The 57671-nt window shown below is 36.3% G+C and carries 54 protein-coding genes (1 of these 54 running past the window's edge); 23 read left to right on the top strand and 31 right to left on the bottom strand.

Annotated elements, in window-relative coordinates:
• Window positions 1-253: the final stretch of a class I SAM-dependent methyltransferase gene (locus WC906_00270; protein MFA5776873.1), read on the top strand. Its footprint begins 344 nt before the window's first position; only the last 253 of its 597 coding nucleotides appear in the window; its start codon lies off the left edge, out of view; the stop codon is at window positions 251-253.
• A gap of 17 nt (window positions 254-270) precedes the next feature.
• Window positions 271-1038, top strand: a complete 768-nt coding sequence (locus WC906_00265; GenBank protein ID MFA5776872.1) for a DUF2334 domain-containing protein — start codon at window positions 271-273, stop codon at window positions 1036-1038.
• A 41-nt stretch (window positions 1039-1079) separates the two neighbouring features.
• Here WC906_00265 and WC906_00260 read toward each other — a convergent pair whose 3' ends face one another.
• From WC906_00260 to WC906_00220, 9 genes are all read right to left on the bottom strand, one after another.
• Window positions 1080-2603: a flippase gene (locus tag WC906_00260; protein MFA5776871.1), complete on the bottom strand. Its 1524-nt coding sequence runs from the start codon at window positions 2601-2603 to the stop codon at window positions 1080-1082.
• A complete protein-coding gene (locus WC906_00255) occupies window positions 2572-3558 on the bottom strand; it encodes a methyltransferase domain-containing protein (protein MFA5776870.1) in 987 nt (328 codons plus the stop codon). Before WC906_00255 ends, WC906_00260 begins: the two co-directional genes overlap by 32 nt.
• Window positions 3555-4703, bottom strand: coding sequence for a glycosyltransferase family 4 protein (locus tag WC906_00250; GenBank protein MFA5776869.1), 1149 nt, complete (start codon window positions 4701-4703; stop codon window positions 3555-3557). Before WC906_00250 ends, WC906_00255 begins: the two co-directional genes overlap by 4 nt.
• A complete protein-coding gene (locus WC906_00245; GenBank protein MFA5776868.1) occupies window positions 4700-5044 on the bottom strand; it encodes a DUF2304 domain-containing protein in 345 nt (114 codons plus the stop codon). Before WC906_00245 ends, WC906_00250 begins: the two co-directional genes overlap by 4 nt.
• Before the next feature lie 18 nt (window positions 5045-5062).
• On the bottom strand, window positions 5063-5740 hold the full coding sequence (locus WC906_00240; protein ID MFA5776867.1) for a glycosyltransferase family 2 protein: 678 nt from the start codon (window positions 5738-5740) through the stop codon (window positions 5063-5065).
• 60 nt (window positions 5741-5800) lie between these two features.
• A complete protein-coding gene (locus WC906_00235) occupies window positions 5801-6196 on the bottom strand; it encodes a GxxExxY protein (GenBank protein ID MFA5776866.1) in 396 nt (131 codons plus the stop codon).
• Between the two features lie 46 nt (window positions 6197-6242).
• Window positions 6243-6773, bottom strand: coding sequence for a hypothetical protein (locus tag WC906_00230; protein ID MFA5776865.1), 531 nt, complete (start codon window positions 6771-6773; stop codon window positions 6243-6245).
• A gap of 194 nt (window positions 6774-6967) precedes the next feature.
• On the bottom strand, window positions 6968-8425 hold the full coding sequence (locus WC906_00225) for a SpoIID/LytB domain-containing protein (protein ID MFA5776864.1): 1458 nt from the start codon (window positions 8423-8425) through the stop codon (window positions 6968-6970).
• 324 nt (window positions 8426-8749) lie between these two features.
• Window positions 8750-9991 (bottom strand): ATP-binding protein, encoded by a 1242-nt coding sequence (locus WC906_00220; GenBank protein ID MFA5776863.1) that lies wholly within the window; start codon window positions 9989-9991, stop codon window positions 8750-8752.
• A 139-nt stretch (window positions 9992-10130) separates the two neighbouring features.
• Here WC906_00220 and WC906_00215 point away from each other — a divergent pair, with 139 nt between their 5' ends.
• The 8 genes from WC906_00215 to WC906_00180 all read left to right on the top strand — a co-directional run bounded on the left by WC906_00215 (window position 10131) and on the right by WC906_00180 (window position 19325).
• On the top strand, window positions 10131-11069 hold the full coding sequence (locus tag WC906_00215) for a glycosyltransferase family 2 protein (GenBank protein MFA5776862.1): 939 nt from the start codon (window positions 10131-10133) through the stop codon (window positions 11067-11069).
• A 96-nt stretch (window positions 11070-11165) separates the two neighbouring features.
• Complete coding sequence (locus WC906_00210) at window positions 11166-12542, top strand: radical SAM protein (GenBank protein MFA5776861.1); 1377 nt, start codon at window positions 11166-11168, stop codon at window positions 12540-12542.
• A gap of 10 nt (window positions 12543-12552) precedes the next feature.
• Window positions 12553-14022 carry a hypothetical protein gene (locus tag WC906_00205; protein ID MFA5776860.1) on the top strand — a complete coding sequence of 490 codons (1470 nt, stop codon included), beginning with the start codon at window positions 12553-12555 and terminating at the stop codon, window positions 14020-14022.
• Between the two features lie 61 nt (window positions 14023-14083).
• Window positions 14084-14803 carry a UMP kinase gene (pyrH, locus tag WC906_00200; GenBank protein ID MFA5776859.1) on the top strand — a complete coding sequence of 240 codons (720 nt, stop codon included), beginning with the start codon at window positions 14084-14086 and terminating at the stop codon, window positions 14801-14803.
• 125 nt (window positions 14804-14928) lie between these two features.
• Entirely contained in the window at window positions 14929-16236 is a 1308-nt protein-coding gene (locus tag WC906_00195; GenBank protein MFA5776858.1) for a UDP-glucose/GDP-mannose dehydrogenase family protein, read from the top strand.
• Window positions 16237-16333: 97 nt separating this feature from the next.
• Window positions 16334-17494 carry a glycosyltransferase family 4 protein gene (locus WC906_00190; protein ID MFA5776857.1) on the top strand — a complete coding sequence of 387 codons (1161 nt, stop codon included), beginning with the start codon at window positions 16334-16336 and terminating at the stop codon, window positions 17492-17494.
• A 22-nt stretch (window positions 17495-17516) separates the two neighbouring features.
• Window positions 17517-18464 carry a lysylphosphatidylglycerol synthase transmembrane domain-containing protein gene (locus WC906_00185; protein ID MFA5776856.1) on the top strand — a complete coding sequence of 316 codons (948 nt, stop codon included), beginning with the start codon at window positions 17517-17519 and terminating at the stop codon, window positions 18462-18464.
• A 36-nt stretch (window positions 18465-18500) separates the two neighbouring features.
• Entirely contained in the window at window positions 18501-19325 is an 825-nt protein-coding gene (locus WC906_00180; GenBank protein MFA5776855.1) for a metallophosphoesterase, read from the top strand.
• 17 nt (window positions 19326-19342) lie between these two features.
• Here the strand turns inward: WC906_00180 and WC906_00175 are convergent, their stop codons facing one another.
• The 4 genes from WC906_00175 to WC906_00160 are packed head-to-tail and all read right to left on the bottom strand — an operon-like array spanning window position 19343 to window position 25812.
• Window positions 19343-21010 (bottom strand): glycosyltransferase family 39 protein, encoded by a 1668-nt coding sequence (locus WC906_00175; protein ID MFA5776854.1) that lies wholly within the window; start codon window positions 21008-21010, stop codon window positions 19343-19345.
• Window positions 21011-21015: 5 nt separating this feature from the next.
• Entirely contained in the window at window positions 21016-21795 is a 780-nt protein-coding gene (locus tag WC906_00170; protein ID MFA5776853.1) for a metallophosphoesterase, read from the bottom strand.
• A gap of 9 nt (window positions 21796-21804) precedes the next feature.
• Entirely contained in the window at window positions 21805-23439 is a 1635-nt protein-coding gene (locus WC906_00165) for a glycosyltransferase family 39 protein (protein MFA5776852.1), read from the bottom strand.
• Window positions 23440-23460: 21 nt separating this feature from the next.
• The gene (locus tag WC906_00160; GenBank protein ID MFA5776851.1) at window positions 23461-25812 is read right to left on the bottom strand and encodes a glycosyltransferase family 39 protein; all 2352 of its coding nucleotides are present in this window, start codon (window positions 25810-25812) and stop codon (window positions 23461-23463) included.
• An 86-nt stretch (window positions 25813-25898) separates the two neighbouring features.
• Here WC906_00160 and WC906_00155 point away from each other — a divergent pair, with 86 nt between their 5' ends.
• Together WC906_00155 and WC906_00150 are read left to right on the top strand one after the other, a co-directional pair.
• Complete coding sequence (locus WC906_00155) at window positions 25899-27677, top strand: glycosyltransferase family 39 protein (protein ID MFA5776850.1); 1779 nt, start codon at window positions 25899-25901, stop codon at window positions 27675-27677.
• Between the two features lie 151 nt (window positions 27678-27828).
• The gene (locus WC906_00150; GenBank protein MFA5776849.1) at window positions 27829-29367 is read left to right on the top strand and encodes a glycosyltransferase family 39 protein; all 1539 of its coding nucleotides are present in this window, start codon (window positions 27829-27831) and stop codon (window positions 29365-29367) included.
• A gap of 14 nt (window positions 29368-29381) precedes the next feature.
• Here WC906_00150 and WC906_00145 read toward each other — a convergent pair whose 3' ends face one another.
• The 3 genes from WC906_00145 to WC906_00135 form a co-directional block, all read right to left on the bottom strand.
• Window positions 29382-31148, bottom strand: coding sequence for a glycosyltransferase family 39 protein (locus WC906_00145; GenBank protein ID MFA5776848.1), 1767 nt, complete (start codon window positions 31146-31148; stop codon window positions 29382-29384).
• Window positions 31149-31886, bottom strand: coding sequence for a glycosyltransferase (locus WC906_00140; GenBank protein MFA5776847.1), 738 nt, complete (start codon window positions 31884-31886; stop codon window positions 31149-31151).
• A 72-nt stretch (window positions 31887-31958) separates the two neighbouring features.
• Window positions 31959-33527, bottom strand: coding sequence for a flippase (locus WC906_00135; GenBank protein MFA5776846.1), 1569 nt, complete (start codon window positions 33525-33527; stop codon window positions 31959-31961).
• A gap of 80 nt (window positions 33528-33607) precedes the next feature.
• Here WC906_00135 and WC906_00130 point away from each other — a divergent pair, with 80 nt between their 5' ends.
• On the top strand, window positions 33608-33853 hold the full coding sequence (locus WC906_00130) for a hypothetical protein (protein MFA5776845.1): 246 nt from the start codon (window positions 33608-33610) through the stop codon (window positions 33851-33853).
• Window positions 33854-33858: 5 nt separating this feature from the next.
• Here the strand turns inward: WC906_00130 and WC906_00125 are convergent, their stop codons facing one another.
• The 14 genes from WC906_00125 to WC906_00060 form a co-directional block, all read right to left on the bottom strand.
• Window positions 33859-34470 (bottom strand): hypothetical protein, encoded by a 612-nt coding sequence (locus WC906_00125; protein MFA5776844.1) that lies wholly within the window; start codon window positions 34468-34470, stop codon window positions 33859-33861.
• A gap of 8 nt (window positions 34471-34478) precedes the next feature.
• Window positions 34479-35972, bottom strand: a complete 1494-nt coding sequence (locus WC906_00120; GenBank protein ID MFA5776843.1) for an RtcB family protein — start codon at window positions 35970-35972, stop codon at window positions 34479-34481.
• A 16-nt stretch (window positions 35973-35988) separates the two neighbouring features.
• Window positions 35989-37098: a glycosyltransferase family 4 protein gene (locus tag WC906_00115; protein MFA5776842.1), complete on the bottom strand. Its 1110-nt coding sequence runs from the start codon at window positions 37096-37098 to the stop codon at window positions 35989-35991.
• Window positions 37099-37112: 14 nt separating this feature from the next.
• Window positions 37113-37469 (bottom strand): hypothetical protein, encoded by a 357-nt coding sequence (locus WC906_00110; GenBank protein ID MFA5776841.1) that lies wholly within the window; start codon window positions 37467-37469, stop codon window positions 37113-37115.
• Complete coding sequence (locus WC906_00105) at window positions 37466-39397, bottom strand: DUF1616 domain-containing protein (GenBank protein MFA5776840.1); 1932 nt, start codon at window positions 39395-39397, stop codon at window positions 37466-37468. Before WC906_00105 ends, WC906_00110 begins: the two co-directional genes overlap by 4 nt.
• A gap of 132 nt (window positions 39398-39529) precedes the next feature.
• Window positions 39530-40609: a glycosyltransferase family 4 protein gene (locus WC906_00100; protein MFA5776839.1), complete on the bottom strand. Its 1080-nt coding sequence runs from the start codon at window positions 40607-40609 to the stop codon at window positions 39530-39532.
• A 46-nt stretch (window positions 40610-40655) separates the two neighbouring features.
• On the bottom strand, window positions 40656-40907 hold the full coding sequence (locus WC906_00095; protein MFA5776838.1) for a hypothetical protein: 252 nt from the start codon (window positions 40905-40907) through the stop codon (window positions 40656-40658).
• Window positions 40908-40918: 11 nt separating this feature from the next.
• On the bottom strand, window positions 40919-41050 hold the full coding sequence (locus WC906_00090) for a hypothetical protein (GenBank protein MFA5776837.1): 132 nt from the start codon (window positions 41048-41050) through the stop codon (window positions 40919-40921).
• Window positions 41051-41202: 152 nt separating this feature from the next.
• On the bottom strand, window positions 41203-42153 hold the full coding sequence (locus WC906_00085) for a glycosyltransferase family 2 protein (protein MFA5776836.1): 951 nt from the start codon (window positions 42151-42153) through the stop codon (window positions 41203-41205).
• 47 nt (window positions 42154-42200) lie between these two features.
• Window positions 42201-42440: a hypothetical protein gene (locus WC906_00080; GenBank protein MFA5776835.1), complete on the bottom strand. Its 240-nt coding sequence runs from the start codon at window positions 42438-42440 to the stop codon at window positions 42201-42203.
• Window positions 42441-42513: 73 nt separating this feature from the next.
• Window positions 42514-43797 (bottom strand): nucleotide sugar dehydrogenase, encoded by a 1284-nt coding sequence (locus WC906_00075; GenBank protein MFA5776834.1) that lies wholly within the window; start codon window positions 43795-43797, stop codon window positions 42514-42516.
• Between the two features lie 16 nt (window positions 43798-43813).
• A complete protein-coding gene (locus WC906_00070; GenBank protein MFA5776833.1) occupies window positions 43814-44191 on the bottom strand; it encodes a hypothetical protein in 378 nt (125 codons plus the stop codon).
• A 6-nt stretch (window positions 44192-44197) separates the two neighbouring features.
• Window positions 44198-44371: a hypothetical protein gene (locus tag WC906_00065; protein MFA5776832.1), complete on the bottom strand. Its 174-nt coding sequence runs from the start codon at window positions 44369-44371 to the stop codon at window positions 44198-44200.
• Between the two features lie 17 nt (window positions 44372-44388).
• Window positions 44389-44814, bottom strand: a complete 426-nt coding sequence (locus tag WC906_00060) for a transposase (protein MFA5776831.1) — start codon at window positions 44812-44814, stop codon at window positions 44389-44391.
• 92 nt (window positions 44815-44906) lie between these two features.
• Here WC906_00060 and WC906_00055 point away from each other — a divergent pair, with 92 nt between their 5' ends.
• The gene (locus WC906_00055) at window positions 44907-46079 is read left to right on the top strand and encodes a glycosyltransferase family 1 protein (GenBank protein MFA5776830.1); all 1173 of its coding nucleotides are present in this window, start codon (window positions 44907-44909) and stop codon (window positions 46077-46079) included.
• 318 nt (window positions 46080-46397) lie between these two features.
• Here WC906_00055 and WC906_00050 read toward each other — a convergent pair whose 3' ends face one another.
• A complete protein-coding gene (locus WC906_00050; GenBank protein MFA5776829.1) occupies window positions 46398-46709 on the bottom strand; it encodes a hypothetical protein in 312 nt (103 codons plus the stop codon).
• Between WC906_00050 and WC906_00045 the strand changes: the two genes are divergently transcribed.
• The 9 genes from WC906_00045 to WC906_00005 all read left to right on the top strand — a co-directional run bounded on the left by WC906_00045 (window position 46700) and on the right by WC906_00005 (window position 57637).
• Entirely contained in the window at window positions 46700-48370 is a 1671-nt protein-coding gene (locus WC906_00045; protein ID MFA5776828.1) for an O-antigen ligase family protein, read from the top strand. The genes WC906_00050 and WC906_00045 overlap by 10 nt on opposite strands.
• A gap of 3 nt (window positions 48371-48373) precedes the next feature.
• Window positions 48374-49594, top strand: coding sequence for a glycosyltransferase family 1 protein (locus tag WC906_00040; GenBank protein MFA5776827.1), 1221 nt, complete (start codon window positions 48374-48376; stop codon window positions 49592-49594).
• A gap of 116 nt (window positions 49595-49710) precedes the next feature.
• On the top strand, window positions 49711-50913 hold the full coding sequence (locus tag WC906_00035; GenBank protein ID MFA5776826.1) for an LCP family protein: 1203 nt from the start codon (window positions 49711-49713) through the stop codon (window positions 50911-50913).
• A 44-nt stretch (window positions 50914-50957) separates the two neighbouring features.
• Window positions 50958-51872 carry an FAD-dependent oxidoreductase gene (locus tag WC906_00030; GenBank protein MFA5776825.1) on the top strand — a complete coding sequence of 305 codons (915 nt, stop codon included), beginning with the start codon at window positions 50958-50960 and terminating at the stop codon, window positions 51870-51872.
• Between the two features lie 181 nt (window positions 51873-52053).
• Window positions 52054-52518 carry a secondary thiamine-phosphate synthase enzyme YjbQ gene (locus WC906_00025; GenBank protein ID MFA5776824.1) on the top strand — a complete coding sequence of 155 codons (465 nt, stop codon included), beginning with the start codon at window positions 52054-52056 and terminating at the stop codon, window positions 52516-52518.
• A 92-nt stretch (window positions 52519-52610) separates the two neighbouring features.
• Window positions 52611-53231, top strand: coding sequence for a protein-L-isoaspartate O-methyltransferase (pcm, locus tag WC906_00020; GenBank protein ID MFA5776823.1), 621 nt, complete (start codon window positions 52611-52613; stop codon window positions 53229-53231).
• A 32-nt stretch (window positions 53232-53263) separates the two neighbouring features.
• On the top strand, window positions 53264-54283 hold the full coding sequence (gene mltG, locus WC906_00015) for an endolytic transglycosylase MltG (protein ID MFA5776822.1): 1020 nt from the start codon (window positions 53264-53266) through the stop codon (window positions 54281-54283).
• A gap of 74 nt (window positions 54284-54357) precedes the next feature.
• A complete protein-coding gene (locus tag WC906_00010; protein MFA5776821.1) occupies window positions 54358-56904 on the top strand; it encodes a hypothetical protein in 2547 nt (848 codons plus the stop codon).
• A 49-nt stretch (window positions 56905-56953) separates the two neighbouring features.
• The gene (locus WC906_00005) at window positions 56954-57637 is read left to right on the top strand and encodes a hypothetical protein (GenBank protein ID MFA5776820.1); all 684 of its coding nucleotides are present in this window, start codon (window positions 56954-56956) and stop codon (window positions 57635-57637) included.
• Window positions 57638-57671 lie beyond the last annotated feature (34 nt).

Raw genomic sequence — 57671 nt, 5'->3', positions numbered from 1 at the left:
AACGACGCCCAATGTTTTTGCATTTGGAAATATAGCAAGAATCATGAAACTTTTATTTAATATTGAAAATATTGATAATCCTGAACATGTGAATTGGTATAGCAAACAAAATTTGTTCAATCTGGCAGAAAGACACGGCTTTAAAGTTTTGGAGTATAAAACATTTTACCCCGATCGTTATAATCCTATTTTTGAAAAACTCCCACTTAGGGAAACAAAATCCAAAATTTTTGCTAGCCTTTCTTTGAAATAATTTTTTATATTATTATTATGAAATTAATGCTTAGAGATGACGATTTGTCATATTTTACGAAGGTAAGTCAAATTGAATTTGCATATGGAGATATTTGGGATAGAATACCGATTAACTTTGCGGTAATTCCTAATGTTGGATTAGTTAGTGGAGCTATCCCTATGCAATTATGTATGGAAAATAAAAATGAAAATTATCCCATCGCAATGAACAAGGAGTTGGTTTATTTTTTGAAAACGAAAATAAAAGAAGGAAAAGTCAAAATTTACCAGCACGGGCTTACTCATAAGAATTATGATGGAAAATTTGAAATGGAGAGAAGGGATCTAGGCATACTAGCCCGAGAGCTTGCGGAAGGGAAGAAACTATTAGAAAAAGCGTTTAATATTGAAATTGATACCATAGTAGCTCCTCATGATAGATTTTCAAGAGAGGCAATATCAGCAGCAGAAAAAGTCGGATACAAATACATAAGCAGGGGAATGGGGCCACTTCCAAGAGAAATTCAATTCAATCGAATATATCTTAAATCTTTTCTTAAAATTTATAAGAATTATTTTAGAAACAGAAACTTGTGTTATCCTAAAATTTTGGATTTTGGAAAGCACAAGGAAATATTCAATTACAGGATCCAGTGTATAACAAAAAAAAATATAGAAGATATCATTAAAAATTCTAACTTGGACGATGGAGTTTTGGCGATTACGGTTCATTATCGCTCAATAAATTTGCATCAGAAGGAAATGATAAATTTTATAGTAGGGAGAATAAATAATTCATTTTAGAACAGGTAATAATATTAAAAATACCCCCGTTATCATTTAGTTCATAATTGTTTTTTCTTTACTAATGATAAAATTGTCCAAATATCTTCTTTGGTTATTGCTTTAGTCAGGTAAGATGCTAAAAAATAAATGATGGTTGTTCCAAATCCAAATAATAAAAGCATTGCAAGGCCGTTTTTGAAAATAAAACTTTTAGTTAGCAAAACTAATGCATAAGTGATAAATGCCGAGACTATAAATTTAAAATAAGCACTATTATTTACGGAGATTGCGCTTATTTTTTTTGCTTCGACAAAAGTGATCAAACTTCTTAGTGCCATAGAAAAGGCAGATGCCAGAGCGGCTCCAGCAATGCCTAAATATTTAATTAAAACTATATTCAAGAATATATTGAGTATGGCAACGAAAGTGTTCACTTTAAAAATGAATCCGGTTTTTTTATGCAATATCAATATAGACTCATTTGGTCCCGTGGCTAGAAAAAACATTAATCCCGAGCTTATTATTATCAATGGGAGATATCCGGAGGAATAACTATTTCCGTAGAATAAAGTCAGGAAATCTTTTCCGAAAATTAGAATGAAAATAAACAAGGGGAATGCGAGTCCGAAAGCCCAAGTAGATACTTTTTTAAAAAGAAAATTAAGCTCGTCGTTTTTATCCAAAGCATATTTTTCGGAAAAAATAGGGTTAAGTATGGACATGAAAATATTTTGGAAAAATCCCAAAACATCGCCAATGGAATAGGCTATTGCATAAATACCCAAGAAAGATACTGCCAGCATTTTACCGATAACTATGTTGTCACTCCATTTTATAAAATAATTGAAAAAACCGCTTAAAAACAATGGCAGAGAAAATAATATCCACTCTTTGTGCAGAGTTGTTTCATTTTGCGCTAAAGGTAATTTTATTTTTTTGTAAATAAAAAGTTCGAATATCAACGATATTAATGTTGAAAATAATAATGTAATAAATATATATAATAGTGAAAGATTGAAGAATGAAATTAATCCCAATCCGCAAAATAATATAAATTTTTCTATGATAGCTTCACTAAAGCTTTTGTAGAATATTTTTTTTCTTGATGTTATAATCTGTCTGGCTGTGTTGCTTAGAACTTTTAATGGAATTGCTAAACTTATTATTTTTATGAACAATGCAAAGTCGGATGAGCGATTAAAAAAACTGGCAATGAAATCTGAACTCAAGAATGCTATGCTTCCGACAATTATGGAAGCTATAAGAGGAAATTTAAACACGAAACTGACATATCCATGCAAAAGCGAGAATTCTTTTTTCTTCAGATAATAGGGTATAAATCGCGCTATTCCAGTTAGAATTCCTAAGGAAGAAATTAAAACAAACACAAGAAAAAGGGTATTTCCTAATTCAAAAACCCCATATTTTTCCGGTCCGAGGTATCTTGCTGCTAATAATTTGAAAATGAAAATTAATAAATAACCAGCCAGTCCGAATACAAAAGACACACTGGCTCCTTGAGCAATTTCATTTATAGATTCTTTTAAATCTTCATCTTCCATTTCGGTTATTTTTTCCGCCATATTTCTCCGCTATAAAAAATACTCCGCTGATTTTTAGATCTTCTTCGGAGACACTCTTAAACTTATCTGCTAAAGATTTTCTGGCGATCTTTGAAGGAGTTTTTATTTTTTTTATGCAAATGGAATTAAAATTATTTTTCTCCAATAATTTTATATGTTCGGAACAGGGGAGCCTGTTAAGTAGCCATTGTCTCTTGCCCCTGATAACTTTCCAAGCTGGATCGGAATAAGTCCAGTGGCCGTTCCATTCTTCGGAAGTGCCGTGGCATTTAAGGTCTATCTGATGAGAAATAAAGCCACCCAGTTTTAGCCATTCATACATAATCTGGTAAGTATTTTCAATGTCATCCACGTGTTCCAGCGTTGCTTGAGAAAAAATCATATCAACGGAATTTTTCTTGATGATTGACGAATCATTCCATGGAACCTGATAGACAATCATACCTTTTTCCTTTTCGGGATTTTTTATCGATTCACGAATGAGATCCAACCTTTCTTCCTTTAAGCTGTTTTTTAATAACTCCTCATTCAATATCTCATCTGGAAAGGAATAATTTTCAAGGTACGGTTTTACTAGCGGAAATTCTTTATCATTGGGGATGGATTTTTTTAATCTGAAAAGTTCGATTAATTCATCCAATATCTCCAGATTTTTTTCAATGTCGGCATATTTTACTACGTCAAAGGCGTAATATTTTTCCCCTCCCGAGAGTAGAGCTGCCAGCCCCATGCCCAGAGAATCTCCCGGTCCCAGCTCGGCGATAACTTTCGGCATCTCGGAAAAAACGCCACTTTCTTTTGCCATAACAAGATGCCTTAGCCAGACCGAATAACAATATCTGGCAGAATTTGTTCCGCCGGTTCTGGTGAATACAGGAGCATCGAAACCGGGCAAATAGGAAACCAATCCTCTTAAAAGTTCTACGAGTGGTGAAATTTTGTTTTTAATATTCATTTTAACTTATTAAAAATTTTATTGTAGGTTTCAATTGACGGCATCCAGTTGAATTTATTTTTTACTGAAACTTTACCATTGTCAGGGATAAACATTTTTAAATTTATATTATTGATCAATTTTAACAAATTTTTTGTAATGTCGACAGAATTTGCGGTTTCTATTAAAATTCCATTTTTATCATTTTCGATCACTTCATCCGCTCCTTCATTCGGAGTAGCAATGACTGCGCATCCGCAATACATTGCTTCAAGCAGGGAAGTAGACAAGCCTCCGCCCGGATACGCTGAATGGAGATAAATGTCAGTAATTTTTAGAATAGCAATAGCTTTTTCTCTGGGCAGGTTGCCTAACATTTCTATTGTTTTTTCATTTTCGGAAATTTTTTTCAAATAGGAGAAATCTTCTCCATCTCCGATTATCAAAAAAACAATTTTTTTCTTTATTTCTTCGGGGAGTGATTTTATCGCTTCGATGCTGTTTTTTACGCCTTTCCATTTGTATAATCTTCCAACAAAAGAAATTATTATTTTTCCCTCATATTTATTTTTTGTTTCAATGTCGGGAATTATATTGTCTATTTCTCCCAGATCAAGCCCGCGATAAATAACAGGCGATTCGCGCTTGTCAAATTTATAAACAAACTTTTTAACTGCTCTGGAAATTGAAATATTAATATCAGAATTTTTGAATATGAGTCTTCCGAATGTATAATCATAGAATCTTGCAAGCAGTGTTTTCAGATTACTCGACAGTTCTACAAAATCGGATCCGTGTTCGATGTGGATCCATTTTGTTTTTTTTGTTTTTGAATATATCAGCGCCAACAGGGAAGTGTTGAAAAATCTGGTTCTGGAAATAACAATGTCATATTTTTCTTTTTTTATCTCTTTTTTTAAATCCCGATATTTTTTTGTCCAGAATTTCGGCAGGGGATAGTTTGAAATTATTTCAAAAGCTGGAAACCTCATGATCTTTACATTGCCATATCTTATTTCATTCTCAGGTGCGTTTTTCGGTAATCTGGGCGTAAAAACAGTTATATCTATCCCTCTCTGAGATAGATATTTGTTGAACTCATCGGCGTGAGTTTCAAGGCCTCCAATGTGCGGAGAATAATATGGGCAAAAAATAATAATTTTCATTTGTCTTTCATTCCTCTTAGCGCGTCTTTTCTGGTAACCTCCGAAAGCTGTTGCTCTAGGCGCTCAATAGCCGAGAGCAGTTTGAATATCATCAGAAAAACCAGCAGAAATCCGGTCAAAACTACCGCATTCATATTATCTATGATCCCGAGAGTTTTGGCCAAGAGATGAATAAGCTTGGGGAAAATGGTAACAATTGCCATTCCGCCCCAAACAATTATTCGAATCGATAGTTTGTAGATTGTCTGTCCGCTTTTACCGCTGATAAAGTTTTTGACTCCCTGAAAAATCATAAAAGCGGAGATTGCAAAAATGATGATTTGATAAAGTTGTAATTTCATAGTGGCGTTTATAATGATCTAATTCATTAGCCTCCAAATCATTTTGTATAACGTTTTGAATCCGTTTATAATTCCTTGGCCGTGTTCCTTTCCCATAGAATATTCAGTATATCTGACAGTGATTGGGATCTCCGTGAAGCTGAGTTTTCGCAAATAAATTTCTCGGATTACCTCGCTGTCATATTCATACCGATCATATCTTGTGTTGATTGAATCTGCGGATTTTCGCGAATAAACGCGAAAACCCGACTGACTGTCGGTTACCCAGATGCCAAACAAGTACCAAGTTACCAGATTTGCGATCCAATTATGCAATCTCTTGTACAAGGGCATACCCTCGGGATTTTTAAGTCTTGTGCCCAAAACAACGTCGAATTCATTTTTGATTATCGGTTCTACGAGTTTTTTGATGTCTTTGGGGTCATGCTGTCCATCTCCATCCATTGTAACAATAATATCAGCTCCAAGCAATTTTGCCGCTTCAATGCCGGTTTTGGTAGCCGCTCCTTTTCCTCGATTGATTTTGTGTCTCAGGGCAGTAATCCCTTTTATTTCTTTGGCTTTTGAATAGGTATTATCCTTGCTTCCATCGTCAACGATGATAATATTTTCATATCCTTCTTCTTTTATTTCTCTTATAACATCCTGAATCACAGTTCCTTCATTAAAAGCGGGAATAACGATAAAAATTTTCATAATATGATGCTAATATGCTAATTGATGCGAATGCCGCGAATTATTTCATGCTAATATATCTTAATACTCTTTGCATTCTGAATTTAATATTCTTTTTGGTTTTAGATATTTATCCCTGAAATTTACTAAAATTCCAAGTTTCAAATTATATGCAGAAAGGTATCTTCTTAATTGGTAGTAATTTTCTTTAGTAGTGAAATTGGAGCATTTCAATTCTAATATTATTTTGTTTTCTATGATAAAATCAACCTTATTTCTGTTTATCTTTTCTCCCTCAAACGACACTGGCAATGTTTTTTCTCTCGCATAGCTAATTTTGTTTTCTTTTAATTTTTCTTCTATAGAATCTCCATATTGCTTTTCATTGCAATATCTGCCTAATTCATTTTGGACTTTGAATAATATGCCGAATATTTCATAAGACAAATCAGAGTAAATTAATTCATCTCTCCTCATAATTTATTCGCAATTAGCAGATTAGCATAAGATTTGCATATTAGCATCACTGATTTTCCAGCAAATCTTCTGTCACTCGGTTTTTACAGGCGGATTTTATTTTTGCATCAGCTATTGAATTGCAAATTTTCAGATCGGTTTTTGCAACTGCTTGATTTTTGAAGCAGTAATCCTTATCTGTTCCGGTTTTGCTTTCGCAATTATCACTGTCCTTGGTCGAAGAAATGTCGCAGATGTCTTGACAATATCTTAAACTGCTTTCATTCTCTTGGAAATTTAAACATTCATTGTCGCAATCTTTGGCTGTAATGTTAACAGCATCTCCTGATTCGTCAATTTCATCCTTAACTTCGTTGCTTGAAGCTGAGTTTTCTTCGTTTTCAACATCACTGGTGTTGTTTTTTTCATCTTCTGATTCATTTCCATTATTCATGATTGTATTTTCATTTGATCCCTGTTCTTCATTCTTAATTGAACTTTCGTTTTTAAAATAGCGATTTTTAACAATCGGATAGGCGAAATAGGCCAGCAATCCCAGGGCGATTATGAATAATATCAGAATAATCTTTTTAAACATCTTGAAAATTTTATAATTTTTATAAATTACGCGTTTGGTTGTCATTCCTGGCTTGACCAGGAATCTACATTATCGAATTACGCCAGTATGATATTTACACGTTAAACTCTCAATTATCGTTTGCGTAGATTCCTGCTTTCGCAGGATGACATAATTATTATTTAAAATGCGTAAGTCCCAATCTTATAACTCCGTTAATACATTTTCGCAAGCGATACTTTGGTGTAATAATATTTGAGTATCCAGTCATATTTCTTTTTGTATTTGCTTCCGGCCAGTTTTAGTGATCCGTTGGCAATCAGTCCGACCATATGATTTCCGGCCGCTTCCAGCTTTTTGGTACTAAGCGATGGATGTTTTCCGTACGGATCCTTTACTGATTTACACCATGGGTAATCATCCGATCCCCAGCGTTCTTCAAAACTTCGAGTTCTTCCATCGCTCCAAGAACTGTATGGAGTCAGCGCAATCTCGTTTTTATATTTAACAATGATTCCCTTGGTACTTTCCGCCGCTTTTTTGATATTGGGATATTTTTTCTCCCAATCGTAACCTCGATAAATTTGGGATCCTGAATCGCTTCGGATGGTGAATCCATATTTCAAATATTTGGTGGCGTATTCTTTGTACCAATAGCCGTAAGTTCGGAACATTGTGGTCATAACTTTGGTGTGCTCGAATGGTCCGGTTCCCGTCGTTTCTCCCATTCCCCAGACATATTGTTCCATCGGAAGAGTGTTGACAACCCAAATGTTATCGTTGTCATAATATTTTATTTTTATCTTTCCCCGATATTGATCGTAGCTGGATCCGGGGCGGTAGATGTCAAAAACCAGATTGGAATTATTTCCATCTTTGGCGTCAAAGCTCACTTCTTTGCTGAATGTCCTGTCTTTTATTGAGCTATAAACCAAAAGATCCTTATCTCCATTGTATTTCACTTTTGTTATGGTGCCTGCCGAAATTGTAGTTATTCTGTCTCCATCCTTATCTTTTATCGTATAATCCTTGTTGGCTTTTATTTTGAAATATCCACTTTGCAAATCCTTTTTGGTATAGCTCCAGAGACCAACGCTAATTTCCGGTCCATAAGATGCTCGGCAGGTGGTTTCATAATCTGAGACGTTGGCATTTTCTTTTGGAACCCAAAAAGCCGTTTCTCCGCCAGTCCATGTGCTGTCCGTTAGCATACAATTTTTTTCTCCCGGGCTTGAAGTATAGAAATATTTTTTGGTTTTTGAATTTTTTAGCGCATATACAGGCGTTGTGGCATCTTGCTTGCTGGCATAGGCATAGAAAGCAATTCCTTTGTCGACCCAGCCCTTTGTTTTTATCAAACTGCTCCTTTTTGATTTTGAAGCCGTGTAATAATAATATGAGTATGTGCTACTTTTTATTCTATAAATAGGAACAGTATCATTTTGCTTTGATGAATAGGCATACCACAAGATTCCTTCACTTTCCCAGTTGCTGTTTGAAGAGAGGCTTTTGATTTCCGATGCCGATGAAGTCAAAAAACGATAAGAAGATGTTTTGCTCCAAAAGCTATATACCGAAACAAGACTATCATCCGCCTTGGCGGGTCTAGTGCTGGGGAAGAAAGCGGACAAGAATGACAAAAACACAAAAAAAGCGATTATTTTCTTCATCATTTTGTTTTTCAATTTTTAACGCTTCAATTATAGCAAATTTTGGACTTATTGCCAAACAAAAATCCGGCGCACGGCTGGTTTTTTGAGTCTTGCATCTGAATTTTTTTCTAGCTAGTTCGCTTACTTTCTATTAGCTTCTTATCCTTTAGCAGTTTCATTACAGGTTTTCCGCAATTTTCACATATTTCAATATGATTAGAAAAAATACTACCCAATCCTATATATAGGCTTTTTGAGTCTTTCTTTATTGTTTTTTTGCAAATATCGCATTTCGTAATGTTCATAAATAAATTATACTGCCAGTCTGTTCGAGCGTCAATTACTTTATAATTTGTAAAAAGGTATGAATTTAACTGTTGTATTCTCTATTTTTATTTCTGTTTCTAAAGTCAAATTTACAATCCAAGCTTCAGTGGGAGAATATGCTTTTATGAAATTTCCAAGAGATCTGGTTATTTGAGGCTTTTTAAGCCGTGAATATTTTACTTCAACAGGAAGAGCTGATTTCCCCTCACTAATTATGAAATCAACCTCGGCTTTATCCAGTGTCCTCCAGAAACCCAAGTTTTTAGCAGTATTTGCTATTTTTTCATGCAGTCTGTTTGCGACAAGATTTTGAAAAACAAATCCAAGCTGGTCTGGTTGAGCAAGATTGCCAAATAACCCTAGCGAGAAATTTCTAAAACCCAAATCGTAGAAATATGCTAGCGGAGAACGGGTTATTTCTTTGCGTTTGTTTTTGAAATACGGTGATATTGTCCGAATAGAAAAGGTTTTTTCAGCATACCAAAGATAATTTTTCAACGTCTGAAAACTTATTCCTGTTTCTTTGGCCAATTCCGAATAGTTAATAATTTTTCCGGATTGGTCGGCTAAAAGTTTTATTAACAATCCGAATTTTTCGATCTTGTTTGCTCCTAAAAAATAGGCGATATCTTTTTCGGTGTAGCTTCTGAATATTTCACTGATAGTCCTATTTTTTTCCGCGAGCATGCTTTCTAGGATGACTCTCGGATATCCTCCAAAATTAAGATATTCATTCAAAAGAGACAATGATGTTTCATTTTCAATGGAAAAAAAATCGTTCAGTTTTTGGCTGTATTTGTAGTTAGTTTTAAAATTAACAAATTCTTCGAAGCTGACCGTGGAAAGTTCAAATATTCTTTTTCTTCCAGCCAGAGATTCATGTATTTTTTCTTTAAGCTCCAAACTTCCCGAACCGGAGATAATGAATTTGTATGGCAATTCCATATCGTAGATTCCTTTCAAAAAAAGTCCGGCATTTTCTTTCCTTTGAATTTCGTCTATAAAAACAAACCCTTTTTCTTTTCCTAATTCCAATTCTAATTTTCTAACAAGAGCATCTTGGGAAACGAACGAAGCCGCATCTTTTTCAAAGTCCAAATTCAAAAAGACGCTTTTTTCTCCCTTTTCCTCAAGGAAAATCCGGAGTTTGTTCATTAAGGTTGTTTTTCCGGCTTGGCGAGGTCCAACAATTAGTAAAATTTCCTTTGTTTTAAGGTTATTCTTCAATTCATCGAATAATTTTCTGCGAATATCTATCATATAATTAACACCATAATTATTAATGTATATGTGTATTTTAACACCATAATTATTAAAGTCAAGCTTCTGTTTTATGGCTATTGATTTTCTAGATTCGGTGCATTTGCCAATTCTTTAGAAATCGGATAAAATCATTATTATGGACAATAAACTAGACATTTCCGTTGTCGTTCCTATCTATAATGAGGAAGACAACGCCAAAGAACTTCACAAGAGGATTGTCGAGGCTTGCGAGCCTCTCGGCAAAACCTACGAGATTATTTTTATCGATGACGGATCGACTGATGAAACGGCCAAAAATTGCGAAGGACTGACACCGTTAAAACTTATCCGGTTCCGAAAAAATTACGGCCAGACGGCCGGATTTGATGCCGGAATAAAAGCGGCCAAAGGCGATGTTATCATCACGATGGACGGCGATCTGCAAAATGATCCCAAAGACATCAAATTATTATTAGAAAAAATGAATGAAGGATTCGATGTGGTTTCCGGATGGAGATGGCAAAGGAAAGATGATTTTATGAAAAAGCTTTCTTCTCGAATGGCCAATCTGCTTCGGAAGGTTCTGGTAGAAGACAATATTCATGATAGCGGGTGCAGTCTCAAAGCTTACAAGCGCGAATGTTTCAAAGATGTCGACCTTTTTGGAGAAATGCATCGTTTTATGCCAGCTATTTTGCAGTTTGATGGATATAAAGTCGGAGAAATAAAAGTCAATCATTTCCCCCGAGTTCACGGAACAACGAAATACAATTGGAAAAGGGGAGTCAAAGGCATTGTGGATATGGTTTCCATTTGGTTTTGGCGAAAATATTCCAATCGTCCGGTCCATCTTTTCGGTGGCGGAGGAATGTTCTGTCTGTTTGCCGGCTTTGCAGTTTTAATCTGGATGGCAGTGGAAAAAATATTTTTCAGAACAGCTCTTTCAGAAAGAATCTGGCCTCTTATCGGCGCACTTCTAATTATGGTGGGAATCCAGCTTTTTATCTTTGGACTTCTGGCTGACATTCTGCTCAAAAATTATTACAAGACCAGAGGAACGATGAATTATTCGGTAAAAGAAATAATTGAGAATTGAACGGATTTAATATTATTAAAAAAGTTGCGAATTAAGGATTTAATTTGTTGGTTTTTTAACGTTTTATGATTAAATTTTTCATTTAAGATTAAAATAATGATCAGAAAAAATAAAAAGAAATTTAGATCCAGAAGATTCACCATAAGAAATGAATATTTTGGAGGTTTGATATATGATTCTCTATCTGGAGAAATAAGTATTATAGATTCAGGAAAATTTAACTTTTTGGAGTATCTTTGTCATGAAGGATCTATAGATATTAAATCTATAAACGAAAGCAATGAAAAAAATGTTGAGGATTTTGTGAAAATGGGATTAATTAAAAAAAATGCATATAAAATATGTATTAGTAATTGCAGGCTGGTAAAATCTAAAAGTATAAAATCAAAAAATTGTCTCAGTGCGCCTCTGAGGGTATATGATACATTTACAAGAAAGTGTAACTTAAACTGTCATCATTGCTACGCTAGAAGTGGAAATATCAATTTTTCAGAAAAAAAACGCACAATCAATCAAACAAGAAAAATCATTAAAAAGTTTTTTGATGCTGGTGCGACGGAGTGGCGGATTACCGGCGGTGAACCGACAGTTGATAAATATTTATTTGAAACTATAAAATACGCAAATGGTTTAGGGATGGTGGTGAGTCTCAATAGCAATGGGTGCTGGAATAATGAAATGTTTAAAAAAATTATTAATTCTGGCATTAGGGATTTGGTAATAAGTCTTGAGGGCAGTGAAAAAATCAATGATAAAAGAAGAACAAAAGGAGCATATAATTTGGTAGCGGAAAATCTTAAAAAACTTCATGAATATAATGAAAATTCGAAAAATAAAATACCAGTTGTAATCAATGTGGCTATTGGATCTGATAATATAAGAGAAACAGATTTTTTAGTGGAAGTGGCTATGGAATATAAATGCGACATAAATTTTATTCCATTAAAACCATCAGGAAGAGCGATTGACAACGATACCAATAAATTGATTCTAACTGCGAACCAATATAAAAAATTTGCTAAAAAAATTCAAGATTTAAGAAGTAAAAAAGAAGTTATCAATTCTGGAATTAAAGTCCTCTTAAAACACAAGGATTTGTTTAATTATAATTTAAAGGATAAATCTCAAAATCCGTTCCCCTTTGATAATTCAGAATGCGGAGCATTAATTAGGGATATTTCCATTCTTCCTGACGGTAGGGTTGTGGCATGCCCATTTCTTATTGATTACCCCGAATTTATTGGTCCGAATGCTATAGGCATGTCAGTTGATGAAATATGGCATCATTCAATGGCGGAACATTATAGAAATGCTAAAAAGATAGATTGTTTGAAATGTAGTTTCTATAAAAAAGAATGCAGAGGAAAATGCAGATCAACTGTCATTTTGACCGGAGGGAAGATTAAGGGCGGGAAGCTATTGGGAGGGGATCCATTTTGTTTTGCTCATTTAATGAGGGAAAAGATCCACTAGATTTATTAGTATGAATAAAAAAATAACAAATGTGCTGCTTATTGGTCTAGGATCTCATGCAAAAAGAATATATTTTCCTGTGTTTTTAAAGGATGGAGAAAAATATAATTTTCGGATTGTTTGTGTTTTAGATCTCATAGAAAAAAAGGATGATATTGAGAATTATCTTTCTGAAAAAGGTAATCCCAGTCTGGAGATGCATTATTTTTTATCTAAAGATTTCAAATCCAATGGGTTGAGATCTTCGATAAAAATGAAGCTAGATGAGATTGTTGATAAATTTTCCATTCAAGGGGTCATTATTTCTACTGGTCCAGAAAGTCATATTGTTTATGCTCAGTGGGCGCTAGAAAAAGGACTGAATGTTTTGATGGATAAGCCATTGTCGGTGCATAATAATTTGAGTACCTCAAAATTTTCAGCGAAAAAATTAATTAATGATTATGAAAAAATTATTAAAGTTTACGAAAAGGCCAAGAAAAAATACGTAAGAATATTATTCAGTTTAGCAGTTCAAAGAAGATATCATCCTGCTTTTGAAAAAATTAGAAATCTAGTCAGGGAGGTGTTTGACAAAACGAATTGTCCAATAACATCAATTCAATCTTTCCATTCCGATGGGCAGTGGAGATTGCCAAATGAGATTATGGATGTGGATTACCATTCATTTAACCATGGTTATGGAAAATGTTCACATAGCGGTTATCATTTTTTTGATATAATTATGTGGCTCATGAAAGCGGCTGATGAGGGAAAAAAGGCAAACAATGTCGATGTATTTTCAAATTTTATGAGGCCTTCGGATTTTTTGAATCAGATTGGAAAGGAAGATTATGAGAAGATTTTTCCTAGTTTTAATTCATATAACAAGTATAATTTCGAAAAATTAAAGAAATTATATAAACGTTTTGGAGAAATAGATTCTTTCTGCTCCTTTGCTTTCAAGAGAGATAAGTCTATTATTACTTTAGCTAGTGTCAATCTCGTTCATAATGGTTTTTCTAAAAGAGGTTGGTTGAGTTTAGCCGGAAAGGATTTGTATAAAGGAAATGGACGGATAAGACATGAGTCGCATATCATAGAGCAAGGTCCGTTTCAGGCAATTCATTTCAATTCATTTCAATCGAGAGAAGTAAAACCTAATATTACAAATAATTTGTATGAAGTAGGAAATGAATATCATTTGGATATTCATGTTTTCAGAAATGACAATTATTTTTCTGAATGGAAAAATTACGAAAAATTTAGCATTAAGGAATTGGGTAAAAACTATCTTCATGGAAGGTCAAGAGGACACCAAGAAGATGCTAGGAGAGAAGCAATCTTAGAATTTATTTCATTTATTCAAGGAAATAAAATAAATCCTGTTTCAGAGATAACTAGTCATAAAAACGGGATAAGCCTATGTAGTGCTGTTTATCAATCGGCATCAAAAAGATACAAGGGCAGAAATCCTCTAGTAAATGTTAAATTATTTTGATTTATAGATTTATAAACTTTTGCAGTTTTTGCTAAAAAGTGTAAATTCTATATAAATAAAAATGAGTAAAAAAATGAATTACAAGAGAATATTGCTTAAACTATCCGGTGAGGCTATGAAAGGAGAAAGAGAATATGGGATTGATCCAATTTTTATGAATTATATTGCTTCAGAAATTTTTGAAGCGCATAAGCTAGGAATAGAAATAGCTATTGTTGTGGGCGGGGGTAATATATTTAGGGGAGTTGCAGGCAGTAAAAATGGTTTGGATAGAGCTACGGCTGATTACATGGGAATGCTAGCCACCATTTTTAACGGAATGGCTCTTCAAGATATTTTAGAGCAAAGAGGACTTCAGGTAAGATTACAGTCTGCCATAGAGATGAAACAAATTGCAGAAAGTTATGTTAGGAGAAAATCTATTAGACATCTTGAGAAGGGAAGGATTGTCATATTTGGAGGGGGAACCGGCCTCCCCTTTATTACAACTGATACAGCTGCAACAATGAGAGCGTTAGAAGTAGGATGCCAAGCAATATTTAAGGCTACAAAAGTAGATGGAGTTTATAATGATGATCCAATAAATAATCCTAAAGCTAAAAAAATTGATAGATTGACGCTTGAAGAAGCTTTCAAAAATGATAAAATAAAAGTAATGGACAAATCGGCTATTGAATTGTGCAGAAGCAATGGTTTGCACGTAGTTGTTTTCAATATTTACAAAAAAGGAACTTTGAAAAAAATAATACTGGGAGAAAAGGCAGGCTCGATTATTTGCTGATTGAATAATTTTAATAAAAAATAAATTAATCATTAATAATGAAATCGGGAAAATGTCATAGGATACATTTAGGTATAAAGTAAGTATTTTTATTTCATTATCCGAATATTTCATAAATTGATAAAATGAAGATTGTAGTAATTGGTTCCGGTTATGTCGGTCTTGTTTCCGGAACTTGCTTCTCGGAGTTCGGACATTTTGTTACGTGCGTGGACAAGGACGAGAAAAAAATTGAAAATCTCAAAAAAGGAATAATCCCAATTTATGAACCGGGATTAGATCAAATGGTGGCGGAAAATGTGAGATCGGGAAGATTAACTTTCACCACCGAAGCCAAGAAAGCTATCGGAGAAGCGGATGCGATTTTTATTGCGGTGGGAACTCCAACTTCCAGACGTGGCGATGGATATGCTGATTTGACTTATGTTTATGAAGCAGCCAAAGAATTTGCTCCGTGGCTCAAGGATTACACGGTGATTGTGGATAAAAGCACTGTACCAGTCGGAACAGCCAAAGAAGTGAAAAGGGTAATCAAAGAAGCTAATCCGGAAGCTGATTTTGACGTGGCTTCCAATCCGGAATTTTTGCGCGAAGGATCAGCTATTGGAGATTTTATGCATCCGGATAGGGTAGTGGTTGGGGTTAGCAGCAAAAAAGCTGAAGATGCGATGAGAGAAATTTACAAACCATTATATCTCATTGAAACTCCGATCGTTTTCACTAATCTTCAGACAGCTGAACTTATCAAATATGCATCTAATGCTTTTCTGGCGACTAAAATCAGTTTTGTTAATGAAATTGCCAATCTCTGCGAAGCAATCGGAGCCAATGTGGTTGACTTGTCGAAGGGTATGGGATTGGATGGAAGAATCGGAAAGAAATTTCTTCATGCCGGACCGGGATATGGCGGTTCCTGTTTTCCTAAAGATACGTTGGCGCTTTGCCGGATTGCGCAGGAACACGGATCTCCGATTCGAATTGTTGAAACGGTAATTGAAGTAAATTCCGCGCAAAAAGCCAGAATGGTAGGGAAAATCAGAAAAGCTTTGGGCGGGAGCGAAGCGGGAAAGAAAATTGTCAGTCTGGGACTTACTTTCAAGCCGGAAACCGATGATATGCGCGATTCAGCCGCACTGACTATTTTGCCAGCCCTAAAAGAAAAAGGAGCGGAAATTGTGGCGACTGATCCTCACGGAATGGAAGAAGCCAAAAAATATATGCCAGAACTTATTTATGTCGATGATCCATACGAGGCGCTCAAAGATGCTGATTGCTTAATTTTGATGACCGAATGGAATGAATATCGTTCACTTGACTTTGACAAACTCAAAAAAATAATGAAAGGCAAGGTTTTCGTTGATCTTCGAAATGTCTATGATCCCGAAACGATTAGGAAAGAAGGGTTTGAATATGTGGGAGTGGGAAGGAACTAAAATTCATGTAACATGAAACATGTAGCATGTAACAAGACAATAAATTAAAAAAGCAAAAGACATAGCATATTGTTATATGTTTTATGCTATATGTTATATGAAGATACTTTTCTTCAATTACGAATATCCGCCGCTGGGCGGCGGGGCGGCCAATGCCACCGCCTATATTTTGGAAGAATATTCCAAGATTTCCGGCTTGGAAGTGGATTTGATCACATCTTCCATAGATTCCAATTATCATCTTGATAAAATCGGAGAAAATATTTTCATTCACCGGCTTCCGATTGGAAAAAACCAAAACAATCTGCATTATCAGTCGCAAAAAGATCTGTTGGTTTATCTCTGGAAGGCTTATTTTTTTTCCAAAAAACTTGTCGGAAAGAATAAATATGATTTAAGTCATTCGTTTTTCACAATTCCTTGCGGATTCATTTCGCTTCTTCTGAGATGGCAGTATGAAATTCCGTATATTATTTCTCTTCGCGGCAGCGACGTTCCGGGATACAGCGATCGTTTTATATTTTTATATAAATTCATCAAACCCCTGACAAGGCTTATCTGGAAAAAATCTTCAGGAGTGATTGCTAACAGCAATGATTTAAAAGAGCTAGCATTAAAAACTAATTTGAAACAAGAAATCGGAGTCATTCCCAATGGAATTAATATTTCAGATTTTACTCCGGATCCGAAAAAAAGGCCCGATGGCAAGCTGATCATAACCGTTGGAGCTTCAAGAGTGACAGCTAGAAAAGGAATTAATTATTTGCTGGAAGCGATTAGGACTTTAATTTCCAAATATCCTGAAATATATTTGAAAGTAATGGGGGATGGAAATGAAAAAGAAAATTTGGAAAAACTGGCCAAAGAATTGGGAATAAAAAAGAATGTGGAGTTTACCGGCCGCATTCCGCGGGAAGAAACCTTTCCGTATTATCAGGAAGCTAGCATCTTCGTTTTGCCGTCTCTTAATGAAGGAATGAGCAATGCGATGCTTGAAGCTTTGTCGTCCGGTCTTCCTCTTGTGGCAACTGATACTGGGGGAGCCAGAAAACTTCTGGAGGAGGGAGTGAATGGGTTTATCATTAAAATGAAAGACAGCCAGGATATTGCGGAAAAATTAGAAACTTTAGCAAAAGACAGAGAACTAAGAGCTGAGATGGGGGATGAGAGTCGGAAAAAAGCCGAAACGATGAGCTGGGAAAAAGTGGCAGTTCAATATGTGAAGATTTATTATGAAATTAACGAATTAACGAATTAAAGAATTAACGGATTATATTCTTGTGAAAAATAAAACCATAAAACTTATTTTAAAAATTCTGCTAAGTGCTGTTTTTATTGGATTTCTTATTGTTAAGGTCGATTGGGGCGAATCATGGCAATACCTCAGAAAAATTGAAATTTGGCAGGTCATAGCCTATCTGGCAGTTATTTTCCTGGGACTTTTTATTTCTACCAGAAAGTGGCAAAAACTTTGTCTTCACAAGGGCCTGAAAGATTCTTTCTTAAATTTTTTCAAGTTATACCTGACTGGAGCGTTTATTAATAATTTTGTTCCTTCAACAATTGGAGGGGATATCTTTCGGGCATATCAAATCGGGAAAAAAGAAAAAAAATATTCCGAGGCTTCTTCGACAGTGGTAGCGGATCGTTTTACCGGACTCTTGGCTCTTATGCTGATGTCGCCGATTTTCTTTATTCTTAATTTTCAAAAAGCTTCAGGAATTTATTTTATCACTGTGGCTAATTTGATTATTTTGGGATTGCTGATCGGGCTGACTATTTTTTTTAAAACCAGAAAAACCGCTTTTGCCAAGAAAATTCTCGGATATCTTCCTGATAAAGCGGTAAATTTTTTGCGCGAGCTGTCTAGTTTTGGAAAAAACAAGAAAATTTTCTTTGAATCTTTGGCCTATTCTTTTCTTTTTAATTTAATCGGAGTAGGACTAGCTAATCTGGTTTTGTTCTGGAGTCTGGGGATCAACATAAATATTTGGGATTATTTTTCGGTCATTTTTCTCATAAGCATCGTTTCCTCCATACCGGCGGGAGTAGGGCTCAAGGAATGGGCTTATGCGGCTTTTTTTGTTCCGCTAGGGATTAATATTTCAGCGGTAGTTATGGTAGCGATTCTTAATCGTTTTCTTCAAGGATTGGCCAATATCACAGCCTTTCCGATTTATCTAAAAGGGAAACGCGACTTCGGCAAATGGATCAGGATTAAAAAATAGGTTTGTTTTTTTGATTGCTTTAAAATGGAAAAATCAATGAAAATAAAAATATTTGTTTTTGTCTTGCTTTTTTTCTGTTTTCTTACTTTTTTTATTTTGGGATTTATTTTTTCTAGAAAGCTTTTGGACGGAGACTGTCCTGAAATTCTCGAAAAAAAAGTTTTTAGAGTTTCTTTTGTGTCTGATATACATGCCGGCAGCCAAGACAGAAGATCAATGGAGCAAAATACGCCCGGAAATGTGATATATCCAGCTGATTTTGTGGAATTTCTTCCCGAAGCGCTAAATGAAATGAAGTTGGAAGGCGTTAGTCTTCTTGTTTCGCTTGGCGATCAGTTTAATACCCCATCGCTTAAATATGCCCAAGTGATGAAAGATATCATCGATCAATCCGGAATGGAGGTTTTATGGGCCAGGGGAAATCACGACAAAGAAGATGTTATAAATTATTTAGGAATAAATGGAACCTATTTCTACGAAGATTACGACAATTGGAGAATCATCGTTCTGGATACGAATGATAAATCAGAAAATGATCCTTACAAAGAAGGAATAACCAAGAAGCAATTGGATTGGTTCAGAGAGGTTTCCGATACCGAAAAAAATATAATTGTGGCAATGCATCATCCGGTTTGGGATTGGGATAATGCGGAAAGAATCCATCCTGTTTACAGGCCTCTGATTGAGGAATTTGAAAAGAAAAATGTTAAATATGTTTTTTCCGGGCATCTGCATCTTCCGTGGCAAAAAGAAAAAAACGGCATCGAATATGTCGGAATGCCGGCTTTTCTTCTTGAAGGAATGGAAGGAAACTATAGGACATTCGATCTTCTTTCTTATCGCTGGTTTTGGCAGGAATAGCCTTTAGGCAAACTTGATTACAAATAGTCAAAGCATTTCTCATCTTTTCCCGGCTTCCCTCCTGGATTTTTCGCCTCGGCATCTATTATCAGCAGATTGCCGATTTTTTCTTGGCTGCGAATAGAAAATTGCCCTTCCAGATCTTGTGGCATTTCCTGATTAACGCCCAAGCGGTAAACCAAAAAATAATCCAGACTTCCTGATGGATGAAAAGCGCTGGTTTTGGTATAGCAGGCGGGTATATTTTCTTGATGCTTCAGAAGATAAAATACGGCTCGGGCGTAAGAATTATCAGCTGCAATTCTCACGGTTGTATTTGGATTTCTGTGTTCTTTGATGTATTTAACTGTTTCTTCTAATTGTTCCAATGTGATTTTCTTATCATTATAAAGCTCTCGTCCAATGGTATTTTCCACTTCTCCTTTGGCGCTGGCTGCGTGTTCTCTCAAATAGATCAAAGTGTTTCTTAAATTAAAAAGAATGATGGCGGCAGACAGGAAAAGTATAATTATTTTTCCATATTTCCCCCAGTTGCTTGTTTTTTGAAGCGATATTCCTAAAAACACAAAGCAAGGAGCCGCAGCCGCCAAATAATAATGCGGACTCATATTGTATATTATTGGAATGGAAATTATAAACATTGATCCAAGCCATAGCCAGGTCGAAAATATATATTTTTTCCGGTCCCGATTCTGTTCGCGGCGGTAAGAAGAAATTCCGGCCCAAAGACCGAAAACAAAAAGAAAAGTTTGAAGAATGAAAAAGGGAAAATCATTCCGGCATTCCTTCTTGCAGACAGGGATAAATTTTTTGGAAAGCTGCATAGAACTTCCGTGTTCGTCGGACGTGATTATTTGCCAGTTGGTCATCTGCAATTTTTGGTAAGCATAGAAGGCTTTGTCGATCACGTTGTGTTTGTTGTCTCCGCCCTCGAGGCCTCTTTCGAAAGTATTTTTTATTAATAACTGGGTATTCGCGCCGCCGGTTTTTATTTCGCTGATAACCATAGGGAAATAGACTGCTAAGATGATAAGAATCCCTGCTAAATAATGCTTTATTTTCAAACGCGGCTTCCAGACGGCGATATAAGCAATGAAGATAATAGGCGCCATGAAAAAATAGACATAATGGAGCTGAGTGGCGACAGCAGCTCCGAATATGCCCAGATAAAACCATTCAGGGCGGACAGTATTTTTCCAGTCGGCTTTGAGGAGTCCGAAAAGCGCCAGTAGCGTGAGAAAAGGAAGCGAATTGGGATTCCAAGCAAAGCGTCCGTAAATCACCAAGAAAAGCGAAACGGCGGCCATAGCCGAAAGTAACAGGGAAATATTTTTGGAAAAATACAGGCGAAGGAAAAAATACAAGAGCCAAACAAAGAGAATAGAAAAAAACCAGTCAGCTAGAGCAAAATTTTCCGGGCTTTTTCCCAAAAAAAAGACGGGAATGGCTTGAAGATAATAATAAGCCGGTCCCAATTGCAGATTACTGCCGCTGGTGTGGGGTCCGAGAAGAGGAATCTTTGAAAAATCATCTATAAAATCGCCGACGATTATGGCGTCTCTTGACTGATCCAGATGAAAACCAAGAAAATTTTTGTGCTGATACGATCTTAAAAATATGGCGACAAGTATTACAATGGCTAAGATTGCGTATTCGTTTTTAATAATTTTTTTCAAATATTCCATTGTTTTTAATTTAAGGTTAGTTTCATAAAATACTTTGGATATTCGTCTCCGGAGACGGAAGGAATGATGTAATAATGCACACCGTTATATTCTTTGTCCCAAAGGCGGCTGTGCAAATGTCCCATAAAAACATATTTCACATTTCCGCTTTCGGAAATGACTTTTTCCGCATCAGTATATTGCGGAAGCAGGGCGTTTTCATCTCGGCTGGGAGAGAAAAAGGGAACATGAGTGACAATTAAAACTTTCTTGTCGGTTTTCAATGTTTCGCGGAGCCAATTGAGTTCATCAGGGTCAATATCAATGTCGTGATCCAGCATAACAATTCTCCATCCAGCATTGCTATAATCATGATAATAATAGGCTTGTTCGCTAAAAACAGGAAAACAATCTTTGTCATGATTTCCCTTGCCCCAAAGTACATTGAATTTAGAAAGATATTTTTTTAAATCATCGGCGTACGGGTGGCATTTTTTATTGTCATTTACATTGTCTCCCAAGGTAATAATCAAATCTGGTTTTGAATCAATAAGCGGTTTCAAATTATTTTTGTATTCTTTGGGGTGGACAATGGCATTTTCACTATGCCCCTTTTTTTCTGGACCAACGTGAATATCGGCGACAAGGGCGGCTTCTATTGATTTTTTGTTTTCAATATTCGGCTTGGCGAGATAAATAAATTCATAATATAATCCTCCGGCAACTATTAGCAAAATGACAAGGATAATTGTTTTTTTATTTTTCCCGAAAAAAGTAATAATTTTTTCAAATATATTTTTAATCATAAGGATTTTTTAGTGTTTTAGAATTAAAATAGTCTGGCTGGAGAATTTTTGGCTGGAAATTATAACGTGTCCTTCTCTTATTTGTCCCAGTTTGTTGTTTCCAACGCTATTTTCTTCAATGTAAAATATCGGAGCGTTCTTGTCGATTTTTCTATCATCGCGGGACGAATCCAGAGAGGTTCCTTCTATTTTTATGCCGGCTTCTTTGGAAAAATATTCAATGGGAGCGAAAAATCGACTGGTAAGAGCGTTGCCGTGTCCGGAAAAATAAAAATGATTATAACCGTTCAAACTAGAGAATATATAATCGCGCATCAGTTCTACTTCTCCTAGGGTACTGTTTTTGGAATTATTTTCCAGTCCCTTTGCGTATCTATCAGCTGCAAATCCATCTCTCACCAGAGAAGAAGCAATAAGAAGAGTAACTGCCAATATTGCAATATTAACTCCAATTTTTCCGAATTTATTTTGCGATTCTTCAATAAAAATACCCAGAAGAACAAGAGGAATAAAAAATAGATTGATGAAATATCCGACGAATATGATGTTGGCAATCGGAATCAATATTATAAATGAAAGAAAATTAAACAGGATAACTAATCCGAGAAAGTTTTTCTTTTTTGCATCCTTTTCTCTTCTGAAACGCTTCCAAAGAAGGAAATATCCAATCAGAGAAAAGAGAATAGTTATAGCCATTCCGAAATAGTATAAAACTTGGTTTTCCGTTTTTGGGTCGGGTGATCTGAAAACATTTTCGCAATTTATGTCATCCTGAAAGGAAGAAATTATATGAGTATTAGCTTGGATCTGGCAGGATGCGATAAGAAAAACACTTTTTGCGAGGTTGCTGTCCTTTTCGGAACTCTTAGCAAATCCTTTGAAGAAAAGTTTCGTGTTGCTTCCGTGCGAATCGATTTCAGAATATATCTGGCTAGTGTTGAGGATTAAGGAAAATAAAATAACAGCCAGCAAACTTTTCCAAATGGCCGAAGATTTTATGGATTTTTCTTTAAAAAACAGGTAAGCAAAAATACAGATTGTCATTATTGGCATTGTTATTAAAAGAGTAGTATGAAGTTGAATGCTAACCCCTATTCCTATTCCGGCAAGCGCGCTCCAAAAAAGAGCGTATTTTCCTTTTGGATCATTTAGTATTTTAAGTAATCCATAAAAATAGAGGAGGGCGAAAAAAGTGATGAGGTTTGGATTGGAAGAAAAGCGGGAATTTATTATCATAAAATAGGAAACACTCATTAGCGCCGTCATTGCTAGGGATATTTTCCTGTTGAAAAATTCCTTGAGGAAAAAATACAGAAGAGGAATAGAAAGAATTGAAAAGAAAACACTGGGGTAGGCCATTTTGTCAGGGTAGACTCCGAATATTTTTTCTGAAGCGTAGGAAAAATAATAGTAGATTGGTCCCAATCGGAATTTTGTCGTTCCGGCGTTCGGTCCCAGATATGGGAGGTGATCTCCTCGCAAAGCAGCATTACTGATTATCCGCGCGTCTCTGGATTGATCCTTGCTAAATCTCAGCCAATCGTGAAATTTATAGGTTCGCAAAAATATCCCTGCGAAAAGTATAATAGCCAATATGATTATAGTTTTTTTGTTTTTTTTGATCGAGTCTTTGAGATTTGGCATAAAAATGTTATGAATTATTATTTATTCCTTTATATTCTTTGTTGATACAATTTTAACAAAATTGTCGGGCCTTCCTCCGATTTCCAATTTGTAGTCGTAGTTTTTTTGATTATATAACTGTCCTAATTGTATGATTGCCTTTTCTCCGTTTTGCGCTCTTCCGGCTGTCATTTTCCCAGTTCTTGATTCTCGTCCAGATGAAACCACGAAATAGTCGATATTTTCATTCAAAGTTTTCGAATCAAATCCGCTTTTGCAAGTTCCCGTAAAAAAAGAACAGACGCCTCTTTTGTCAGTCCAAACGGTTAATTCTTGGGCATTAGGCAATTTATTGAGATAATCAGCTGCTTCATAGCTTCCATCCCCCATATCTTTGAGATTTAAAACATATTGATTGGGCAAGAGGTCGGACGCATAGCTGAAATAAAAAGGTCGAATTGAATTAAGGTTGTACAGGCTAATGATTGAAATTCCCAGATAAACAAAACCGAGAACTAGATGTTTTTTAATCTTTTCGATATTTACAAATTGATAAATTCCGATAGCGGAAAGAATCATCGCTAGGGGATAGAGGAGTATTTGATATCTGACAGTAGCGCTTACTCCTTCGGCGGTAGAAGCTAAATAATAAAAAATAATGAAAAGAATGATGTACGTGAACCAAGTTGCAGTTTCCTTAGCATTTTTTTTCTTGGGAAAGATGTTGGTTATAGTAGAAAAAAGCAGAGCCAGAAAAGCTAGAGGAGTGAGGCCGAAAATCAGCGAATAAAAATTAGCCAGCATAAGTCCCAAAAATCCTCCGAAACTTTTGGAAGATTTGGGTGAGGCCAAAATGGATTCCAAATCGTATAACCTCATTCCAGAATAAGTGTTAGCAATGGTTGCTATTGTCAGGATGGCAAATATCAAATTGATGGCGATAACAAAAAATGATTTATATTTAGAAAGAAAATCAAGAACGGGAGCGATTATTTTATTTTTGAATATAAATATGTCAGCCAGAACAAGCCCGATAATGCAAAGAAATAATGGCCAGATTGAAGTGAAAGCTTTGGAAAGAATAGTTCCTTCCAAAACCCTGTTAACATCAACCCAAGCAGCTGGAAGAAGTAGGGAAAAAGTCAGAAGAGAGAAAAAAACTATCGCAAAATAATCGGCAAAAGTTTTTTTAAAATATTCGGCAATGCTCGTTTTCTCATATTTTACTTTATTTACGATATATTCCAGAAAAATCATTCCAAAGAAAAAAACATAGAGAATGTTAGCCACATATTTTGTCAGAACGGCCAGACCCAAAAATATTCCTGTCCAGTACAAATATTTATTCCTGTGCTCTTTGAGATAATCAAGATAAGCGATTAAAGAAAGGGGAGCGAAAATCCAAAGAAGACTGTCCGGATTGACGATGGTGGAAATTCCCAGAAGCAAAGGAGAAAGCCCGATCAAAATAAAAGAAATAAGCGCAACAGTTTTTCCTAATAATTTTTTGATGAAAAAATAAAAGACCAAAAGCATCAGGCAATTGAAGAAAAGGATGGGAAACCTGAGATTAAAATTAAGATTCTCTAGCCCTAAATATTCCTCCAGAGCATTTCCGTCCCAGCTCGAACTTTTGTAATAAGTCGGGTTTGTCCAATTCATAGCAGCGCCTGAAATTATGGCCACGGTTATTCCCGGCTTGTCACTGACCATTGTTTTATTGAATTCTCCATCCAGCACATTGGTCCAAAATTTGGGAATCCGATCATGCGTCCAAAGCGGTTCATCAACAGCGGCAAATTTGGCTAGGTGATAGCTTCCAAATCCCAAATTCAAGGCTATTACAGAAAGGATTATTAATGTCGCCAGAATCCCTCTTTTTTTAAACCAGAAAATAATTTTTCCCCGGAAAGAAATGTCTTTTGGCGAAACGGCAATTTCTTCATTTTTTTCTTCCCTGAAATCTTTGAAAAAATCCTTTATTTTTTTGTATTTTTTATATTTAAAAAGAAAATAAAAACCGGCAAATGCAAGATAAATTCCTATGAAGGGTCTCAATGTATAATTGAAAATCGTTTTGTCATAGCCGATTTTATTAAACAGATATCCATAAATCAAAATCGATTCCATAGGCAGGAAAGTCAGAAGAAACTTTTTGACTGTATAGGCAGTTCCAGCCGGATTCCTAAAGACATAAGCCAAAACGGCCAGAGAAGAAATAATAATGAAAAAATAAATGAAACCAATTTTTCCATCGCCGATTGAGTCGAAAAGGTTGGCTTTATGAAGCTTAAAATAAACATATAAGAAAGTATTTATGGCTGAAACAATCGAAATGAAAAGAAGCAAGGAATTTTCCAGATTGAGAATTTTTTTAATTTTTGAATAGTTCATTTTTTTGATATATTTGGTTATTGCTAAAATGTTAAAAATAGCCTAATATTTAAAATAGCCTACAAAACAATTATACAGGCAAATTTATGAAAAATAAAGCTTTCAATTCTTTCAAGAAAAGGTACTTTTATATCGTTTTTTTGGTCGTACTTTTGCTAGGCGCGTTTCTGCGTTTCTATCATTTTTCCGATTGGCTTCATTTTGAGTTGGATCAGTCGCGCGATGCCAAAGTAATCGACTTGGCAATCAAAGAAGGGCCGGGAGCGTTGCCTCTTTTGGGACCGAAAGCGGCTGGATCGTTTTTAAGGCTTGGACCGGTTTTTTATTACTTCAAATATTTAAGCTCACTAGTTTTTGGAAATACTCCTTCTGGGATAGCAACCATAATAATGATATTCGGAATTTTGGCTATTCCCGCTTTCTATATTTTAGTCAGAAGGTATTTTAATAAATGGACTTCCATCGGCCTGCTTCTTTTGTTTTCAACCTCGCTATTTCTAGTAATGTATTCCCGTTTCAGCTGGAATCCAAATCCGCTTCCATTATTCACTATTCTTGCAATCTATTCATTGCTTAGAGCAGTCGATAGGGAAGAAAAGAACAAAGGAAAGTGGCTTTTGGCGGCGGCTTTTTTCATATCAGTCGCCACCCAGCTTCATTTTTTGGCTTATGTTTCTTTTCCGGTCATCACGGCGGCGTTTCTGATCATCAAAAGGCCGAAAATAAAGTGGGCTTATTGGACCGGAGCGATTGGTATTATACTGCTTATGAATTTCCCGGTGATTTTGAATGAAATAAAAACCGGAGGAGATAATTTCAAAGAATTTAAGGAAGTTGTTTCAGGAAAAACGGAGGGAAAAAGCGAAAAAAGCCTTCTTGCGAAAATAGTCAAGAATTACAGCGAAAATTCTGTCGGACATTTTCTCATTCTCAGCTCTCAGAATTCCGAACTCCCTCGCGTTCTTCGGAATCCCAATCTGAATATTCTATGCGACCAAGGATGTAAAAAAGAACTTCCATATGGAATAGTGGCAGCTATATTATTTTCCTCGGGTCTTTTGCTGATGCTTAAGAACTTAGTTTTTGAAAAGGACTTAAGAAAAAAAGACTTTATTGTTCTGATTTCTCTCTGGTTTATTGCCGTATTTGGACTTTTCACGCCTTTAGCATTTGATATTTCTCCCCGCTTCTGGCTTCTGGTTTCTGCTTTGCCTTTCATATTTTTGGGATTCACATTAGATTTTATCGGGAAAATTTTTCCCCAAAGAATCGCTGTCGCAGTTGCATTAATTGTTATATTGGGATTTTCTGCGTCAAGCTTATACAGGACATATTTAAGATTTACTGAACTCAAAAATGCTCCCTATAAAACGGTAAAAGTTTCCGCTGACAGAATTTTGAAGGAAAGACAGCGAGTGACAATGGAACAGCAGTATATGATAACGAATTATATTGAAAGTTTTTATCAAAAAAATAAATATCCAGTATATCTCAACAGCAGTTCTTTTTATCGAAGGTCTTTGCTTTTTGATCTGAGCCAGAGAGATATTCCGGAAAGCGATTTCAGGGACGCGGTTAACGGCCATACTGTCTATAGAAATGGAAATTATTTTCTGGTTTATCCAACCGATTCCAATTTGGAAGGCCATTTGGAAGATTATTCTATCTCCTACGATTATGTAAACAAAAAACAGTTCGGAACTTTGATGGTAATTCAGCTTGCTCCCAAGCCGGAAGCGATAAATGCGGAAGAAGAAATATTCGAAGACTCTGGCGGATCCAAAAGCGCTGCAGGCGTTCCAAAACGCTATACTTGGCAGGAAATATTCGACAGCACAGGAAGTGAAGATGAGGAAGAAGAATAATCTTTATAATTTTCAATGAACAATGATCAATTTACAATGAATTCGCCGGCTGGCGAAACAATGACTAAATTTCCAAATGTTTGAAAATTAATTAATTGGGAAATTGAAAATTGTTTGAAAATTGTAAATTGAAAATTGTAAATTTGCTCATATGTTTTCTAGAAAAAATATTTACACAGCGCTGATAATTATAATTCTGCTCGGAGCGTTTCTCCGATTCTATAAGTTGGGAAATAATTCTTTCGTGGCAGATGAATTTTTGGACATAAATTCTTCCTATGCTTATTTCAAAACCGGTATTTGGCAAAATTGGGATTTTAATTTTGAAAAAGTGAATGCCGATAACGTTTTTCAAGCTAGAGATGAGCGCGCTGGAGTATATAAATGGCAGGTGGCCGAGCTTTTTAATTTTCTCCCTCCAACGGAAAGTACGGCGCGAACAATAAGCGTTTTATGGGGAATCTTAACAATAGCTCTAATTTATTTTGTGGCAACCGATTTTACCAAAAAGAAGATGATAGGCCTAATTGGCGCTTTTCTTTTCGCTATCAGTACTTCCGGAATTGAGTTTGATAGGAAACTTCGGATGTACGCAATGTTTTTGCCGGTTTATCTCGCTCTCTCTTGGCTTTTATTTCGTTTCCTGGAGAGCAATTATAAGGGCAAAATCGGTTTTCTGAAGAAGATTAGTGAAAAATGGGATATTAACCCACTATACCTAATTCCCGCTCTTGCTGTGGGAATTTTGAGCCTAGCGACCCACCAGCTCACGGCCAATATCGTTTTTGCAGTCGGATTTTACCTGCTTTTTTGGACTGTTTTGAATTGGAACAAAAACAAGTCGCACCTGAACAAATATTCGGTAATTTTCGGGCTAAGCATTTTAGGGATTATTGGAGCTATTATTGCAATTCCCAAAACAGTAGTTTCGTTTACAGCCGGATTGACTTTCTTTACCAGCCACTTCGAATACGCAAGAATTTCACTTTCTGATTACACCAACGGAATCCTAGCTTTCATATTTATTATTTTGGGAATATATTTTATTTCCAAAAAGCAAAAAATGTCAAAAGAAGGAAGTTTTCTGGCAATGTCTTTCTTTGTTGTTCTTTTTTCCGCGATTTTTTTGTGGGGAAGAAATGTCGGAAATCAATATATCTTTTTCATAAAATCTTTCGGAATAATCCTTATTGCCTCGGGAATATATTTTGCCGCTGAATTTTTCAAAGAAAACTTGAAAAATTACGGAAAGAAAGCCTATCTCACGACCATTATTATTTCACTTTTGATTCTTCCTAATTATGCTTACTTTTTTGAAACCAGCGACAATACTTATAACCAAACATCCCAGTCCAGCAACCCCAATTATCGAAAAATTTTCACTTATTTCAAAAAATACAAAAAAGATGGAGATGCGCTGATAACCAGAAATTTTCGAAACTATTATTGGAGCGGAGCGAAAGTAAAAGTTTTTGATTTTGGAGGAGAACTTTCCAAGGAAAAATTATCAGTTGCCGAGATCCAGGACATTGCCAGTCAAAATCCAAGCGGATGGTTTATTATTTCCACCAATGACGAAACTTATATTTCCAGTGAAGCTGTCGATTATGTCGAAAAAAACTTTTCAAAAGTCAGCAATCCTCAGGTGAGGGGAGATGTACTGGTTTATCGGTGGGGAAATCAGAAATAGCGATTCAAGACAGTTTATTGCTTTGAAAATAATTTTTTCCAGGTTAGAAGCTTGGAAATTTGTTGCGCTTGAACGGGTGTTTCTCTTTTCGAATCGCTTTGTCTTTCGCCGGTGATAGATGCCGGTTTCGGATTTAACTGAAAAACAGTAAGGACGCCGAATTCTTTTTCTTCGGCAATATTGAAAGTGTCCCCATATTCTTTTATTTCCTTGTTGCTGTCGGAGGAATAGAGAACCAAGAAATAATTTCCCTGTTTATAAACTGTCTCGGGTTTCATTTTTCCGTAATAATAAATTCCCTTCTGTCCCAAATAATACCAAAATGCCGGTTCATATTCATGAATGGTTTTTATGTAAACAGGATAACTATTTTGTTTGAATTCGGATGCGATATAATCCGTGATAAGAATCTGCTGCTCCTGCGTGACGCGATAATTATTAGGGAAAACATCTTCTTTTTCCACTTTCTTGTCTTGGATGGGAGCATTTTTTAGCTGGCTGAAATCATCTTTTAATTTTTGCGTGTTTGCAAAGGACAAAAATAATATCGCAGCCGCAAAAGCCAGAAGGCTTATTCTGTTTTTATCAGCGCCAAGGCTTTCAAATATGAGTCCGAGAAGAATAAAAGGCAGAGGCGCAACGACCAGGAAAAATCGTGGATAAATATAAAGTCCGTCGTAAGTTATGGCGAAAAAATAAAGAAATGAAGCCGCAAGCCAAAGAGCTGATATCAGCAAGAAATTTTTTCTTTCACTATCTTTTTCTTTTGTTAGTTTGCAAGCAAGCAATATTGTTCCAAAGAGGAACAATATCAATCCGGATGTTCTCCAGGGCAGTTTGTCGCTGCAAGTTTTGCAAGTGAGTCCCAAATCATATCCCTTGGGCCGGTTGCCGTTAATTGTGTCATTTCCGCTAATAATCAAAAAATATTCATAAGCGTGATATCGGAAATTTTGAAAAAGTTTTTCTCCGGATTTTTTGTCATCCTTTCCTGGATCTTGGGTTGTTTCATCGCTTGATTCCCCAGATATTTTTTCTTGAAAAAAAGCGATATCTTGTCCGCCAGTTTTTATTTCGTTAACAATCACTGGAGAATACAAGAACAGAAATATTGCGATAGCCAAGCCCCAAGTTTTCAATTTGAATTTAGGGCGTTTAATCAGTAAAAATATAATTGCTACTGCCGGGATAATGAAAAATGAATTGAAATGAATCTGAGTCGAAACTCCGATTAAAAAAGCGAAAAATAGAAACCATCGGTCTTTGTTTTTTTCTTTCTCGCTGACGCTTTGAAGCAAGGCGTAAAAAGTCAGAAGCGTTAAAAACGGAAGCACGTTCGGACTCCAAGAAAAGCGGGAATAGAGAACCATATAAACCGAAGTGGAAAAAATTGCCAGAAGTCCGATAGAAATGTTTTTGGAAAAGTATCTTCTGGAAAATAAATAAAATATTGGAAGAGAAAAAATAGAAAGGATCAGAACGAGCATGGCATGCCCGGTCGGGTTATTTCCGAAAACTTTGGCGCTCAAATATTCCATATAATAGAAAGCCGGACCGAGCCGGAGCGCTCTTCCGCCGCCGGCAGTCGGTCCTAGAAGCGGAAGATTTCCAATCCCTTTTTCTACTGCGGGAGAAACCATCAAATAATCATAAGACTGGTCGATTTCGAAGTGGAGCCATTTGGAAAAATGGAAAGTACGCAAAAAAATCCCCAAAAATATCAGGGACAAAACGAAGATTAATTCCCATTTTTTTTCTTTAATTTTTTCTAAAGAAAACATTTATTTTTTTAATTTATATTTTCTTTTTGCATCATTAATCCTTATCTTGAAAAGATCGCAAAGCATATTAAAAGGATCGCGAAATATTCTGACATGGCTTCTGATCGGATTCTGAAGGGTTATTGGAAGCTCCTTTATTTTAAATTTATATTTTCCGGCTAGAAATATGATTTCCGAATCAAAAGCAAAGCGCTTGATAGTCATAAGCGGAAAAATTTTCATAGCCGCATCTCTTCTGAATACTTTAAAGCCGCACTGAGTATCTCGGACCTTATAATTATTGATTATTATCGTTCGAATGATTCTGAAAGCTTTTTCCATTATTATGCGGTACCAGAGAACTTTTTGGATCACTTTTCCTCCAGGAACAAAGCGTGAAGCAATCGCTATGTCATATCCCTTGTTAATTTCGACAATAAATTTTTCCAGCTCTTCAATGGGAATGGCCAAATCGGCATCTAAAAACATCACAATATTATTGTTGCTTTTGAGTATCCCGTCGCATACTACTTTTCCCTTGCCTTCGTTTTCGTAATTGTCCATTATGGCAAGCGGAATTTCGTTTTGCAAATTTTTCAGTTCCTCTATGGTTTTATCGGTGCTTCCGTCATTTACCGCTATTATTTCGAAATTTTCGAAATTTCCCTCGAGGTATTTGAATATTTTTTTGATATTGCTTTGGATGTTTTTTTCCTCGTTGAAACACGGGATGACGACAGATATTTTTTCACTATTCATTTCTCTTTTTTCCCCTGATTTTAATTCAATTTAATTCTATTGTACCAGACCAAATTGTTAAGTCAATTGAGCTCAAGCGCTAGGCTCATTCCCGGATAATTCTTGTTCTACTTCTTCTTTTTTCTTTCTGAATATCAATGTTTTGACAATTTCCAGATCTTCTTTCTTGATTTCTTTTAAGATATATAGGACAAAAAGATAGAAAACGAAAAGAATAATCGACCAAGCAATAAAGGCTATTTCTCCTTTTGAAAATAACAGCGAGACTAAATACATTAGCGCTGCGGCGAAAATTGTTTTCAAAAATGTTTTTATTTTTATCAAAGCTCCGAAATCACGCCACAAATAATATAGTATCCAAATAGCGACAATAAAAGAGGCAATGGAAGTGGCGATAGCCGATCCGGTTATGGAATATTTTTTGATTAAAATATAATTTAAAATTGCGTTTATCAAAAAACCGACAATTGATATTTTCATTACCATTTTTGTTTTTCCGGCGCCGTTCAGGGCGAAACTCATTACATAGAAAATAGTCAAAAATCCGATGCCGTATTCCAAGATCGACATCGGAAACGCCCCAAGGGCATATTTTGCGCCGTAGAAGTCAATTAAAATCGGTTTGGCATAAATTGACATAAGGACGATCATTGGAACGAGGAGGAGCAGCATAATTCTGAGCGATTGAGCGAGGATTTTTTTGGTTTCTTCCGGGTTATTTTGGGAGGTGGATTTAGAAACCATGGGAAGGAGAAAAATTGTCATAGCGTAGAAAATATAATAGGGAATTCGTCCAACAGTGAGCGCAGCGTTATAAATTCCGGTCAAATTGTCGTCTCGGAGAATTGCTTTTACTAAATATAGGTCAATGCTGATCAAAAGTTCATAGGCCAAAAAGAATACAACAATTTGCCAAGCGTAGTTGGTAAGTTTTCGCCAGTCAAAATTTACGTCATCCTGAGCCGCCGCGGCGAAGGATCCCGAACGATTATCGCTAGCTATATTTTTTTGCAATTCTTCTTGTTTTTTGAGTTTTGGCCCAATGTAAAATTTATCAATCAAAAAAGCTACCAAAAAAACGCCTCCGGGAGCTATAATATATCCAACAATCGAACCCTCAACTTTCCAAAAATAAGCCAGTCCGATGACAAATACTATTCGGAAAATCGATCTGAGTGTTTTGAGAGTGGCTTGCAGATTGAACCTGTGAAGGCCGGTATAGTATGAAAAATAGAAAGAAGCACCGGCGAAAGCGGGGATTATTAGCGTGGATATTCTAAATAGCGGAATAAGAGTCGGATCGCCAAGCGCTTTGCAGATGAGGGGAATGGAAAAGAAAAATAAAATTGTTATTCCTCCGATGATAATAGTTTGCAAAACAATCGCCTGTTTCTTGATCGTTTTTACCATTCTGGGATTGATTTCAAAATATTCGCTGATATATTTGGCCATGGCGGTCGGAATTCCGTTTCCAATCAGAATGATAACCATCGTTGTAAGCGTGATGATGATTCCGTATCTTCCATAATCTGCCGGCCCCAAAAATCTTCCCAAAACAGAGTGAATCACAAAACCGGAGAGATTGAACAATATCTCCGAAAACGTAACCCACAAAGCTGATTTGGCGAGGTTGCTTTTCATAAGTTTTGCATTTGACTTTGCGCCATAGATTTATAATAATGGATTCAATATGGTTTTCAAAAAAATAAGGAGGGAACAACATGGAAATTGTATGCGAATGTAGATCCGAGGTCTGTGTCGGCATTTCTGATAAAGTGAGAATTCAGGTTGGAAAGTTAAATAGTCAGAGCTGGATTCATGCCTGTGTTTGTCCGGTATGCAGAAGAATCTATTCGTATCATACGGGAGATCCTGTTCTCACTGCGAGAGGGGAAATTACATTTTTTGTTGACGGGAAACTATCAACAAGAAGAAACGGAAACGGGAAAGGATCCGTCTTTGTTTAAGGTCTTTAGGCAACGCCTGAAGACCTTTTCACATCCTCGAAAACTTCTTCCTGCGTTCGGTTTCCGTCAATAATTTTCAAATTCCAAATTTCGGCGTATTTATCATAAATTTCTTTTTTCTTTTCCAAATATTCAATTCCTTGATCCGGTTTTCTTTCGCGTTGCATTATTATTTTTGGATTTGTTTGGAGGTAGATTGATAAATTTTCAATTTTCAATTTCCAATTTTCAATAAATTTCCAATTTTCAATGCCACAATTTTCCAAATAGCTAATATTAATCAAGGAATCGTAAAAAAATCTGTCGCTTAAAATAAAATCAAAATGTTCTTTTTCTAATTTTTTAAACAATTTTTTGAAACGCCAGAAGTCTATTCTTAAAAAAATCTTTCGAAGGATTATTCCCAGTTTATTTGACCTGGTTACGCTTTTCTCTTTGTTCTCATTTTCTTTTCCATAATCACAGCAATGATGGGAAGAAATTTTGTTGGCGATTCCAAACTCAATCGCGTGAAAATAAAAAACCCGCTTGCCTTGCGATTCTAGATATTTTTTTAATAGCTGGATTTGAGTAGATTTTCCTGAGCCGTCGAGGCCGGAGATCGAGATTATTTTCATTGAATTTTCTAATACATTAGCACCGCCACCGGTTCCATTTTGGCGACTACATTTATTATCCTGTTTTCCACCATCCCGCTGATTACTTCTTCCACGTCTTTGTAATACGCGCTGTCTTGCAGGATGACCTCTTTGGATTGGGCATTATATAATTTAACTTTTTTCTCTCTAACTTTGTCAAAAAGTTTTTTCTTATTTTCGGGAGTATCCGGATTCGGATTTCTTCTTCTTCCGGTTCCGTGTCCGGCGGAAAAGAAAGTAGAAACGTTTTCATCCGTTCCGACGCCAAGATAAGCCGGAGTAGCCATTGAAGAAGGAATAAAAACCGGTTCTCCGGTTTCTTTGAAAATCGGATGGTGCTGCATTCTTGCCGAGCCATTGGCACGAACCGATCCGTTTCGATGAACCCAGACATCTTTTTCGAAATGATTTTCCTTTTCGATTGAAATGTGCGGAGAATCGTAAAGCATATCCAAACTAACTTGCCGGCCAAAAACTCTTTCCATAGCTTTGTCTATTTGATCGGTGAGCACGGTTCGGTTGGCAAAGCCAAAATTAGCCGAAGCTCTATGGGCATTAATAAACATTCTTCCTTCAAGGCTGGAATCTTCATATCCAAAGAAATTTTTCAATTTCTCATGTTTCTTTATTTTTTGGTAAAGATTTTTGTAAACTTTTTTGAGCTGGCTGTCAAAAAGGGAGATTCCCAGTTCCAGCATCATTTTCTGGCTTTTGTGCTCTTTTGCTTTTGGAGTGTACATATAGGAAACATATTGTCCGACTAGTCCCGATCCGGTGTGCATAAGAAAAATATATTGCCCGGGACGCAAGCCGAATTTCTGCGCTACTTCCGAATTTTTTATTTCAGTAATTTTCATTAAATCCAAAAAATGATTTCCCGCCGCGCCCAAAATTCCCAGCCGATGTTGGGCGATTTTCAGAAATAATTTCGGCACAACATCTAAAATTTCCCGCACAGTCGGAATATCATTGCGAAAAAAATTTCCTCCTTCATAGGAATTTTCAATTTCATTTTTGGTTCTGGTCTGGAAATATTCAGTAAGCGGATGAATTCCGTCTCTAGCGATATCTACGGCCATTTGATAGGGAATCGGAACGCCTTGCAGTTTTTTGGTCGGAATAACTTTCACTAATTCCTTGAAAAGTTCATCAATTTTTTCCGGCGGGGTATTGTTTTCATCCAAATCGGTTTTAAGGAACCGCATTCCGCAATTGGGAGCGGTGTCATTAATTTGAGGAAAGAGGAAGTGCTCGCTAGCTGCTACAGTTCCAGTCGGAGCTTTTCGTCCTTTTTTGGGATGAACGTCGCTCATAGCGGCAATATGATGAAAAAATCTTTCATCTTCGGCAATATATTCCAATTGCTCAAAAGTTTCTTCATTAGGAAGCAGATTTTCCGAGGCATGCAAAATAACCGGTATTTTCATATTCGGGGTTTGAAATTCTTTTTTGCTGTTAGACAGACTAGTTATATTAGGCATACTTGACTTATAGGACTTATAAATTTTTGTAAATCTCTTGATATTTTTCTGCGACTTTTTTGATGTCGAAATTTTCTACGACGTATTTTCTGGCATTCTTGCCAATTTCAACATAACGATCTTTATATTCATAAACATCCAAAATCTTTTCGGATAACTGTTTCGCTTTTCCTGCTTCTATTGTAACAGAATTTTGGTCATTTGCGAATTCTCTGAGAATCGGCAAATCGGAAATGATCACTGGTTTTTCGCAGGACATTGCTTCAATAATGGCCAGAGGCACATCGAATTTTCCTTTCATATTTTGGACGGGAAAAATGCTGACGTCGCAAAGATTAAAAATGTCCTGCATCTCATAGCTTCCGTCATACTGAAAAGAAACCCTGTTGAAAATATTATTATTTTTTAATGTTGCTGCTACTTCATTTTTCTTTTGCGCGTCATTGCCGTTTTTTATCCGAACGGCCAGCGATAATTTGGCGTTGGGTATCTTTTTGGATATTTCAATAAAACTATTAATTACATCATCAATCGCTCCAAGCCGGGTATATTCGCCGGTAAAATTAATTACAAAATCATCCGACGCAAAACCGAATTTTTTCAAAAGTTCCAAACTTTTTGGAGCGGGGTAAAATAAATCAATATCAATTCCGGGATAAATTCTCTTTGTGCTGCCAAATCCCAATCTTTCTAATTCATTTTTGGAATAATCAGAGTAGGTGGTTATCAAATCAGCGAACAGTATCTTTTTTAAATCTTCATCGGAGTACAAATCTTCTCGGAGAGTAGCGATAGTTTGAATCGTTTTTCCCTTGGTTAATTTGGCAAAAGTTTTTATTAAAAACGAATTAAGTTTTGTCGGCGTGAAAAGATAGTGAACGATATCGAAAGTCCCTCTATTTTTTCGGAGAAACTTAATGAGTTTCATTTTTTGAGATAATCCGAAACTGCTTGAATCGTAGATATTTTCCTGGATAATGCTTTGCGGAAGATCTGGCAAAATTCCATTGGTCAGAATATGAACCTCGATGTTTTTGATATTTTTGGCCAGATAATAGGCAAAATTCTTGGAAGCTTCATCCCAAGGCGGACAAATTGGACGAGTGACTAGAAGTATTTTTTTCATCAATTCGAGATACATTAAAAGTTTTTATATATTTCCTTTTTTTCGTTATCAGCGACTACAGTTATGCTGATTTTCTTGTTGCTCAAATTTCCGAAGTCGGACTTCGTAAGGTTTATTTCCTTTTTCGCACCTTTGGCTATTTCAACATCCGCTTCTTTTAATATATCTTTATCGCTCAATACCGCCCAGTGGAATTTGGTCTGGTCGCTGTTATTTTCAATCACAAAATTAAGGTTGTCGTTTTTGGGGTTTGCAAAATAAATGACCCACCAGTTTTGGGACTGCGGAGACGCTTGGCGAGTTTCGGCGTAGGCCAGGAAACCGAAGCTTAGAATAAGAAATATTATTAATGCGATGATTATTTTTTTCATTTATTTCTGTAATAAATATTTATTTCTTTCCCATCATATACTTGCCAGAATTCTTTTGATTTTTGAAATTGGGCGCTGTCGAATTGGGGATTGACCATTGCAAAATTCACCCCTAAATCATTGAAGCATTTTTGTCCTTCCGGAGTGTTGGGCGTCGAAATCATCCAAAGCGTGCACATTTCCCTTGGCTTGGTCTCATCTTCATATCTTTTGAAATACCCTCTGGAGAAAGGATAATTGTATCCGTTCATAAAAGATAACTTTATCCAAGAATCCGCAGTAATATAGTTGTGGTCTTTTACTGCCAAATCTGATTTGGTGGCATTTTTTCCAAGATAATCAGAAGCATCAACAGTTTGAAGCGCTTTTTGATAATTGCTTTGGGCTTTAATGGATTGAGAATTATCGTAAAATCCGTTTGCTAAAGCAAAGACAAATAGCATAAAGCATACAGCATAAAACAATTTTTGATTTATATAATATTTTCCGTCAGCAGATTTTATTTTATCTATAATATAAGCCAGAGCAAAGGCTCCGGAAATTGCGAGCGGAAAGGAAGCGTAATTGGCGATTCTGGCGGAAGGAAGGTCGAGAAGCAAGATCTGAGGCCAGAGAGACATTACTAAAATTGAAATAGCCCATCCAGAAACGAAAGCAATTTCATAATTTTTTCTTTTTTTGATAGCGATTAAGATTACAACGCCAACGAGTCCCAAGATCATCCTCGATTCTCCTGCTGTTAACTTGAGCTGATTGAATGTTAATCCGGCGCGAGTATCTTTTGATGGTCCGCCAACTGCCGTTCCAACTGCCTTGGCGTTGAGATAAGCTGGCATATAAACTGCGAAAACAAAGAGAAGGGAAACAAAAATTAGTATTAATATTTGAGGTTTTAGAATTATTTTCATCCATTCCTTGAAATGAGAACCTATTTCGTTGTAATTCAAAATTGAGAAAATAATGGCGCTGAAAATAAAGATAAAGATAAAAATAAATGTTGTCAAATGATGGGTATAAGCCATTCCGAGAGTTGAGAGAAGAGATAGGGAAAGAAAAATCGAGTTTTTTTCCTTGAGAGCGCGGAAAATAAAATATATCGAAAAGGGGATCAGCAAGTTTCCTATCGTGTTGCCAATTACTCCCCCGCTGACAAATTTGGCCTGTGAAGATGAAATTGCATAAAGCGGACCGATCAGGAAAAGTGAAATTATTCCAGCGTTTTTTCCAAATGAGTAATTTTCAAATAACCGGATAGTTGTAACGAAAATTGCCAAAACGCTGACAATATTGACCAGAAACAAAATTAGAATTGGAAAATACGAGACAAATTCAACGCCGGAAATTATTTGCACAGCTGCAAAAATTAGATGTTCCCCGATAATAAAATCGGCAATTTTTTCCGGCTGGCTCACTTGGTAATTTCCATCAATTTGGATAATATCGCTTTCCGCATAAATTGGAAGTTTCCCGGTTTCGGCAATGGTTTTTGTCCAATACATATGATGGCCGAGATCGGTGGAGGTGGGGAAAATAGAATTTTTAAGATAAGCGGTTTTGATGAAAATTGTTAAGAATAAGAGCAATATTATCAGGATGATTTGGTTTTTAGAAAAATTAAAAGCACTATCCTTTATTTCTCCTTGTTTTTTATTCTTAATTTTATAAATCGCGAAACAGACAGCAGAAAAAACAAAAATTCCTAGAATTATTGATATTTTAGTGAATAGGATATTCAATCTTCCCATTAGCATCATCAGAAGGTCGACAATAATAATACTGAAACCGAAAGAAAAAACAAATTTTTCAATAGACGAAAAGAGTTTCTTTTTGGATTCAATAGCGAGCAGCAAAAAATAGCCGGGAATGAAAAGAACCAAGATTATTGAGATATAGAAGATGAATTGTGAGGATATAAATCGAAATGCCATTTAATCTTTTGTCATTCCTGCGAAAGCAGGAATCTACACAAACGATAATCACAAGCTTAATGTATAAATATCAAGACTAGTGTAATCCGACGGCGTAGATTCCTGGTCAAGCCAGGAATGACATGACGGGTATTAATATTTTTTTATGATATTTTCTATTTCTTCTAAATACTTTTCTGCAATAATTTCCCATCTATAGTTTTCAATCACAAACTGCCGTGCTTTTTCGCCAAATTCTTTTCGGAAATTATCGTCAGCTAATAATTCATTGATTTTTCGTATCCAAGCATCAGTATTTTCCGATTCAACCAAGAATCCGTTTTCTTCATTTATTATAGCATCTTTCAAGCCTTCAAGATTAGAGGCGATAACCGGAATTTTGCAAGAAGCGGCTTCAATCACTGAAATGCCAAATCCTTCCATGTCGCTGGGAACTTTAATATTGGGCTGAATGAATAGGTCGCAAGCATTGAATAAAATATTTCTGACATTATCCTCGACATATCCCAATAATTTAACTCTTGATTCCAATTTTGTTTCCCTGGTGGCATCATGGATGTTTTCCTTGTCTGGTCCGTCGCCGGCAATAATATAAATGACATTTTCCGGAAGCTTGGGTAAAACATTTCGAATGAACCAAGCGGCTCCTTTTCGTTTAGCCAGCCGGCCGGAAGTGAGCAGAAATTTTTTATTTTCGATCGTTTCTCCAATTATTTTTTCAATCTCTTGGCGCGAATGATTCCCGATATTTTTTTCAGTGTCGACTCCATTAGGAATAAAAACCACTTTATTTTCCGTAATTCCTTTTTCCTTGGCGACTTTGACCGTTTCATTTCCTACCGCAATAAATTTATCAACGCTGTGCTTCAAAAATATATTTACCCAGAGCTTTTGATAGATGGCTGATTTGAAAGTCAAATCCAGTCCGTGGACGACGCAGATTATTGGTTTCTTGGGGAAGAAGAACTTTAATTTGTAGGTCGCTATTCCCAAAACTCCGTCGCCAAGCAGAATGGCATCGTATTTTCTGGCAATAAGTAATGATTTAATTATCGCATAAGGCAAAAATAAAGGCAGAAATATTTTGCCTTTTTTGTTCGCGATTATTTTGACCTGCGCAATTTTCCCGAGCCATTTTCCCAGTTCGTAATTCTGGTTCTCGATTCCGCCGACAATCGGCGGATAAGCTCGAGAAATAAATAAAATTTTCATCAAATGTTTTGAAATATTAAACAAATATTTTTAGAAAGCGGGGAAACTATGTTTCCCCAGAGAAAACTGAATTTATTTTTCTTATTTCAGTTCCTAAATCTAACCTTCGGACTTCTTTGATGATATTTTCCATCGTTTCTTTCGCTCCTTCGGCGGAATAAAATCCGTAGCTTGAAGTTGTAAGCCAAGTGTGATGAAAACCATCTTTGTATTGAGCTATTCCTCCAGCCCATAGCCCTTTTTCGTTAGGACCCAATGCAAAACATCTGATGTCGTTCCCGTTTTGTATAACAAGCATAGTCCAAAGATTCATAGTCCCTCCTTTTTTCTAAGATTAGAAACTGCTTCCCCTATCCTTTCTGTGGCTGCCTCCATTAGCAGGACAGCGTCTCCGACTATTGATCTTTCGTCATATATTCCTGATTGAACCGCTTTTCTCAACTTCGATAGTTACTCTTGCATTGTCTTCACTCCAATGCATATTTGAGCTACATCTGCATCATTTTCTGCAATTTTTTTACGCATGAGCAACCTCCTTCATTAAATTTTTACCTTCTAAAAATATTCGTTTTGAAAAGAGCTGAAAAATAAAACTATTTCTTATACTTTTCCTTCCTGATCAAATACATCTGATCTTCAGTAAGTTTGCGGCTGGATTTGACCATATCGGCGATGAGGGCGAAGATAACAAATTGCATACCAATGAGAAGCAAGGTGATGGCGGCCAAAAGATAGTTTCGGTAAGGAGTAATCTTAAAATCCTGGAAATACATTACGGCGAAAACTAGGAATAATATAAACGAAGCGGATATCAAAATTAATCCTGGACCGCCGAAGAATTTCATCGGACGGACATCGCGGACAGCTTTAAGGATTATTCGGCTGCTATTATTTATATATTTATAAACGCTTTTTACAACTCGTGATTCTCTATCGGCGAAATAAATAACTTCAACCGGAACCCAAATTACTTTCAGGTTTTTTCCGATGGCATCAATGATAGTTTCCTGAGTGTAGGTAAAATTTCCCGGAAGATTCAGTCTTAGTAAGGTTTCACGGTTGTAGGCTCGGAATCCGCAAGTGAGGTCGTTGATTTTGTAGTTCAAAAATTTTCCAATAATAGAAGCGATCACGCGATTAAGAAAACTTTTTATCCAGGGAATATTTTTGGCTTTATGTTTTCCAAACCGGTCGGCACTTACCATATCGGCTTCGCCATCCAGAATCGGTTTGATTATTTTGGAAATATCTTCTGGATTAAATTGTCCATCGGCATCAATGTTAACCATAATATCGGCGCCATTCCTGAGGGCTTTTCCGACCGAAGTCCGGAAAGTAATTCCGATTCCGCGATTTACATTGTGGGAAAAAACAAAATCAGCTCCGGCTTCCCGGGATTTTTGGACGGTTTTGTCTTTTGATCCGTCATCCACGACTTGAACAAAAACCTCATCGATTCCGGGAATGTTTCGGGGTATTTCCTTTATGGTTTGCGCTATTTTTTCTTCTTCGTTATAGGCAGGAATATTAACGACTAGTTTCATAAAAAACTACGAATTACGAATTTTGTACAAATATACAAATTTCGAATTTATTTAGCTTGTTTTTTGATAATAAGTGATCCGACATTAACGCAGTCAAAATCGCATTTGGCGTTTTTGGTTCCTTGTTCGACATATTCTTTTCCGCAGTCGTTGAGTTTTTGCTGACACTCGGACTTGCTTTCTTTGAAATAATTCATATTAGGTTCATAACCGAAATAGCTCAGCACAAAATAGGAGACAACGACGAGTCCTGTAAGCCAGATTATAAATTTAATTAGTGAAAACATATGAATGCAAATTGTCGCGAATTATACCGAATGAATTCGAATTCATTCGTTTTATATTCGCAACTATTAGCGTTTAACGTCTTCCAATCCCTTTATAAACAATTCCTAATTTTTTGATAGATTCTTTGTCCAGGCAGTTTTTTCCGTCGATCACTACTTTTACCCTGTTTTTTTTAAGGTCTTCGGCGGTTATTTTTTTGAATTCATCGTGATCGGTGGCTAAAAGTATGGCGTCCGATTTTTTGAAAAGTTCGCTTAGGCTTTTGGCGGTTGATTTTTCCAGAACAAATGGATCAAAGACAAGAACGTTTACTTTGTTTTCCCTAAGTAATTTTACCAATTCTTTCACAGGAGATTCTCGAAGATCAGAAACGTTGGCTTTATAGGAAAGTCCTAAAACTCCGACGGTTGTTCCATTAAGAGGCATTTTGACTTCATTAAGGGCGTCTTGCAGAAGTTCAATGGTGTATTCCGGCATAGAAAGGTTCACTTTTCTGGCAATTTTCATAAATTCATGATCAAATCCGGAAAGTTTGGCTCTTTCTATCAAGTAATACGGATCAACCGGTATGCAATGACCGCCGACTCCGCAACTCGGCCAATGAGCCATAAAAGAAAAAGGCTTGGTCGAAGCGCCTTTGATAACCTCAACGACGTCAATTCCCAACCTGTCAAATGATTTCGCCAATTCATTTACGAAAGCGATATTAATGTCTCGAAATGAGTTTTCGATAATTTTTACCGCTTCAGCTTCTCGGATGGAACTCATTTGCATAATTTGCCCGTCGACAATATTCTCATAAAAATCAGCCGCGCCTTGAAGTCCGGTTTTATCAAGAGAACCGACTACTCGCGGAATATTGGTTACGTTCCATTTAAGATCGCCGGGATTGATCCTTTCCGGACAATGGGCAAGATGGTAATCTTTATTGACTATGAAGCTGGCTTCTCGGAACATCGGTTCGATTACTTCTTCGCAGACTCCCGGATTAATGGTTGACTCAATGATGACGAGTTGTCCTTTTCGGAAATTTTTAATGATCGATTCAATGGCGCCTCTTACGGGAGTTAGATCGGGAAGCTTTTTTTCATCTATAGGAGTTGGAACGCAAACAATTAAAATATCGCATTTCTTGATTATTTTTGCATCAGTGGTAGCGTGGATGTTTACTTTCGGAAGGTTGATTTCCAGAAAGTTTTCTTTGATAGGACTTTTTCCGGAATTTATTTTTTTGACTTTTTCCGCGTCATTTTCCAATCCATAGGCGTCATATCCTCGGAGCGCTGCTTGAACTGCCAGAGGGAGTCCAACATAGCCAAGACCGATAATACAGACTGATTTGTTCTTCTTTTCCATGTATTTTTGCTGGTAATTAAATATTATTTACTACGCTTTGATTATAACAAAAGACGCCGTTGTTAGCAATGTATGACCAGCTTAAGCGGGATAAATTTTTCAATTTGTGGTAAAATATATTTGTATGAACTGGTATTGAGTAACACCCATAATTATTTGAAAACATCACGGAAATTATCATCGAATATGCCAAGTATCTGAATCCCATAAAAGTGCATTGCAGTTTCTCGTAACGAATAACCAGTTTCCGGTAAGTATCCTCCCAAGCAAAGCATCTCTCGATTTTGTAACGTTCTTTGTAAATATGAGCTACCGGAGAAAAGTCATTCCAAATTTTCTCAATCTTTTCCGGATTCTTTCTGGCTCCGACGTTAGGACGAATAACAGGAATCATTCCCGCCTAGCGAATAATCGAATGATTAAACTCCGAATAGAATCCCGAATCCAAGGTAATGAATGATTGATTCAAATCCCAGCCGAGAAAAAAAGCAGTTTCCAAAAGATTAGTGAATGATCTGTCGAACAAAACCATGTCGGAAACATTAACCGGATTAACGGCAAAAGGGGCAATCATATTCCCGTTATTATCCGCTATACAAAGCACTTTCTCTCCTTTTTGATGTTTGTGTCCCGAGTATCCGATTTTTTCTCCCCTTTTTTAGCTACGACATTTGAGCCGTCGCCGTGGAGAATAGTTAAATCCAGTTTTCCTAACTTATCCAAAGTGATAATGGAATTTTCAAATAGTCTCTGATAGCTTCCATCCTTACTCCAGCGGTTATGCCATTTATACACGCTCGACCAATAGTATTCATTCTTGTAGGTTTTTAATTGCCTCCATTGAGTTCCGGTATACAGGACTTCAAGGATGTAATTAAAAATCTTGTAAGTTGAGATTTTAGCTTCCGGTCCTTTCACCGGAACTCGCAGATGCGGTTTGATATGCCGATTGAAATCCTTGAGAGACACTCTAACTGGCAACCTCTTTTTGATTTTTGTTTTTGTTTTAGCCGTCATAGATAAGTGTTAAAATTTAGACTGCTATTTTAATAGCAAACAACGCTTTATTTTAGCACTTATTCGTGATTTACTAAATACGTACGAGTTATATGAGAATAGGAATCAATGCATCTTTTGTCAGGAAGCCGAATACGGGGATTGGACAAGTTTCAATTAATTTCTTGAAGAAATTAATTGAGAATCATGAATCAGGAATTATGAATCATGAGTTTGTTTTGTATTTGGAGGAAGACTTGCCGGAAGATATTAAATTACCCGAAAACTTCAAGAAAGAAATATTTCTGCCGTTTTGGAAGCGGGATGATTTGATTCGAAAAATTTGGTGGGAGAAAATGTTGCTTCCTAAAAAAGTGACACAGGGCAAATGCGATGTGCTGGTTAGTCTTTATCACTCCCCGACAATATTATCAGATGCGACATTTCACATAATGCTAGTCCATGACATCATTCCTGAACTGTTTCCAGAATATATCAACAATTGCCGAAAAAAGAAATACTGGAAGCTTACCAAGAAAGCTATTTTAGAAGCGGATAAAATAATGGCAGTTTCCAGTCGGACAGAAAAAGACCTGATCCAGCATCTGGGAGTAGAGCCGGAAAGAATTTCTGTAAATTATCCCGATGCGGATGAGATTTACAAAAAAGAAGTTTTTGAAGAAAAAAGCAAGAAAGTTTTAGGAAAATATGGATTAAAATCAGGATATATTTTGGGAGGCGGAGGATTGGAAGTCAGAAAAAACACAGAAAGATTGATTCGGGCATATCACAAGCTCCTGGAAAGCAACAAAAGAACGCATTTTATCAAGGATTTGCCGAAGTTGGTAATATCCGGAAAATTGATGCCGGAGCTCAAGCCGCTCGTGACTGATGTGGAAAAATTGGTGAAAGAATTGAATTTAACAGGGCAGGTAAAATTGTTGGACTTCGTTCCTCAAGAAGATTTGCCGGTGCTGTATAAAAATGCGTTAGTTTTTGTTTACCCGTCGCTCTATGAAGGATTTGGATTGCCGGTTTTGGAAGCGATGAATCAGGGTATTCCAGTAATTACTTCCAAAAATTCTTCGCTTCCGGAAGTGGGAGGTGATTCGGTTTTGTATTGCCATCCGGAAGATATTCAGGATATTGCGATGGTGATGAGAAATGTTATTCTGCATGGACATTTGCGCGATGAACTGCGAAGAAGAGGAAAAGACCGAGCGCAAAAATTTTCGTGGGATAATTTTGTGGAAAAGTTGTTTAATGTAATAGAGAATTTGAAATAAAAAAATGTCATCTCGAGCGAGCGATAGCGAGTCGAGAGATCTAATAGCAGTTCTGATTAGATTTCTCCACTCGATTATTTCTCGCAAAGCTCGAAATAATCTCGGTCGAAATGACACAGAATTTTAAAACAGCAAGTTAAAAATAAAAAAGGCCAAGGGGTTTCCCAGGGCCAGTGTCGGTTTTTCAGAACAGTTTCGATTCAAGTCAGAGACTTGAACCGACGCAGGTTTTTCAGAACAGTTTCGATTCAAGTCAGAGACTTGAACCGACGCAGAGTGAATAGTTCCAAATTTTTAATTAAATTAAAAAGAGGAACCTTACGGTTCCTCGGGGATATCTTGCATGTGGGATGATATTTCTTTGTTGATATTGCTAATATTTTGTGTAATGAATACATTAGCCAATATCATTGCTATCACCAAAACAAAAGATGCGACGAGAATAATTTCTGCTGAAAACTTCAGCTCTTCTCTGGCAAAATTGTTTTTTACATTTTTTGCGATCTTGTGCCCTAATGCGATAAGGCCAAGTGAAACGAACATTGCCACATACGCCAATACGAGTAGTGTATCATTATACATATTATAGCCCTCCAGTTTTATTTTTTCTATAACGTACGATGCTCTCATATCTCCAACAATTTGTCAATAATCTCAATAAACCGAAATATTATCTTATTTTGGTGAATTTTTTGCTGGTTTTTTTCTTAATTTTACTTTCTAATACTGGAGTTTTGCCGATACGGATGGGGGATTTTATTTTCTTTTCATTTATATATTTAATTTTTGCTTTGTATCGTCCGGGGTGGAGCTTTTTGTTTTTTGTGGGAACAATTGCTTTGGAAAACATAAATTTGGCGCCGGATTCTTTGGGATTATTCGTTAGGCCGTATCAATTAATCGGCGCGCTGACGATTTTTTCTCTGCTTCTTCGATATTTTACCAAACGCTTGAATTTTGAACTGGTAAAATTGAAATGGTTTGACTATGTGATTGGTGTTTTTGCGCTGGCTGGATTTTTGAGTTCATTTTTCGCAATTAACAAAGGAGTGGCTTTTAAACAATCAATAATTATTTTTTCTTTTTCGGCTCTATACTGGCTGGTTCGGAATTATATTCAAACGCTAGAAGATTTGAAAAGAATCATGCCGTTTTTCTTGGGTTCATCAATAATTGTTGTTTTTTATGGTATCTGGCAAAATATTTTGTTTTTGCGCGGTTCAAATTCGTTTGAAGTAATGCCGGGAAGACCGAATTCAGTATTTACAGAGGCTGACTGGTTAGGTATATTTATTGTAATTTTAATAGCCGTAATATATACGATAATTTATCAAATTTCTAATTCACCTAATTATCTAATTTCTAAACAAATCCCAAATCTCAATTTCCAAAATACGAAATACAAAATACTAGATACCAAATACTTTACGTTAGCTGTTTGCTATCTTTTTCTCATTCCAGTTTTTATTCTTTTGATTCTGACAGTTAGTCGCAGTGCTTGGCTCGGAGCGGGATTTATAACTTTAGTATTTTCGAAAGCTAGTTTTACTAATTTTTCGTTTCATCCAAAGGATTGGCAAGGGAAGCAATTTTTATCCATATTACAATTTCTTGCTATAGCAATAATTTGTAGTATTGGGATTGTTTACGTTTTTCATCTCACGAATTTTCAACTGTTTAATCGTGCGCAAAGTACCGGGTCGGGAATGCAGAAAATAACCATTGCCTGTGATGTATCGAGGTTGAACCTCGATACATTGCCAGAAATCGATACATTGCCAGAAAAGATCGGGGATATTCCAGAGTTGGAACAATATGGATGTCGGCATATTAATCTGGAAGATATAAATCAAGAAAGAGAAGCAGGGTTTGAGATACGAGAAATATATAGGGCTGATCCTAATATGAGTATTCGCAGCCAAATTTATCAAAAATCAATTGAGCAAATCAAAACGCATCCGATTTTCGGAATCGGCTGGGGAAATATTTCCAGTGTTTTGGGAAAGGATGAAAGGGGAACAGGACTCAATTCCAGCAATATTTTCTTGGAAGTTTGGTTGGGTTCCGGAATAATCGGGCTTCTTGCCTTTCTTGCTATCTGGGTCTATATTTTCGTAAAATCAGTAGTATATTGTATGCGGAATGATTCCGAGAGCAAGATAATCGGATTATTTATGAATCTTGGATTTTTTGCGCTTTTAATTCCAAATCTATTCAACGCTGGTGTTTATCTTGGATTTTTGTGGGTTTATTTTGGAATAGCGTTATCGCTAAGTTTTAAGAAAGAATAATAAATGCGAATTGGAATCGATATTCGAAATATCGGGAAACAAAGAACCGGCGATGAAGTGGTGTTTTTTAATTTGGTGAAAAATTTGGCGAAAATCGATAACGAGAACGAATATTTGCTGTTTACCGACACAGCCGATACTACAGTATTACAGTATACTGTAGCGAGATTGGGAATTGTGGATAAGAAGAATTTTAAGACCGTTTCTCTTTCCTTGTCATTCCTGCGAAAGCGGGAATCTAAGCTTCCGAAAAGTCGATTATGCAGATTCCGCATCAAGTGCGGAATGACATTAATAAACAACAAATTCCTTTGGAATCTTTGGACTTTGCCGAATTATCTTAGAAAAAATCCAGTAGACGCTTATCATACGCAATACATTACTCCGTTTTTTGTTTCAAAAAAAATAAAAATTATTACCCATATCCACGACGTTTCTTTTTTGGCTTTCCCGGAATTTATCAAAAAGTCAGACTTATTTTTTCTGAAAGTTCTGATACCCATGAGCATCAAGCGGGCAGATAAGGTTATTGCGGTTTCCGAATTTACCAAAAAGGAAATTATTAAATATTACCAAACTGATTCGGAAAAGATTAAAGTGGTTTACAATGCCGTAAGCGAAGATTTTCTCAAAAGTGACTATTCCGGAAATGAACTTTTTGCAATTAGAAAAAAATATAATCTTCCGGAGGAATATATTTTATACATTGGAACGCTTCAGCCGAGAAAAAATATTCCAATGCTGATCCGGGCTTTTGCTGAAGTGAAAAAAAGAATGCCAGAAATAAAATTAGTGCTGGCTGGAAACAGGAATGCGCATAATTTTGACAAAAGAATAGACGAGGAAATTGCCAGATTAAATTTGTCGGACGGTATTATTTTTTCCGGATTTGTCGAGGAAGAGGATAAATCGGCCTTGTTTTTGCTGGCGAAAGTTTTTGTTTTTCCTTCACTTTATGAGGGATTTGGAATTCCGATCCTCGAGGCAATTAGCCGGAAAATTTCGGTTTTAGCTTCGGATATTCCGGTTCATCGCGAAATAGCCGAAGACGGAGCATTGTATTTTAATTCAGAGAGCATTGATGAAATGCAAGAAAAATTATATAATATTCTGGCAGATGAAAAATTAAGAGAAAACTTGATTAATCTCGGAACGAAGAGGCTTGATTTTTTTTCTTGGAAAAAAGCTGCATATAAATTGTTGGAAGTATATTTAAAAAAGTAAAATAATTCCCCAACTAATTTACAAATACATTACAAATATACAAATTATATTTTTTTTATAATTCCTGTGCATTTGTAGATTTGTAGTCGATTTGTATATTTGCGGGTTATAAGCAAATGGATAATTTATCAAGCCGAAGAAGTTTTTACATGAAAGACGAATCCAATAATCCAAAGAAAAAAAGAAAATGGCTGAAAATAACCTTAATAATTTTGGCTGTACTTTTTGTTATTGGAGGAGCTGTTGCTTTCAAGACCGGATATATTCTCAACAAAGTTTCTACCAAAGGAGGCCTTTTTTCAAGCCTTCTTCATTCAGTTCCCGGAGTGGGCGATACGGTTAAAGGCGAAAAAGAAGGAAGGATAAACATTCTGCTTTTAGGAATGCGCGGAGAAAATGTTTCTGGCGGAGGGCTTTTAGCTGACACGATAATGGTAGTAAGCATAAAGCCGGCCGAAAATAAGATTGCAATGATTTCGATTCCACGAGATCTTTATGTTCAAGTTCCCGGGACGGAAAATCAGGAGAAAATAAATGCTGTTTATGCTCATGGAATGGAAAGAGGAAAGGAAGGAGGAATTGAAGATATGCAAAGAGTGGTGGGGGAAATAACCGGGATAGAAATACATTATGGCGTTAGTATAAATTTCAAGGGGTTTACAGATTTGGTTGATGCGGTTGGCGGAATAGAAGTGACATTAAGCAAGCCTTTTACTGAAGCATTGCAGTTTAATGAAGCTCAAGTTTGCGATGGAGATAAAGGCGGCGTATACACTGTTCCGACCGGAGAATTTGACATAAAGAAAAATGAAAAAGGAAAAATCGTGGCTCAATATCCTCTTTGTACCAATGCTAATCCGGAATGCGGAGGAAATTTTGCTTTGCCAGCGGGACTCAATAAATTGGATGGCGCGACGGCGCTTTGTTATGCCAGATCAAGATATGGTTCCAGCGATTTTGAAAGGGCTAAGCGCCAGCAGTTGGTGATTCAAAGCATAAAAGATAAGGCAATGAGTATCGGAACGCTCAGCGATTTTGGAAAGGTGAATGCGGTTCTTAACGCTCTGGGAGACAATGTGAGAACTGATATGCAGGCTTGGGAAATGAAAAAAATGTTTTCAATTTATCAGGGGATACAAACCCCGCAAATAATTCAGAGGGTGATGGAGGATTCGGAGGAGGGACTTCTTTATGCTCCGCAAAATACCAACGGAGCCGGATATATCTTGCTTCCCAGGGGAGACAATTACGACAGAATCAAAAATATGTTTGAAAACGTATTCACATTGGGAAGCCAGTCAGATGCAAAACCAAGGTAAGTTGAAAGTTCGTAAAGCCTGTAAAGTTTATAAAGTAAAAAAGTATGTATGATTTGATAATTATCGGTGCCGGACCAGCAGGCTTTGGTGCTTCGATATACGCTTCCAGATATAAAATAAAGCATTTGGTAATCGGCAAAGAATTTGGCGGACAGATTGTGAAAACTTCAAGAATTGAAAATTGGCCGGGATTTGAGTCGATTTCCGGCCCTGAACTTATTGGAAAATTTTCCGATCAGGCAAAAAAATTGGGAGCAGAAATTATTCAGGATGAAGTCAAAAAGATTTTCAAGCAAGATAATTTATTTAGCGTAGAAACGGCAGGGGGAGTTGAGTATCAGACAAAAAATATTATTTTAGCGCTGGGAATGAAGCCGAGAAAATTAAATGTTCCCGGAGAAGATGAATTTGTCGGCAAGGGAGTTTCTTACTGCGCCATTTGCGATGCGATGTTTTTTCGCGGAAAAGATGTGGCAGTTGTTGGAGGCGGAGATTCAGCGGCAAAAGCGGCCATTCATCTTGGGGAATTCGCCAGCAAGGTAAATATTTTTTATCCGGAAGGAAAATTAATAATGGAGCCGGCGCTTCAAGAAAAAATAAAAGAAAATGAAAAAATAGATTTGTGCGAATGCCAGGGAGTTGCTCGGATAGAGGGAAACAGCAAGGTTACGGGAATCGTCTGCAAGTTCAAAGATGAAAACAAAAAAATTCCGGTTTCTGGAGTTTTTGTTGAAATCGGATCAGTTCCCGGAGTGGAAATTGCAAAACAAATCGGGGCTGAGATGGATAGCGAGGGATATATTATTGTAAAAAGCGATCAAAATACTAATATTTCCGGAATATATGCGGCAGGAGATGCTACTACCGGGTCGAATAAGCTTCGCCAGCTCATTACCTCTGTTTCTGAGGGTGCAATTGCGGCCAGTAGCGTATATCAAAAAAATAAATTGGGGAATTAACGGATTTGCCTTTTGGGTGTATTATTGAATTAGGTTGGATTGAATATTCACCCTGTTAAGTAAATTTTAAATTTTTTTTGTAATTTGTATCTAAGTTTTTGTGAATAATTGTAATTTTAGTAAATATTAAAATGTAGGTTAAAATAAAAATTTAAAATTATTATTTTTAACATTGTTAGCAATGTTAAAAATAATACTTAACAGGGTGAAAATATACAAACAAAAATTTAATGTAGAATCAACAACGCAGATTGAATTTATTGATATTACCGACAAGGTTCAGGAAGTAGTCGATGATTCTGGAATAAGAGAAGGACAGGTGGTGATTTATTCCCCCCATACTACGATGGGAATAATGATTAATCATAATGAGTCGATGCTCATTCAGGATTTTCAAAAAGTTTTTCATCGTTTGGTTCCGGTAGATAATCAATATTCGCATGATCTATTTGAGCTCAGGAGAGGGAGAAATGCCGACGGAAGAAGCAATGGACAAGCTCATTGCCAGAATATTTTAATCGGTGTCAGCGAAACCGTTCCGGTTGAGAAGGGGAAGATGCTTATTACTGAAAAACAGTCAATTTTTGCGGTAGAATTTGATGGTTCAAGAAAAAGAGATTTAGTTGTTCAAGTGATTGGAATATAATAGGGATACAAAGGCCAAAGGCTACGGCGCTATTTTGTGAAAAAAATATAAAGAATTTTTAATCTTGCGCTTTTAACTCTTAGCTTTTATTTATGATCCGCTTAGTAAACGATCTGATGAGGAAGGGTTATCTGAAATCAGATATTATTATCGATGCCTTTTCTGAAATTGGAAGAATTGAATTTGTTCCTTCGGAATTCGAAAAAGAGGCAGAAGCAAATATTCCCCTTCCGATAGGATATGGACAAACAATTTCTCAACCGCTCACGATGGCTTTTATGTTTGAACTTCTGAATCCGGAAAAAGGACAAAATATCCTGGATATTGGCAGTGGTTCCGGATGGACAACAGCGCTTCTTTCGTACATTGTCGGCCTCAAGGGGAAAATAATTGCACTTGAAAGAATTTTGGAACTTTGCGAGCAAGGGAAGAAAAATACAGACAAGTTCCACTTCGTTAGAGATGGAATAGCTGAATTTTATTGCGAAGATGGCAACAATGGATTTGAAAAGAATGCTCCTTATGATAGGATTTTAGTTTCGGCAATGACCGATGACGTTCCAGATGCGCTCAAGAGCCAATTAAAAATAGGAGGAAAAATGGTTATTCCTGTTCATAATGATATCTGGTATTTGGAAAAAAAGGGAGAAGATGATTTCTACAAAGAAGAGTTCCCCGGATTCTCTTTTGTACCGCTTATTCAAAAATCGTAAGAATTCAGGACATAAGTTCTAAAGATTTCAAAATGTTAAATAAAGGAATAAAAATTTTAATTTTATTGATTGTCATATTGGCTGCAATTGCCGGTTCTTTTTTTTATTTTCGCTACCAGGTTTATTATTCCCATGGCTCATATGAAAATGTGAAAATATTTAAAATAGAAAAAGGAGAGGGAAACAGCGCAGTTTCGGATAAATTGAAAAAGGAAGGATTGATTTCGAGTAAAATCTACTTTTATTATTATTCGCGGACGCACGAATTGCTGAGCAAAATTCTTCCTGGAGATTATGAATTGAATGGAAAAATGACTATCCCGGAAATAGCAGCAACAATAACGCGAGAGCAAAATAAATTTTTAAAAATAACTTTTCCAGAGGGTTGGGATAGTAAAAAGGTTGCAGAAAGACTCTCTTCCAAGGGTTTTTCCGGAGCTGAGTTCTTGGATATCGTCAAAAATCCGTCTTACGACTTAACAAGCAAATATTCATTTTTTAGCCTGCTTCCCAGGGGGATTTCTCTGGAAGGATATCTTTTTCCTGATACCTATTTTTTTTCCCAAAAACTTACATCTGAAGATATAGTTAGAAAAATTCTCTCTGATTTTGACAACAGATTCGCTCCCGATCTCAGGGATGAAATAAAAAAACAAGGAAAAAGCCTTGAAGATATTGTAACGATGGCTAGTATTATTGAACGGGAAGTCAAAAAAGAGGAAGACAAGAAAACAGTCAGCGGAATATTTTGGAATCGCATAAAAAACGGCCAGCCCCTTCAAAGTTGCGCTACAATCGCCTATATCCTGGGAGAAAATAAAAAACAATACTCCTTCGAAGATACTAGGATCAATTCTCCTTATAATACATATATGAACAAAGGATTGCCTCCCGGTCCAATAAACAATCCCGGGCTTTCCTCTATTGAAGCGGCCATTTATCCAAAGGAAACCGGCTATAATTATTTTCTAAGCGATCCTGAGACGGGAGAAACAGTTTTTTCCAAGACGCTAGAGGAACATAATGCCAACAAATCAAAAGTCGGACTTTAATTGACAATGTGCTCTTGCATTTACTATAATTGACTAAGGAATCAAGGATCTAAAATTTTAAAAAAATCAAAGATATGGAATGGAAACAAAAAATAAATGTTAATGTCAGAGAAGAGGGATCTGTTCATAGCCCTTCGGACATTTCGCCTGGAGTTTTGAAAAGATTTCCTGATGAATCACAAGCAGCAAATGCCGATTCGGAATTTGATAAAAATCAGAACAATCTGGTCAAGATTATTGATTCCATAATGAAATTCAGCTTATTCATGATTTTTTTGGGCATACCTTTATTTTTTACCAATCTTAGCTTTCAAGGAATTGCTTTCGAGAAGCAGATATATTTTTATTTTTTTATTTTATTAGCCTTAATAGCTTGGGGATCAAAGAGCGGATATATAGGGGAAATGAAGCTGAGAAAAACTCCTTTGGATATTCCGATTATCGCTTTTTGGGTTTTTTATCTTATTTCAACTATCTTGTCCATTGACAGGTGGCATAGCTTCGTTGGTTTTTTCGGGGATCCATCCAGGGGATTTATCAATATTACCGCAGCCATAATATTGTATTACCTGGTTTTAAGCAATTTTACCGAAAATTTATTCAAGTGGCTGATGAGAGGAATGATATTTTCCGGCGCAGTCGCCATTATTTGGGAGCTTTTAAAAATATTCGATTTCAGATTATTTTTTTCAGAAGCAATTTGGGCAAAGCTTCCTTTAAATACGATAGGATCGCTTCAAAGCTCTGCTGTTTTTGCCTGTTTTATGGTTTTTATCTTTATGACGGCGGTTTTGAAATTAAGGACAAATGAAAAAATTACATCGGTCAGAAAAAACATTTATTCTATAATTCTTTCTATTCTGATCGCGTCTTCTCTTCTGGTTGTTCTGGCTCTTCACAATTATCTTCCGATATTTGGGCATTTCCCTCTTATCGGGCTTGTTATCGGGGCAGCATTTTTCTTGATTTTCGTTCTAGCTAAAATTGTAAGGCCTAATGATGCCTGGACTTTGCTGCCGATGGTAGTATTTATTGTCGTTCTATCATTTTTGATGATAGGTTCTGTGAATATATCCAAGATTAATCTCCCTCTTAACGCCAGTGTTCCGTATGGAAAGGCTTTGGATATATCCAAAGAAAGTCTTAGCGATAATTTTTTCATCGGATATGGGCCAGGAAATTACGGGTATGCTTTTTCTAAGTTTCTTCCTAGCAATTTTGACAATATGAATCTGAGATTTTTCGAAGGAGAAGGAGTGTTGCTGGAATCTTTATCAACTATTGGTGTCGCAGGGACGGTGCTTTTTGTTTTAGTTATTCTTACTTTTCTGGGAACAAGCATATTTTTGCTTTATCGGGAAAAAGAGAGAAACAAAATTTATTCCTTGGGAATTTTATCGGGGGTTATCGTACTCTTGATTAATGCTATGATATCCCAAACGGAATCAATAATGGTAATGCTCTTGGTAATAATGGGGACGCTAGCAATGGGAATATTGCTTTTGGAAAGCAGCATAAAGGAAAAATTCATCATTTTTTCGCTTAAAACATCTCCGAAATTCGCTCTTACACTGGCGTTTATTTCACTTTTAATATTTGCTTCAGTGGCATTTTTGTTCGTATTCTTCGGGAAAATTTATCTGGCCGATTTGTATATGGGGAAGGCGGTTGCTTCCGAAAGTATTAGCGAGGACGGATCAATAACGAAAATCGGAAAAGCCATACAATTAAATAGCAAGGAAGGCAGGTATTTTACCCGTCTAGGCCAAGAGTATATGTTTCTTGCCAACAAAGAGATGCTTAAAGATGAAAAAGATAGGGATCTGAATAAAATAAAGGGATATTTGTCAGCCGGAATTAAATTTGGAACAACAGGAAGAGATCTTATGAAAAACGACATAAGCGCTGAAGAAGGTCTGGCTCAAATTTATGAGAGTTCAGGAATGTATGTTTCGGAAGGTCTTAACTCGGCGGAGAAAGAATATCAAAGAGCCTTAGAGCTAGAGCCTAATAATCCGAATTTTTATGTTAAACTGGGCCAGATAAAAGAAAAAATGGCAGCGACAAAAACCAAAACTGAAGATAAAAAGAAATTAATCGAGGAAGCTCGGGATTTGTTCCAAAAATCTTTAGAAATAAGATCCAACTTTGATGCCGGTTATTATAATTTAGCCACAACTCAAGAATCGCTAGGGCAATTAGATGAAGCGATAGATAATATGACTAAGGCTGTCAGCATCCGAAGAAATAATATAAACTACATATTTAATCTTGCCAGATTATTCCAATCCAGGGGAGGAGATAGCGACAATAAGACTGCTGAAAGTTTGTTTAAACAAATTATCGGCGTAAATGACAAAGAAATAAATTCTCACTTTAATCTCGGACTTCTCTATGAAAATACTGACAGGAAATCAGAAGCGATAAGAGAGTACGAAAAAGTGATAGACCTTCTTCCTGGCAGTTCAGATACGACTAAAAATCAGCTGGAAAAAATGATAAACAATATCAAGAGGGGAATTGAAAATACTCCGGAAAATCTCGGACTTACTCAAAATTCAAACTCAGTTTCAGGAGAAGGCTCTCAGAATAACAATCAAGGGGCAACAGACGGCCAATAATAGAAAAGAGAAAAAAATATAAAAATTAAGAATAGCAAGGAGGTGAATTATGGAACCGATACAAACATGGGGGGAAGCAATTACAATGTCACTTTTGGATTTGTGGACGCGTTTTATTGATTTTATTCCATCGCTTCTGGGAGCTCTTTTGATTTTTTTTATGGGGCTTATTGTTGCGGTGGCGCTGGGAAAGATAGCAGAGAAATTTATTACCCTTCTTCACGTTGATCAGCTTATTGAAAAAATAAAATTGAGCGAAAAATTCAAAGATGCTGGAATTCAAATCAAAGTGTCTAAATTTTTCGGAGGACTGGTGAAGTGGTTTTTGATTCTGGTATTTTTAATGGCGGCAACTGATATTCTGAAACTTACCCAAGTCTCGGTATTTTTGAACAGCGTCATTCTTTATATACCGAATATCGTTATCGCTACTATCATTTTATCAGTGGCTTTTTTGCTGGGAAATTTTGTTTTCCATGCGGTCAGATCAAGTACTAGGGTGGCAGGAGTGGTAAGCGCCGCTTTTCTGGCGACAGTTGCGAAGTGGGCAATTATTGTTTTTGGGCTTCTTGCCGCGCTAATTCAGCTAGGGATCGCAACGTCTTTGGTCAATACGATTTTTATGGGACTAATTGCAGCGATTTCTTTGGCTTTTGGCCTGGCATTTGGGCTTGGCGGAAGAGAAGAGGCAGGATTGATTCTGAGAAAAATAAGAGAAGATTTGACGAAGTAAAGCATTTCAAATTTAAGAAAGGGAGTTTTTGCAA

Source organism: Parcubacteria group bacterium, assembly GCA_041657845.1.
In the GTDB taxonomy this organism is placed as follows: Bacteria; Patescibacteriota; Minisyncoccia; order Moranbacterales; family JAKLHP01; genus JAKLHP01.
Note: the sequence above shows the minus strand (reverse complement) of the source record. Positions and strands in the feature narration are given on the sequence as shown.

What these genes read in the sequence shown, in the direction of transcription:
- pyrH (MFA5776859.1), top strand. Translation starts at nt 14,084, where the DNA reads ATGAGTAAAAAAATGAATTACAAGAGAATATTGCTTAAACTATCCGGT.
- WC906_00040 (MFA5776827.1), top strand. Translation starts at nt 48,374, where the DNA reads ATGCGAATTGGAATCGATATTCGAAATATCGGGAAACAAAGAACCGGC.
- WC906_00260 (MFA5776871.1), bottom strand. Translation starts at nt 2,603, where the DNA reads ATGGCGGAAAAAATAACCGAAATGGAAGATGAAGATTTAAAAGAATCT.
- WC906_00195 (MFA5776858.1), top strand. Translation starts at nt 14,929, where the DNA reads ATGAAGATTGTAGTAATTGGTTCCGGTTATGTCGGTCTTGTTTCCGGA.
- WC906_00175 (MFA5776854.1), bottom strand. Translation starts at nt 21,010, where the DNA reads ATGGAATATTTGAAAAAAATTATTAAAAACGAATACGCAATCTTAGCC.
- WC906_00120 (MFA5776843.1), bottom strand. Translation starts at nt 35,972, where the DNA reads ATGCCTAATATAACTAGTCTGTCTAACAGCAAAAAAGAATTTCAAACC.
- WC906_00180 (MFA5776855.1), top strand. Translation starts at nt 18,501, where the DNA reads ATGAAAATAAAAATATTTGTTTTTGTCTTGCTTTTTTTCTGTTTTCTT.
- WC906_00045 (MFA5776828.1), top strand. Translation starts at nt 46,700, where the DNA reads ATGCTCTCATATCTCCAACAATTTGTCAATAATCTCAATAAACCGAAA.
- WC906_00240 (MFA5776867.1), bottom strand. Translation starts at nt 5,740, where the DNA reads ATGAAAATTTTTATCGTTATTCCCGCTTTTAATGAAGGAACTGTGATT.
- WC906_00130 (MFA5776845.1), top strand. Translation starts at nt 33,608, where the DNA reads ATGGAAATTGTATGCGAATGTAGATCCGAGGTCTGTGTCGGCATTTCT.
- WC906_00100 (MFA5776839.1), bottom strand. Translation starts at nt 40,609, where the DNA reads ATGAAAATTTTATTTATTTCTCGAGCTTATCCGCCGATTGTCGGCGGA.
- WC906_00030 (MFA5776825.1), top strand. Translation starts at nt 50,958, where the DNA reads ATGTATGATTTGATAATTATCGGTGCCGGACCAGCAGGCTTTGGTGCT.
- WC906_00225 (MFA5776864.1), bottom strand. Translation starts at nt 8,425, where the DNA reads ATGATGAAGAAAATAATCGCTTTTTTTGTGTTTTTGTCATTCTTGTCC.
- WC906_00215 (MFA5776862.1), top strand. Translation starts at nt 10,131, where the DNA reads ATGGACAATAAACTAGACATTTCCGTTGTCGTTCCTATCTATAATGAG.
- WC906_00235 (MFA5776866.1), bottom strand. Translation starts at nt 6,196, where the DNA reads ATGAGGAGAGATGAATTAATTTACTCTGATTTGTCTTATGAAATATTC.
- WC906_00155 (MFA5776850.1), top strand. Translation starts at nt 25,899, where the DNA reads ATGAAAAATAAAGCTTTCAATTCTTTCAAGAAAAGGTACTTTTATATC.
- WC906_00110 (MFA5776841.1), bottom strand. Translation starts at nt 37,469, where the DNA reads ATGAAAAAAATAATCATCGCATTAATAATATTTCTTATTCTAAGCTTC.
- WC906_00140 (MFA5776847.1), bottom strand. Translation starts at nt 31,886, where the DNA reads ATGAATAGTGAAAAAATATCTGTCGTCATCCCGTGTTTCAACGAGGAA.
- WC906_00075 (MFA5776834.1), bottom strand. Translation starts at nt 43,797, where the DNA reads ATGGAAAAGAAGAACAAATCAGTCTGTATTATCGGTCTTGGCTATGTT.
- mltG (MFA5776822.1), top strand. Translation starts at nt 53,264, where the DNA reads ATGTTAAATAAAGGAATAAAAATTTTAATTTTATTGATTGTCATATTG.
- WC906_00125 (MFA5776844.1), bottom strand. Translation starts at nt 34,470, where the DNA reads ATGAAAATAATCTCGATCTCCGGCCTCGACGGCTCAGGAAAATCTACT.
- WC906_00010 (MFA5776821.1), top strand. Translation starts at nt 54,358, where the DNA reads ATGGAATGGAAACAAAAAATAAATGTTAATGTCAGAGAAGAGGGATCT.
- WC906_00005 (MFA5776820.1), top strand. Translation starts at nt 56,954, where the DNA reads ATGGAACCGATACAAACATGGGGGGAAGCAATTACAATGTCACTTTTG.
- WC906_00095 (MFA5776838.1), bottom strand. Translation starts at nt 40,907, where the DNA reads ATGCTTGTTATACAAAACGGGAACGACATCAGATGTTTTGCATTGGGT.
- WC906_00055 (MFA5776830.1), top strand. Translation starts at nt 44,907, where the DNA reads ATGAGAATAGGAATCAATGCATCTTTTGTCAGGAAGCCGAATACGGGG.
- WC906_00150 (MFA5776849.1), top strand. Translation starts at nt 27,829, where the DNA reads ATGTTTTCTAGAAAAAATATTTACACAGCGCTGATAATTATAATTCTG.
- WC906_00135 (MFA5776846.1), bottom strand. Translation starts at nt 33,527, where the DNA reads ATGAAAAGCAACCTCGCCAAATCAGCTTTGTGGGTTACGTTTTCGGAG.
- WC906_00060 (MFA5776831.1), bottom strand. Translation starts at nt 44,814, where the DNA reads ATGACGGCTAAAACAAAAACAAAAATCAAAAAGAGGTTGCCAGTTAGA.
- WC906_00250 (MFA5776869.1), bottom strand. Translation starts at nt 4,703, where the DNA reads ATGAAAATTATTATTTTTTGCCCATATTATTCTCCGCACATTGGAGGC.
- WC906_00080 (MFA5776835.1), bottom strand. Translation starts at nt 42,440, where the DNA reads ATGTTTTCACTAATTAAATTTATAATCTGGCTTACAGGACTCGTCGTT.
- WC906_00190 (MFA5776857.1), top strand. Translation starts at nt 16,334, where the DNA reads ATGAAGATACTTTTCTTCAATTACGAATATCCGCCGCTGGGCGGCGGG.
- WC906_00050 (MFA5776829.1), bottom strand. Translation starts at nt 46,709, where the DNA reads ATGAGAGCATCGTACGTTATAGAAAAAATAAAACTGGAGGGCTATAAT.
- WC906_00065 (MFA5776832.1), bottom strand. Translation starts at nt 44,371, where the DNA reads ATGATTGCCCCTTTTGCCGTTAATCCGGTTAATGTTTCCGACATGGTT.
- WC906_00220 (MFA5776863.1), bottom strand. Translation starts at nt 9,991, where the DNA reads ATGATAGATATTCGCAGAAAATTATTCGATGAATTGAAGAATAACCTT.
- WC906_00170 (MFA5776853.1), bottom strand. Translation starts at nt 21,795, where the DNA reads ATGATTAAAAATATATTTGAAAAAATTATTACTTTTTTCGGGAAAAAT.
- WC906_00145 (MFA5776848.1), bottom strand. Translation starts at nt 31,148, where the DNA reads ATGTTTTCTTTAGAAAAAATTAAAGAAAAAAAATGGGAATTAATCTTC.
- WC906_00265 (MFA5776872.1), top strand. Translation starts at nt 271, where the DNA reads ATGAAATTAATGCTTAGAGATGACGATTTGTCATATTTTACGAAGGTA.
- WC906_00165 (MFA5776852.1), bottom strand. Translation starts at nt 23,439, where the DNA reads ATGCCAAATCTCAAAGACTCGATCAAAAAAAACAAAAAAACTATAATC.
- WC906_00160 (MFA5776851.1), bottom strand. Translation starts at nt 25,812, where the DNA reads ATGAACTATTCAAAAATTAAAAAAATTCTCAATCTGGAAAATTCCTTG.
- WC906_00255 (MFA5776870.1), bottom strand. Translation starts at nt 3,558, where the DNA reads ATGAATATTAAAAACAAAATTTCACCACTCGTAGAACTTTTAAGAGGA.
- pcm (MFA5776823.1), top strand. Translation starts at nt 52,611, where the DNA reads ATGATCCGCTTAGTAAACGATCTGATGAGGAAGGGTTATCTGAAATCA.
- WC906_00105 (MFA5776840.1), bottom strand. Translation starts at nt 39,397, where the DNA reads ATGGCATTTCGATTTATATCCTCACAATTCATCTTCTATATCTCAATA.
- WC906_00070 (MFA5776833.1), bottom strand. Translation starts at nt 44,191, where the DNA reads ATGATTCCTGTTATTCGTCCTAACGTCGGAGCCAGAAAGAATCCGGAA.
- WC906_00245 (MFA5776868.1), bottom strand. Translation starts at nt 5,044, where the DNA reads ATGAAATTACAACTTTATCAAATCATCATTTTTGCAATCTCCGCTTTT.
- WC906_00210 (MFA5776861.1), top strand. Translation starts at nt 11,166, where the DNA reads ATGATCAGAAAAAATAAAAAGAAATTTAGATCCAGAAGATTCACCATA.
- WC906_00085 (MFA5776836.1), bottom strand. Translation starts at nt 42,153, where the DNA reads ATGAAACTAGTCGTTAATATTCCTGCCTATAACGAAGAAGAAAAAATA.
- WC906_00230 (MFA5776865.1), bottom strand. Translation starts at nt 6,773, where the DNA reads ATGTTTAAAAAGATTATTCTGATATTATTCATAATCGCCCTGGGATTG.
- WC906_00115 (MFA5776842.1), bottom strand. Translation starts at nt 37,098, where the DNA reads ATGAAAAAAATACTTCTAGTCACTCGTCCAATTTGTCCGCCTTGGGAT.
- WC906_00025 (MFA5776824.1), top strand. Translation starts at nt 52,054, where the DNA reads ATGTTAAAAATAATACTTAACAGGGTGAAAATATACAAACAAAAATTT.
- WC906_00035 (MFA5776826.1), top strand. Translation starts at nt 49,711, where the DNA reads ATGGATAATTTATCAAGCCGAAGAAGTTTTTACATGAAAGACGAATCC.
- WC906_00205 (MFA5776860.1), top strand. Translation starts at nt 12,553, where the DNA reads ATGAATAAAAAAATAACAAATGTGCTGCTTATTGGTCTAGGATCTCAT.